This window comes from Faecalibacterium sp. AF10-46 (genome assembly GCF_003604105.1).
GTDB lineage: Bacteria > Bacillota > Clostridia > Oscillospirales > Ruminococcaceae > Faecalibacterium > Faecalibacterium taiwanense.
This window is the reverse complement of the sequence record NZ_QVGY01000003.1, coordinates 133,626-191,296: the sequence shown is the minus strand read 5'-3', so window position 1 is coordinate 191,296 and position 57,671 is coordinate 133,626. Positions and strand designations below refer to the sequence as shown.

Here is a 57,671-nt window from a genome sequence, read left to right as displayed (position 1 = left end):
CTTTGAGGTAGGCATTCATCTTGTTCACGGTAGACCACCAGTAATCGTGGTTGCCCTTCATGATGATCTTCTGCCCGGGCAGGCTCTGCAGAAATTCAAAATCCTTACGGGTATCGGTCAGGCGCATGGCCCAGCTGATATCGCCCGCCAATACAATGGTATCCTCTGGTTTGATGAGCTTGCGCCAGTTTTTCTCAAGGCGCTCCACATAATCATTCCAGCCGGGAAAAATATCCATCGGCTTGGAAGCACCCAGAGAAAGGTGGGTATCGCCAAGCACAAAAAGTGCCATGTTTTTTCTCCTGTTCTAAATGCAGCAGGATGTGTTATTCCTGATAGCCCAGCGCCACCTCGGCGATCTGCGCAGGATCGATCACGGTGTTAAAGCGCTCCGGCTTCTGGCGCAGCGCGGCAAGGCTTGCCGGTGCGGTATGCGCAGAGACTGCTTCCAGCTGCTGCATTGCTTCAAAATCATTTTCCGGGGCGGTACGGCCCAGTGCTTCCAGCACACTGCGCGGGAACTTGAAGGGAGACGCGGTGGACAGCACCACCATGGGCACGCCCTCGCGCTTTTTCTGCGCTGCCACATGGAACGCAACGGCGGTGTGGGTATCACACAGGTAATTATCCTTCTCGTAGCGGACACGGATCTCCCCTGCCACTTCTTCCTCACTGCTCCAGCCGCAGGAGAAGTTCTCCTGAATGGCAGCCAGCGTCTCCGGACGCACAGTATAGCTTCCGGTCTCGGCAAGGCTCTTCATCAGGCCCGCCACCTCGGCATCACTGCCGGTGACATGGTACAGAAGGCGCTCGAGGTTCGAGGACACCAGAATGTCCATGCTGGGCGAGGTGGTCTTGAAGAACTCCCGCTTTGCGGTGTAGGTGCCGGTGGTGAGGAAATCGGTCAGCACGTTGTTCTCATTGGAAGCGCAGACCAGCTTGCCCACGGGCAGGCCCATGCGCTTTGCATAGTAGCCTGCCAGAATGTCGCCGAAGTTGCCGGTGGGTACGCAGAAGTCCACTTCATCGCCGAAGGTGATCCTGCCCGCCTTGAGCAGCTGGGCATAGGCGGCAAAGTAATAGACGATCTGCGGCACCAGACGGCCCCAGTTGATGGAGTTGGCGCTGGACAGGCGGATGTTCCGCTTGGCAAGCTCTGCTGCAATGGCAGTGTCACCAAAGACCTTCTTCACACCGGTCTGTGCATCATCAAAGTTGCCGCGCACAGCGTACACTGCCACGTTGGCGCCCTCCTGCGTTGCCATCTGCAGGCGCTGGATCTCGCTGGTGCCGCCCGTGGGATAGAACACTGCGATCTCCACGCCCGGGATATCATGGTAGCCGTCCAGAGCTGCCTTGCCGGTATCGCCGCTGGTCGCCACAAGGATCAGGGTCTTTTCCGTGCGGCCCAGATTCTTTTTGGCTTCCACCAGAAGCTTCGGCATCAGCTGCAGAGCATAATCCTTGAATGCACAGGTAGGGCCATGCCACAGCTCTAAGGCATAGGTGTCCCCTTCCACCGGGGCAAGATAGCCTGCCTTGCCGCCAAAGGCCTCTCCGTAGGTCTTGTGGGCAGCTTCGGTCAGGAAATCCTGCGAGTAGTCGGTCAGATATTCTTTGATGACGGCAGCTGCCATGGCCGGGTAGTCCAGCTCGCACAGTGCCTTCACATCCACCTGCGGAAAGCTTTCCGGTACAAACAGACCGCCCTCGTTGGACAGGCCCTGTGCGATTGCTTCCGAGGAAGTCACTTTGCGGTTTTGGTCTCTGGTACTAAAAAACTGCATTGTTGTCGCTCCTTTTTCGCCGTAGAACGTGCAAAGCACGTTCTTCTGCTGTGGCAGAGAAGCCCTCTGCCCGTACATTTTCCCACCGGGGCCGTTGCTTTACGTGAGAAAAGCGCCCCTTATAATATGTACCATCCAGCGCCCGCTGTCAAGAGGGAACACTTCTGCCACGTCAAATCGCACCGGTGCATCGCTCAGGCCGTTCTGCTGCAGATAATACTGTGCTGCACGGATCAGGCGGCGCTGTTTGGGCCGGTCCACCGCTTCTGCCGGGCTGGCCAGAGAGCCTTCCGCACGGGTCTTGACCTCACAGATGACAATGGTCCCATCCGGCTCCTGCACCACAACATCCAGCTCACCCATCCGGGTATGGAAGTTGTGTGCCAGCAGCCTGCAGCCCTGCTTCTGATACCAGCGGGCCGCAGCAGCTTCTCCCCTGCGCCCTGTCTCGGCGCGGTTCACTTTCCGTTCTCCGGCCAGTAGCCCTGCTTTTTGAGGAAGCTGCGGCGGTAGAACGGCTGGATGCCGTACTGGGCGATCAGCTCATAATGGAGCTTGGTCGGGTAGCCCTTGTGCTTTGCCAGCTGATACTGCGGATACTGTCTGTCCAGTTCCAGCATATAGCGGTCACGGCTGACCTTGGCAAGGACGGATGCTGCGCCGATGCTGGCACTGGTGGCATCGCCCTTGACCACCGGCTGTGCCGGGACCAGCAGCCCTGCCGGGGTGCGGTTTCCATCCACGAGAACAAGGTTCGGCACGATGTCCAGCTCTTCCACAGCCTGCTTCATGCCGCCCATGGTGGCGTTGAGGATGTTGTCCCGGTCAATGATCTCCGGCCCCACAAAAACAATTTTGTAGGCCAACGCCTTTTCAATGATCTCATCAAACAGAGCTTCCCGCTTTTTCTCAGTAAGCTTTTTGGAGTCGTTGATGCCAAAGACCGGATTCTCCGGGTCCAGAATACAGGCCGCTACGCACACCGGGCCGCACAGAGGGCCGCGTCCGGCTTCGTCCACGCCTGCAAAGCAGCCATACTGACTGCGTACAGCGGCATCGTACTCATACAACGGAGCCGAGATCTCCTCGTCGGAACGGCGCTTCATTCGTCATCCTCCTCGGCAAAATCAGCCAGATCATCCCGCTGCGGCGGACGCTCCAGCGAGATGCGGCCCCACTTGCAGGCGCGGAACTCGTCCACCAGCATAATGGCGCAGCGCTCGGTGTTCACCTCGCCGCCGCGCACCAGCAGACCGCGCTTGCGGCCGATGGCTTCCATCAGCTCGTAGGGCGGCAGGGCCAGCGTTTCGGCATCCAGCTTGTAGCGCTGGGCCACAAGGTCGGGGTAGTTGCGGCGCACCTCGTCCAGCAGGTTCATGGCCAGCTCTTCCACATCCAGAATATCATCCTTGATGGAGCCGATAAAGGCCAGATTGGACGCAATGGTCTTGGAGTCAAACTTCTTCCACAGTACGCCGGGCATATCCAGCAGGTCAAATTTGTCGGTGCTGACCCACTGTTTGCCCTTGGTTACGCCCGGGCGGTCTGCCGCCTTGGCGCGGGCAGAGCCTGCAAAGGTGTTGATGAAGGTGGATTTGCCCACATTGGGGATGCCGCACAGCATCACCTGTGTTTTGGCACCGCCCATGCCGCGGTTCTGGCGGCGTTCCAGCAGGCCCGCCAGTTCTTTTTCAATGGCAGCCTTTACCGCATTGGCACCGCCCTTCTGCTTGGCGCTGATGGCCACACAGCCGGCATCTGCCGCACGGAAATACTTGATCCACTCTTCCGTTACAGCCGGGTCTGCCAGATCGGCCTTGTTCAGCGCGTATAGTTTCGGCTTGCGGGCCGTGATGCGCTCGATCTCCGGGTTCAGGCTGGAAAGCGGGATTCGGGCATCCAGCAGCACAAGGCTGGCATCCACGTGCTGGATCTCCTGCTCCATCATGCGCAGAGTCTTGGTCATGTGGCCCGGGAACCACTGAATATTGTACTGGTTTGCAAAGCGGGTATCCATTTCGTTCATTTTACCACCCCAAAATCTGTAAAGGGCATAAAGCACACAAGCACCTTGCCCAGAATATCCCGTTCGTCGATGCAGCCGACATAGGTGGAGCGGCTGTCCAGCGACTGGTTGCGGTTGTCACCCATCACGAACACCGTGCCCTCCGGCACTGTGTACGGGAACTGCACATCGTAGCCAAGATAGGTAGGCTCTGCAATGTAGTCCTCCTGCAAGACCTCACCGTTCACCATGACCACACCGGAATCGTAATCAATGCTGATGGTATCTCCGCCCTTGGCGATGACACGCTTGACCAGCGGCTTGCCGTAGGAGGTATAGCTGTCCACAATGACCACGTCACCACGCTGCGGTGTATAGCCTGCTCCCCACACGATGAGCTTATCACCGTTCACCAGTGTGGGCACCATGGAGCTGCCGTCCACCTGAATGATGCGGAAGAAAAACGAAAAAATCAGCACCAGCACCAGCGCTGCCGAGATCAATGCCTCGTACCATTCCAGCAGATTCTGCCCACGCACGGGCTTTGCCTGTTCCTGTTTTTCCATATCCGGTACACCTCACCTTCTGGTTTTACACTGCTGACCCGATTATACCGCAGCCGACAGGCTCTTCGCAAGAACGGTGCCTGCAAAAAGCCGCATTTTTTCCGAAATTTTGATAAAGAAAAAAGGGACAACAAGGTTGTCCCTTTTCTCCCGTTTCAAATCGGGGATGATCAAATATCGCTCTTGACCTTGGCAGCCTTGCCCGTACGGCCACGCAGGTAGAACAGCTTTGCGCGGCGGACCTTGCCCTTGCGGACAACGGTGACCTTCTCAACGAAGGGGCTGTTGATGGGGAAGACACGCTCGATGCCAACACCGTAAGCAACGCGGCGAACGGTAAAGGTCTCAGCAACGCCGCCGTGCTTCTTTGCGATCACAGTGCCCTCAAAGGCCTGAATGCGCTCACGGTCGCCTTCCTTGATACGAACATCAACGCGGACGGTGTCGCCAACGTTGAACTGGGGCTTTTCAGCCTTGATGCTGCCTTCAGAAATAATCTTCAGTGCGTCCATTTTTGAATCCTCCATTTGTTTTTAGACGTTCATACACGGCACTTTGCCGTCAGAGGACCGCCCGTTTAATGATATTGTCATTAACCCCGCTGTGGTCTCAGCGGACACTAACGCCTAAATAGGATATCACAAAACCTGCGTGAATGCAAGCGTTCTGACCAAAATAAATGCAAAAATTTTCTGTTTTGCCCAACAGACAGTCTTTCACACTCCGATCAGACAAACAGCTGCTTATCTGCCGTCAGAAACTTTTTGCGCAGGATGTTGGCGCTGACAGCAGGCAGGCCGAATTTTTCTTCCAGAAAGCCGGTGAGCAGCGAGGGGTTCAGGTTCAGTTCCTGTGCGGCCGGCATGCACAGATCCATGTGCAGGCTGTCCCCTTCTGTGGTGTACTCCACTTTGGGCAGATGTTCCTTCAGCTCAATGATCTTGTTGCCCTTTTTGCCGTGCTTTTCCACCGGGGCGCTTTCCAGCGCGTTGTACTGATCCAGCGCCGCAGCCGCTGCCGCCGGGTAGGTGATGCGATAGCATGCGTAGGCAATGAGGTCCGCCTTCATCTGCACCGGGCCAACGTGCGTGATCACGATGCCTGCGGGCATGATGGCATTGAGGGCCGCTTTCCACTGTTCAAAATCCGGGGCTTCCGCTTCGGTCTTGACGTCCACGCACTCGCACTCGCTCTCCTGCCCCAGAGAAAGCGGGCAGGCAAAGGTCATATAGATGTGGGGATTGAAACCCAGCGTATGCCACACCGGCAAGCCGCTGCGCTTGAGCACTCGCTGCATCACCCGCTGCAGGTCCAGCAGGGAGATGTAGGAGGCCTCATTCTTTTTCTCAAACGAGATTCTGACTGTAATCAAAGCAGGGACCTCCTAACAGGTGATTTGCACCGCAGCCGTGGCAGGCACGGTTGCAGGGCTGGGTAGTCTGGGCGGCAAGGGCCTTTTTGTACTCCCGTACCAGATATTCGTGGGTAACACCGTAGTCCATATGGGACCAGGGCGTTACCTCGTCCAGACCAATGGGGCGCTGGCAGTAAAATGCCGGGTCGATGCCCAGATCAGCAAAGGTCTGCAGCCAAGTATCGTACTTGAAGCACTCCTCCCAGCCGTCAAAGTAGCAGCCGCGCTTGTAGGCTTCCACAATGACCGGGGCAAGGCGGCGGTCGCCCTTGGCAAACACGCCCTCCAGAAAGCTGGTGGTGCTGTCGTGGTAGTTGACCTTGATCTTACGGCTGCGCACACTTTCCAGCAGATGCTTCTGCTTGGCGCGCAGCATTTCTTCAGTGTCCATGGGCACGAACTCAAACGGCGTATGGGGCTTGGGCACAAAGCAGGCACAGCTGATGGTCACCTGAACGCCCTTGCCCTTGCCGCGCTTGGGCAGCGAATAATAGAGGTCTACCACCTTCTGCGCCGTCTCTGCGATGCCCTCAATGTCCTCCATGGTCTCAGTGGGCAGGCCCATCATGAAGTAGAGCTTGACCGAGGTGTAGCCCGCGTTGAATGCAATGGTGCAGGTCTTTTCGATCTCGTCCCATGTGACATTCTTGTTGATGACGTTGCGCAGGCGCTGGGTGCCGGCTTCGGCGGCGAAGGTCAGGCCGCTCTTGCGCACCTTGGTGGTCTTTTCAATGAGGCTCTGGGAGAAGTTGTCCACACGCAGCGAAGGCAGCGACAGACTCACATGCTCCTTGGGTGCCCACTCGTTCAAATCATCCAGCAGCTCTTCCAGCTGGCCGTGGTCAGAGGTGGACAGGCTGGAAAGGCTCAGTTCTTCATAGCCGGTGTTAGCGCACAGCTCCTGCGCCGCCCTGTTCAGAAGGCCCGCGTCACGCTGGCGCATGGGACGGTACAGAAAGCCCGCCTGACAGAAACGGCAACCACGCACACAGCCGCGCAGCACCTCGATGCTGGCGCGGTCCTGAATGGCACCCACCATGGGCACCACGAAATTCGTAGGCGGGGCAAACTCGTTCAGGTCCTTGATGATCGCCTTGGTGATGCGCGCCGGGATGCCCGGCTCATTGGGGGTGATGGCCTTGACCCGGCCATCCTCGTAATACTCCACATCGTAGAACGCCGGGATATAGACGCCGGGGATCTTTGCAATGCGCAGCAGCAGTTCCTTTTTGGAAACGCCGCCCTCTTTTTTGGCCTTTTCGATCTCGGCGCAGATGCCGGGCAGCTGGTTTTCGCCCTCACCCAGCTGGACCACATCAAAAAAGTCCGCAATGGGTTCCGCGTTGCAGGCGCAGGGGCCACCCGCCACGATCAGCGGCCAGCTTTCATCGCGATCTCTGGAATAGAACGGGATGCCCGCCAAATCCAGCATGGCCAGAATATTGGTATAGGAAAGCTCGTACTGCAGGGTGAAGCCCACTGCATCAAAAGCGGTGAGCGGATCCTTGCTCTCCATGGTGTAGAGCGGCAGACCAAGACGCTCCATCTCAGCCTTCATATCCAGCCACGGCATAAAAGCACGCTCGCACCACCAGTTTTCGTGGCTGTTGAGCAGCTCATACAGGATCTTTTCGCCGAGGAAGGACATACCTACCTCATAGGTGTCCGGAAAGCAGAACGCAAAGCGAACATCCACTTTTTCTTTGTCCTTATATACACTGCCGGGTTCTCCGCCGGTATAACGACCAGGCTTCTGTACCCGTCCCAGTGCTTCTTTCAGTTTTGGATCAAACATCGAGTCCTCCAATAAACAGTCCATTTTTACACGTCATTTTATTGTACCCGAAATGAGCTGTTTTTTCAATCATTTCCCTTAAACTTTTTGCCTGCACGCCGCATTTCGCACAGGCAGGATGCCAGCTGCGCCCCATCCAGCGGTGGAACGGGCAGCAGATTGAATCCCCCGGTCAGCAGATTTGCCGCCCAGAAGGCACTGCCGCGGATGGTCAGTTCCTGTTCCAGCCGCAGTGCCCAGATGCCTGCCAGCATGAAATTGACCGCCGGGCCTGCAGCAGCCAGCCAGAAGAGCCGCCCCGGTGAAAGGCCCCGGGCCGGAGCGTCCATCCGCATACAAAAGCCAGTCATGGTCACCTCAATGACCGGAAAGCGGCGCAGAAACACACAATACACCAGAATGTGCCCGCACTCGTGCAGGAACGCCGCCAGCAGCCCCAGCCGCAGAAAGCCGCTTGCATCAAAGTAGAGCAGAAAATACAGTGCGCTACACAAAAGCAGCGGGTCGCGGAACACCAGCGGCCCCAGCTGCCGGGAATCATGCAGCTTCATGAGGAAAGGCCCAGCGCATCCGCCGGGTCACAGGCTGTTCCCTGCCGGTACAGTTCAAAATGCAGGTGTGCTCCCGTAGCGCGCCCGCTGCGCCCTGCTGCGCCCAGCAGCTGCCCTGCTTCCACCACCTCGCCCGTGCGGACATAGGCGTACTGCAAATGGGCGTAAAGTGACTCGCTGCCATCTGTATGGAGAACACGCAGACAGGTGCCATAGCTTGTGCTGCGGTATGCCTGCACCACCGCACCGCCTTCCGCAGCAAGCACTTCCGTTTCCTCTGCACAGGCAAGATCAATGCCCTTATGGAACGTTCTTTCCCCGGTAAAAGGATCCTGCCGCCAGCCGTATCCGTCCGAAACACGGTACTGTGTGGTGTCCAGCGGGAAACAGAGCTTCCCCGTTTTTTTCTGCGCCCGCACCGGAAGCACCACGCACACCAGCAGTCCGGCTAAAACTGCCAGAAAAATCACCCTCCGTCTGGGCTGCTCCCTGCCGTGCCCGGCTCGTCCCCATCGCTTTGCCCGCACCTTCTGCCTCCCGCCTTCCGTTTGCTTTTTATTTATGCAGGCAAACACGCAAAAAGACCCGGCAGAGGGTTTGCTCTGTCGGGTCTTGCAAATATTATCTGCGTAACCTGAAGAAATCCAAAATCCGTTTCAGGCGGCTTCTGGGGGAGGGTGTCTCCACCACCACCGGCTTTATCGGCTTGGCTGCAGGGGCAAGCTGCGGCTCTGTACGCTTTTTATGATTGACCATCTGTTCCAGCTGGTCAAAGCGGTCGCCGCTTTCCGGTGCCGCAGCAGATTCCGGGTGAGAAACTTCTGCCTGTTTTGCAGCGGGAGCCGCTTCCGTTTTCGCAGGTTCTGGCTTTGCTGCTTCGGCAGAAGGTTCAGGCTGTTTTTCCTGCACAGCGGCAGAAAGCCTCCAAGGCTCCGGCTGCGTCCAGTCATTTTTCAACAGCTCATACATGCCCATCTGGCCGTTCACCAGTGCTTCGCCCTCAGCGGGCTTTACCTTCTGGTAGCTGCCGTCCGGGCGCATCTCGCGGGCATTGACATTATCCCGCAGCTGCAGCTGCAGAATGTCGGTAAGCTTCCGCACCAGCACGGGATCCTCCACGCGCACGCCCACCTCCACGCGGCACTCGGTGTTGCGGGTGAGGAAATCGCCGGATGCAATATAGATGCGGGTATGTGCACCATCGAAGAAGCTGTAAATGCGGCCATGCTCCAGATAACGACCCACAAGGCTGCGGATATGCAGGTTCTCCGTCTTGCCGGGCACGCCGGCGCGCACGCAGCAGATGCCGCGCACGATCATATCAATGCGCACACCGGCACAGCTGGCTTCCTGCAGCTTGAGGATGATATCCCGGTCGCTGATGGAATTGTTTTTCAGGATCATGGATGCCGGACGGCCCATGTGGGCGGCGGCAATGACACGATCCATCTCTTCCAGCAATACGCTCTTGAAGCGCAGCGGTGCTACCAGCATCCGGTCGCTCTCCTCAGTCAGCTTCTGCACGGCAAGGTTCTGGAACACATTGGAAGCTTCCTCGCCAATGCCATGGTCTGCCGTAATGAAGGAGTAGTCCGTGTAAAGCTCACTGGTCTTTTCGTTGTAGTTTCCGGTGCCGATCTGGGTGATATAAGAGTAGCCCTCTTTGCTCTTTTTGGTGATAAGGGTCAGCTTGGAGTGCACTTTATAATCATCAAAGCCATAAATGACCGTACAGCCTGCGCTTTCCAGCTGCTTCGACCAGTCGATATTGTTCTGCTCGTCAAAGCGGGCGCGCAGCTCCACCAGCGCCACCACCTCTTTGCCGTTCTCAGCGGCTTCCATCAGCGCCTGCACGATCTGGGACTCCCGCGCCATACGGTACAAGGTCATTTTGATGGAAATGACCTCAGGATCATGGGCAGCCTTTTTGAGCATGGCAATGAAGGGCCGGATGGACTGGTACGGGTAGCTGAGCAGCACATCGTGCTTCTGCACCTCAGCGGCAAGGTCGTAGTCCGGCGGCGGCAGCATGGGCCGTGCAGCCGGGTAGAACAGTTCCGGCCGCCCCTCCGCTTCCATGCGGCCGGTGAGCTTGTAGAAAAAGCTCAGATCCAGCGGGCTTTTCTGCTCGAACACCCGTTTATGGGTGAGCAGCAGACGGTTGCACAGCAGGCGTTCTACCTCCGGGGCCGGGGCAGGCGTGATCTGCAGACGCACCGCAGCCAGCTTGCGGCGGCGCTTGAGCAGCTCGGTCATGATCTCGCGGTAGTCGATATCATGATCCATCATGCCCTCTTTTACGTCGATATCCGCATTGCGGGTAACACGGAAGAGACATTTTTCCTGAATCGTCTCTTTGCCAAAGATGCTGGCCGCAAAGTGCAGCACCAGCTCTTCGGTAAGTGCAAACTGCGTTTCGCCGTCTTTTTTTACAACGTGCATCCGTTCCATCTGGCTGGAAATGGGAATGATGCCAAGGCTCTGCCCTGCCGGGTGTTTTTCCTTGAGCAGAACGCCAAGGTAAATCTCCTGATTGCGCAGGAATGGGAACGGATGGCGGTTATCCACGATCTGCGGGCTGAGGATGGGGAACAGCTCCGTTTGGAAGTACTTCTTCCAGAAGTGCTCGTCCTCCTTGGACAAGTGGTCAAGATCCACCTTGCGCCAGCCGCACTCCGCCAGTGCTTCCAGCGCCTTTGCGTAGTATTTATCGCACTCCTCCTGCAGCTGTGCCGTTTTGGGCATGATGGCAGTCAGCTGTTCCGCCGCGGACATGTTGGTCTTGTTTTCCCTCTTGACCTTTTTGCCCTGTTCCTGTTCCAGATTGGCGCGCTCCTGCAGAGAACCCACGCGCACCATAAAAAACTCGTCCAGATTGGAGCCGTAGATCGCAAGAAATTTGACCCGCTCTGCAAGCGGAACATTTTTATCTTTGCCCAGCGCAAGAACGCGCCGGTTGAAATCCAGCCAGCTCAGTTCCCGGTTGATAAAAATGGTATCGTCACTCATAATCATTCCCCTTTTTGCTGCGCCGGGCCGCCGGCTGCGGCTCAGCTCACGGTTGCCATTCCTGCCCAGGAATCCACAATGGTCTGTGTCAGGCCCGGAACATCGGCTGCATCTTCTACCCGTTCAAACGGGCCATTCTGCGTCCGGTAATCCAGAATCGTCTGTGCGCGCTTTTCCCCTACGCCCGGCAGTGTGCACAGCGCAGAGAGATCGGCAGTGTTCAGATCCACCAGCACATACTGTTCCAGCCCGGTCGTATCCGGCAGGACCTGCGGTTCGGCAGCCTGCAGCGGCACGGCAAAGCCAAAGGCCAGCACTGTGCACAAAACCACCGCCGCCAGCGACAGCGCAAGAAAGAGTTTTTCCTTCTTTTGCAGGACCAGAAGATGCGTTTCTCTCATTGTACCTGACTTTCCTCCAAAAAGAAAGGCTTCTGCGAAAGAATTTGCAGAAGCCTTGCACAAATTTTACGCCAAATTTTCAGCATCCCGCACCATACGGTACAGCACTTCCACTGCAGAACCTGCCGCAGCATCGGTCAAAGTGACCTTTTGGGCAGCAAGACGCAGCTCAGCCGGGGCATCCGCAGCTGCGGTGCTCTGGCTGGAAGCGCGCACCATGTCCAGCATAGGCAGCCCTCCGGCAAGTACCAGCACATCTTCCGGGTCGATGCCCACCGGCATACACACGGCATCCAGCATTTCACGGCCAGAGACGGTTCTGGGGGTCAGGATCAGCGTATCCGCTGCGGCACGCTCGCCCAGCAGCACCGCTGTGCGGTCGCCCAGAGATTTTTCCAGCAGCGAGATCATGGGCACTGCCTTGCTGTCCTGATACAGCAGCACCCGCAGCACTTCTTCCCCCTTGATGTCTGCCGCGTTTGCCAGCAGATAAGGGGTCCATTCCTGCCGCAGATGACACTCCAATGCCTCGCTCATGCGCAGCACGCGGGTGGTACCGTCGGTCATCTGCAGGGCAATGCCCACGCCCTCTGCCACCGGCAGGCGGGCGAACAGGTCGGCATCCTGCCCGGCAAAGGTGCACAGCGGCTGGCGGGTGCCATCGGCAAAATGGTAGGCCATGGCACCGCCGCACACCAGCGCAGGAGCGCTGAGCCGCACACTGCCCAGAATGGACCGCACTGCCCGCGGCGTGCGCTGGGAAAACACCGTAAAACGTCCGCCGCGGCGGACGAACAGCTGCAGCACATCCCGCACCACCTGCGTCAGGTTGCCGTCGGCACCCAAAAGCAGATGGTCCAGATCACACAGTACAAGCGTTGAAGAAAGATGGTTCATACCGTTCCCCTCCTGAGCGTTGCAAGAAAACGAGTGAAGTATTCCGGCAATTCCGAATCGAACCGCAGATGTTCGCCGGTGATTGGGTGCACAAAGCCCAGCGTTTTGGCGTGCAGGCACTGGCCGTGCAGGCTGGTGATGCAATTGTGCGGGCCATATACCGGGTCGCCCGCCACCGGGTGCTGGATGGATGCCATGTGCACGCGGATCTGATGGGTGCGGCCGGTCTTCAGACGGCATTCCAGCATGGTAAAGTTGTTCAGCCGTTCCAGCACCTGATAGCCGGTATAGGCATATTTGGTGTGCGGCTCACTGGCCGGGTAGACCGCCATCTTTTTGCGGTCGGTCTTGCTGCGGCCCAGATTGCTTTCCACAAAGCCCTCATCTTGTGCAAAGCCGCCGTACACGATGGTGCGATACGCGCGCTCCACACTGTGCACCGCCATCTGCTGGGAAAGGCCGATGTGCGTTGCATCGTCCTTTGCCACCACCAGCAGTCCGCTGGTGTCCTTATCGATGCGGTGCACGATGCCGGGGCGGATCTCGCCGCCGATACCGGACAGGCTTCCCTTGCAGTGCCACAGCAGCGCGTTCACCAGCGTGCCGTCCGGGTTGCCGGGAGCCGGGTGCACCACCATGCCTTTGGGCTTGTTGACTACCAGCAGATGCTCGTCCTCATAGACGATTTCCAGCGGGATGTCCTGCGGCACGGCCTCAATGGGCTTTGCGTCCGGAATTTCCAAAAGGATGGTGTCGCCCGCCTTGAGCTTCAGGCTTTTGGCGACCAGCTTGCCGTTGCACAACACATGACCGTCGGCCACCAGCGCCTGCAGAGCAGACCGGGAAAGGCCGGTGTCCTCACCGCTCAGAAAGCGGTCGATGCGCTGGCCTGCCGTCTCCTGCTCCACCACAAATTCACGCTGTTCCATGGCTCACTGCTCCTTCGGGGACTGCCCGTTCTCAGCGTGCAGCTCTTCCAGAAAAATTACCAGCACCCAGAGGCCCACGCCCACACACACGCAGATATCCGCAAAATTGAACACCGCAAACTGCATGAACAGCAGATTGATGTAGTCCACCACCTCGCCGTTGAGCACACGGTCGATCAGGTTGCCGACACCGCCGGCAAGGATCAGCAGCAGTGCGGCCTGCTGCAGGTATCTGCCGCGGCTGCGGAAGAACAGCCCGTAGGCCACAAGGATCAGCGCTATGCTGGTAGCGATGATGAGGAACAGCTGCTTGCCGCTGAGCAGGCTGAACGCCATGCCCGGGTTGAGCACGAACCGCAGCTCCACCACATGGGGGATCAGCGGCATTGCACCAACGGGCTGCAGCACATTTGTGGCCCACAGCTTGATGACCTGATCGATGCCAATGAGTGCCGCAGCCGCGAGCAGATTAAAAACAACAAATGCCATAGGATACTCCCAAAATCATTCAGTATAAAAAACGGCGCTCCCCGGTATAAGGGAGCGCCGCCCTTTAAAACATTGTTTTATGCGGAACGCTTAGGCTTCCACAACGCTGGCGCAGCGTGCGCACAGGGTGGGATGTGCGGCATGGCTGCCGATGGAAGAAGAATACTTCCAGCAGCGCTCGCACTTTTCGCCGGTGGCATGTGCAGCAGCAACACCCAGGCCCTCGACAGCACTTGCAGCGCCGCCTTCGCCCTTGACCAGCTCTACCTGAGAGACGATCATCAGGTCGGCCAGCTCGTCCATGGGGATGCTGTTGAGCAGGCTGTACACAGTATCATTGCAGTACAGGGTGACGGCAGCCTCCAGAGAAGCACCGATGACCTTTTCGGCACGGGCCTGCTCCAGAACCTTCTTCACCTCGTCACGGACGGCGATCAGCTGTGCCCACTTTGCCTTGAAGGCTTCATCGGCGGCATACTGGCCGGCCTTGGGCATCTCCTCAAAGACAACGTACTGGTTCATGCCCTCGGTCTTGGGCATGAAGTCCCAGATCTCCTGACTGGTGAAGCACAGGATAGGAGCAATGATCTTGTCCAGAGCCACAAGGATCTTGTACATGGTGGTCTGAGCAGCCTTGCGGCCTGCGCCGTTGGTGCAGTACAGGCGATCCTTGGTCACATCCAGATAGAAGTTGGACATTGCAACAACGCAGAAGTTGTACACTGCATGATAGACCTTGTTGAAGTCGTACACAGCGTAGCCTGCGCTGGTGTTGACCATCAGGTCATCCAGAGCAGCCAGTGCCCAGCGGTCGATCTCCTGCAGCTGATCGTCAGCCACACAGTCGGTGTTGGGATCAAAGCCGTCCAGATTGCCCAGAATGAAGCGGGCGGTGTTGCGGATCTTGCGGTAAGCCTCGCTCAGCTGCTTGAAGATGTTCTTGCCGGCACGCACATCCACGGTGTAGTCGGAAGAAGCCACCCACAGACGGATGATATCAGCGCCGTAGTCCTTGATGATCTCGCTGGGCTCCACGCCGTTGCCGGCGCTCTTGTGCATCTGCTTGCCCTGCTCATCCACGACCCAGCCGTGGCACAGAACAGACTTATAGGGTGCGCAGCCCTTGCTTGCAACGCTGGTCAGCAGGCTGGACTGGAACCAGCCGCGGAACTGGTCGCCGCCCTCCATATACATATCAGCCGGGAAGCGCAGTTCCGGACGCTCCTCCAGCACAGCGGCGTGGGTGGAGCCGGAGTCGAACCAGACGTCCATGATGTCGGTGTCCTTGGTCCACTCGGAAGCACCGCACTTTTCGCACACTTCGCCTGCGGGGATGATCTGCTCGGCTTCGTACTTATACCATGCATCGGAACCTTCCTTGCGGAACAGGTCGCTGACAGCCTTGATGGTGGCATCGGTGATGTGGTAGGTGCCGCACTTCTTGCAATAGAATGCGGGGATGGGCACACCCCAGGTGCGCTGGCGGCTGATGCACCAGTCGTTGCGGTCGCGCACCATGCCCTTCATGCGGTCATGGCCCCAATCCGGCATCCAGGTAACGGTGTCGATGGCCTTGTAGACATCCTCGCGGAACTTTGCGATGGAGCAGAACCACTGTTCCGTTGCACGGAAGATGATGGGGTGATGGCAGCGCCAGCAGTGCGGGTACTGATGCTTGATGTGCACCTGACCCATGACAGCACCGGACTCGGTCAAATCGGCCAGAATGGTCTTGTTGGCAGCCCACACGCGCTGACCTGCATACTTACCGGCCAGCTCGGTCAGATAGCCGCCATCGTCCACGGGGACGGTGATGGGCACCTGCGGATACTTCTGGCAGACGTTGAAGTCGTCCACGCCGTGGCCGCCTGCGGTATGGACACAGCCGGAACCGCTTTCCAGCGTGACGTGATCGCCCAGAATGACCCAGCCCTCCTTGGGCAGGTAGACGTGGTTGTAGCGCATCAGCTCAAACTCGGCACCGGAGACCGGCTCACCCACGATCTCGTAGTTCTCGATGTGGCAGGCATCCATGACGCTCTTGACCAGTTCGGTGGCCATGATGTGGAACTCATCGCCGATCTTGACGAAGGAGTACTCGAACTGGCCGTTCAGGCAGATCGCCTCGTTAGCGGGCAGAGTCCAAGTGGTGGTGGTCCAGATGACGAAGTAGGTCTTGTCCATCGGGATGCCGTGCTTTGCCAGCACACCGTTGGGGTCCTGAGAGACGTGGAAACGCACGAAGATGGAATCGCAGTCGTCCTCGCCGTACTCGATCTCGGCCTCTGCCAGAGCCGTGCGGCAGTCCGGGCACCAGTACACGGGCTTCAGGCCCTTGTAGATGTAGCCCTTCTTTGCCATCTCGCCAAAGATCTCGATCTGGCGTGCCTCGAACTCAGGCTTCAGGGTCAGATACGGATGCTCGAAATCGCCGATAACGCCCAGACGCTTGAACTGGTCGCTCATGATATCGATGTGCTCGGTAGCAAACTTTTCGCAGATCTGGCGCAGTTCCAGCTTGGAAATGTCCTTCTTCTTATCACCGACGGAGGACAGAGCCTTCAGCTCGATGGGCAGGCCGTGGGTATCAAAGCCGGGCACATAGGGAGCCTGAAAGCCCTCCATGTTCTTATCGCGGATAATGATATCCTTGATGATCTTGTTCAGGGCAGTACCCATGTGGATATTGCCGTTTGCGTACGGAGGGCCGTCGTGCAGGATGAACTGCGGCTTGCCCTCGTTGTGCTTCATGAGCTGATTGTACAGGTCGTTGTCGTCCCAATCCTTCAGCATGACCGGCTCCTTCTTGGGCAGGCCGGCACGCATTTCAAACAGGGTCTTGGGCAGGTTCAGAGTACTATCGTACTGCGATTTGTTCTTAGCCAATGGTTTACACTCTCCTCTATATTTCCTTATGGGGTTGCCTTACTCGCTGAACTTGACACCCTGAAAAGCATCGTAGTCCGGCTCGTCCGGCTTAAAATCAGCAGGAGGCGCGGGCGGCGGGTCCAGCTTGAGCTGGCTCTCATCCTTTGCCCAGAAATCCTCGCTGCTGTCAGCTGCCTTGTCGTCGTCATTTTCAACAACGGCAGCAGGTTCTGCATCTTCCTGTGCGGGCTGTGCAGGCTCTGCTTCCGGCTCCTGCACGTCCGCTGCCTGCGGCTGGGCTGCAGCGGCAGGCTCACTTTCCTCTGCAGCAGGCTCTGCCTGTTCGGCATCCTGTGCAGCCGTTTCCTTCTGGAACTCCGGCAGACGGCTCAGCGACTCCACATGGCTGCGGTACAGGTTGAGCACATCAGACTTGAAGCGGGTCACTTCCAGACGCACGCGGTCATACTCGCGCTCCTCTGCAAGGCGCTTCTCGTTTGCTTCGTTCTCGATCTCGTCTGCACGGTCGTTTGCCTTCTGCAGCAGTTCGTTGGCATCGCGGATGATATCATCACCGCGCAGATTTGCACGATGGATGATCTCTTCTGCTTTCTGGTTTGCTTCGCGGATGACATTTTCGCCCATGCGCTGTGCATTGATCAGCGCGCTCTTGAGCATTTCACCATCTGCCTCAAAGCTCTTCAGTTCATCGTGCAGCTTCTGGTTTTCAGCAGTCAGGTCCGCAATCTGCTTGCGAAGCTGTTCCGCCTGCGCATCGTCTTCCCGCAGCTGTTCTTCCACCTTATCCAGAAAACGGTCTACGTCCTCTGTGCGGTAGCCGCGGAGGTTTTTCTCAAATTGCACAGAACGGACATCCTGCGGAGTCAGCATAGTCATTTCCTCCCGTTGCTTTTAATATTGAAAAAATTCGATGATTGACCGATCTTTTCTGCTTTTGCCGGGCAGTGCAGTCAGGTTGAAGCGGCCCTTGCCGCGCACCGTGAACACATCGCCCTCATATACCTGCGCATGAGGTTTATCCGCCGGCAGGTGGTTGATCTCCACCCTGCCCGCCTCGATCAGTTCCGAAGCCTGTCCTCGGCTGCAGTGCAGCATAGCTGCCAGCACAGCGTCCAGCCGCAGGGACGATACCGTTGCACTGTGCATCTCACGCTCCGCCTGCGGAAACTGCGGCACCTCGTCCAGCGTCAGCAGTTCCGTGGTCAGCTCCGTGTGTCCAGCCTGAAACAGTTCCCGGCAGATCAGCTGTGCTGCCGGTTCCAGCGCAAACACATAAGCTGTGCCCGGCTGATCCTCCGGCAGAACGATATCTCCCAGCGCCTCGCGCCGCAGCTCAAGGCCCATCAGACTGCCCAGGTAATCCTTGTGGGCGGGCAGCGCAGCCCCCGCCTGTGCATGGCATTGCAGCCGCACACAGCAGATGGGTGCTTCGCCGCAGCTGTACTCCGGCTCGATACAGAGCACCCTGCGCTCCGCATTCAGCCAGCCGCCCTCAAACCGGAAGCCCTCCTGCACACCGGCACGGCCCAGTGCCGCGCGGGCCAAGTCCTGCTCGCGGTCACTCAGGAAAGCCGAATACCGCGCAATGTCCCGGGAAAAGGCCGTGTGGGCCAAGTCCTCGATATGGCGCATGAGATAGCGTTCTTCATCGGTACGCGCAGGGATGAACCCGCGCGCCGCCTTGGGCTGCGGATCAATAGAACGCGCCATTGTTCTCCAGCTCGTCCAGCAGATCACCCATGATATCCACGTTGTACGGAGTGATGATGAAGGTGCTGTTGGCCACGCGCTTGATCTGGCCATTGTTTGCATATGCAACACCGGACAGGAAATCCACCAGACGGCGGGACACTTCCTTGTTGGTGGACTCCAGATTGAGCACCACGGTGCGCTTGTTGTTCAGGTGGTCAGCAATGGTACTGGCATCCTCAAAACGCTCAGGCTTGACCAGAACGACCTTGAGCTGAGTGGTGGCATTGATGTTGACCACCTTGCCGTTCTTCTTGGCACCCTCAACAGGCTCTTCATTTTCGTCGTCAGCACCAAGGCCGGTGCCATTGTTATTGTTTACCATCTGGGGGCCATCGTCAATGTACTGATCCTCGTAATCGTCTTCCTGGTCAAACAGACCTTTCTTAATGCTGTCAAGCAAAGACATACAATCTGCTCCTTTCATTCGGGCAGCATGGCGCTGCCTGGCGTTCTTTGCAAATAGATGCAAATAATAGCTTTATCTATTATCGGATTTTTTGCCTCAGATGTCAATAACTACAAAAGCTTTCCATCATACAAATTTTGTCCGGAAACGATTATTTCGTCATAAAGCCTCACCTTGCTGACCGAGCCCTCGGTCCCTTCGGGCAGAACAAGGATGTAATCGCCGTCCGTGATGAGTGGATGGTCTGCGTCCACCGGGTCGATCCGGCAGAAGCGGGCAATGTTGCCAAGTTTCACGTACACACCGGGAATGTAGTTTTCGCCCTGCGTTTGTGCCTCGGTGCCATCCTCTTTTAAATAGTGCACAGCCGCAGCAGGCACCCGCAGGCCGCTGCGCTCTCCTACCGAGATGCGTGCTGCAGCCCGGTTCAGGCAAAGCACATCGCCGTTGATGGAGTTGCAGGCAAGCACAAAGCGGGCAAGGCCGCTGTCCTGATCGATCTCCACCTCGGTGACGGTGGCCTTGAGGCTGTTCTCCACCTGACCCGGGAAGCTGATCTCCACCGCTGTGCTCAGCGGCTTGCCGTTCTGACCCAGCAGCTTTTCGCCCTGCTTTGCAGTGCACACGCCCACATAGCGCCATGTGAACCCTGCCACGATCTTACCGGCGCAGCCGTCCAGTGCCAGCAATGGGTCGGACTGCAGATAGCCCTGCAGCTCCTGTGCGTTCAGTGCAAGGATATCATCGGCACTGGCATTGAGCCGTCCGCTGCTGGAAGAGCGCACAAAATAGCCGGTCTGCGGTGCAGTGATCTGCGCCGGGCTGCCCAGCTGCGCCTGCACGCTCTGGGACTGCTGGACCAGCGCAGTGATCTGATCGGTAAAGTTTGCAGCTTCGCCCGTTACCACCCAGAGCTTGTTCTGGGCCAGCAGGTAGGCATTGGCATCATCATCCACCGCTTCATAATCGCTGTCGTCCAGCGTATCCAGCAGGTCATACAGCGCAGAAGAACGTTCTTTTAAAAGGGTATCCAGCTGCAGCGCAGAAGTGTTCTGCGATTTTTGCAGCAGGTCGATCTGATCATTCAGCTGGTTCAGCTGCAGGCGCAGCGAAGCCTGAGAAGCGTTGCTGTACACCTCTGCCACTGCGGTGCCCGCTGAAACGCGCTCGCCGTCGGCAGCAAGATATCCAAGATTCCCGCTGCCTGCCACATAGCTTTCGTCGAACAGCAGAACTCCGTCGGCTTCCACCGTATCCGAAATAACCGCAGGCAGCGCAGTCTCATAAACATTCTGCGGGAACAGGATATGTGCGGCCTGATACACCACATAAATTGCTGCCAGCAGCAGAAACGCGATCAGCACGCCTGCCAGAGTGGTAAGCACATGCGGTGCATGGCGTTCCTTCTGGGTCTCATCCGGCATATCGATCATCCTTTCGCTAAAAATTCGCTCGTTTTGCGGATGGCAGTCTGCACTGCATCCGGTGCACCGGCATCCAGCCAGACCACACCGTCCATATGGCGGAACCAGGTCAGCTGGCGCTTGGCATAGTTGCGGGACGCCTGCTTGAGCTTTTCCGTGCAGGCTTCCAGTGGAGCCGTCTGCTCAAAATACGGAAAGAACTCCTTGTATCCGATGGCCTGCGCTGCCGTGCGGAAGCTTTCCCGGTTCTGCCAGACATGCTCCGCTTCCTTTATAAGGCCCGCTTCCAGCATTTTGTCCACACGTAGGTCAATGCGGCGGTAAAGTACCGCGCGCTCTGGGAAATCCAGACCGAGGATCAGGCTGCGGTAGGGCCGCTCCGGTGGGAGAGACTCTGCCTTCTGTTCGCTCAGCTTTTTGCCGGTGGCACGATAATGTTCGAGCGCGCGCAGCACCCGCACCTGATTGTTCGGGTGGATAGCCGCAGCAGCTTCCGGGTCGGCCTGCTTCAGTTCTTCGTACATGGCAGCACCGCCTTTTGCAGCCAGTTCCGCCGCCAGTTGCTCCCGCAGACCGGCAGGTGCTTTTTCCTCTGTAAAGCGCACCCCATACAGAAAGCTCTGAACATACAGCCCTGTGCCGCCCACAAGGATGGGCAGCTTCTTCCGGGCAGAGATCTCTTCTTCCAGCTTTCCGGCCATGGCGGTAAAGTCTGCCACGCTGAAAGCTTTGTCCGGCGTAAGGATATCCACGCCGTGATGCGGGATACCGCAGGTCTCCTCCGGTGTCACCTTTGCCGTGCCTATGTCCAGACCTTTATAGATCTGCATGGAATCACAGCTGATGACCTCGCCGGAAAAATGTTTTGCAAGCTCTACGCCCAACGCCGTCTTTCCGGTTGCGGTAGGGCCGACGACGGCCACCACGGGATGTTTATACGATGCGTCCAAACTGCTTTTCCAGCTCCTTCCGGGTCAATTTGAGTACGCAGGGGCGGCCATGCGGGCAGAACGGCGGCACCTCGCCGGAAAGGATCTTTTCGGCCAGCGCCAGCAGTTCCTGCGGCGAGGACTTGTCCCCCGCCTTGATGGCTGCACGGCAGGAGATGGAATGCAGCACCCACTCGGTGTGCTCGTTCAGCGCATCATGGCCGCCCTTGAGCAGCTTATTTGCGATCTCCACCAGCAGACTTTCCGTATTCTGCGGCTCCACATCTGCGGGCACCGCGCGCAGCACCACGGTATTGCCGCCAAAGTCCGCGATCTCAAGGCCCGCATTTTCCAGCAGAGGAATGTTATCCAGCAGGGCCTGCTTTTCCTCCGCAGCAAGGTCGATGGCAGCAGGTTCCAGCAGCATCTGGCTGGGCACATTGCCGTAGTTCGCGGCCAGTTTTTCGTACAGCTGGCGCTCGTGGGCAGCGTGTTTATCGATCAGGCACAGCTCGTCGCCGCGTTCTGCAAGGATATATGTTCTGAACACCTCGCCCACATAGCGCAGCGGCTCCGGCTGATCCGCCGTCGGATCAAAGTTCATCTGCTCCGGCTCGGCCAGTATAGTTTCCTGTTCTGCCGCTTCCGGCGCATCCGGTTCTTTTTCTGCACAGGGTGCACTCTCAGGTTCTTCCTTTGGTGCTTCCTGCGCAGGGTTCCACGCTGCCATATGGTCTTGAGGCGAATGCAGTTTTGTCTCACCAAATTCCAGTTCCACATCCAGCTGTGTTTCACTTGCTGCCGCACGGAACGGCTCTGGTGCCTTTGTCGTTTCCAGCTTCGGGCTGTGAAGGGTCACGAACGGATCCAGCATATCCTCGTTCTGAGCACTGCCTTTCCAGCGCGGCACACTGGGTGCTGTCGGTATTTGCATTGCAGCAGACGGGGCAGGCTGCTGCGGTGCTGCGGCGGGTTTTGCCGGTTCCCAGTGCTGCTGTGGCAGAACGCCCGGGTCTGCCTGCCCCCGAATGATCGCGGAAAGACCTGTAAAGTTATTGTTCTTTACATCATTTTTGATTATATCAGTGTCTTTTTTTAAATTTTCAGCTTTTTCTTCTTTGTCTGCTTCAAAAGTAAAAAGCCGTTCACCGGTGCCGGGCTGAGCCAATGCCAGCTTGACGGCATGATACACCACATCAAAAACATCATTTTCGCGGGCAAAGCGGGCTTCGATCTTGGCCGGATGCACATTGACATCCACAAGGTCGGCCGGCATTTCCAGCAGCAGAATGCCGCCCGGGAACTTGCCCTGCATCATGGTACCCTTGAACGCCATCTCCATACCGGCCATCATGGTGCGGTTGCGCACATAGCGGCCATTGATGTAAAAATGCTGCATGCTTCGGCTGGCGCGGCAGCTTTTGGGCGGGGTGACCAGACCGGTGATGCGGTACACGCCCTCCTGATTTTTCAGCTCAATGAGGTCCCGGCTGAACTCCCGGCCCAGCACCGCATAGGCTGCACCGCGCAGCTGGCCGTCGCCGGGCGTGACATACTGCAGCTTGCCCTCACGGATGAATTTGACGCTGACTTCCGGGTGACTGAGCGCCACATGGGTAACTGTATCCGACACAAAGGTGCCCTCGGAGGAGTCCTTTTTGAGGAACTTCATGCGGGCAGGCGTGTTGTAAAACAGATCCTTTACCCGGATGGTGGTGCCCACAGCTCTGGCACCCGGCTCACGAGAGACCTCTTCCCCGCCCTCAATGCGGTAGACCGTGGCAAACTCGTCCACCTCGGTTCGGGTGGTCAGCTCTACACGGGCCACGCTGGCAATGGATGCCAGTGCTTCACCGCGGAAGCCAAGCGTATGGATGTTGGTCAGATCGTCCGGTGTTTCAATTTTGCTGGTGGCGTGGCGGATAAACGCCGTGGAGATATATTCTGCCTCGATGCCGGTGCCGTTATCGCTGATCTCGATCAGCTTGACACCGCCGGATTCAATGCTGACGGTCACCTGCGTGGCACCGGCATCAATGGAGTTTTCCAGCAGCTCCTTAACAACGGATGCCGGACGTTCGACCACCTCACCGGCTGCGATCAGCTCGGCTGTGTGCTTATCCAGAACATGGATCACTGCCATGGTGTTTTCCCTCCTTGTATGGTCTGGGTCAGGTAGAGCAGTTTCATCTGTTCAGGCTGCCCTTCAGGGTCTTTTTCAGCTCGTAGAGGAAGTTCAAAGCCTCAATGGGGGTGAGTGTTTCCACATCCAGAGCTTCCAGCTTGTCCATCATCTCGCTGGGCACAGCCGGAGAGTTATACTCCTGCAGGGCATCAAAATCCATCTGCTCTACTTTATTTTTAGGTGCAGTTGCTTCCAGCGCGCGCAGCACCTCATGGGCGCGGCGGGTCACACTGCCGGGCAGGCCTGCCAGCTTTGCCACCTCGATGCCGTAGCTGTCATCCGCCGGGCCGCGCACGATGCGGCGCAGGAAGGTGATGTCCTCGCCGCGTTTTTTTACCGCAATATTGTAGTTTTTTACGCCGTCCACGCCGCCTTCCAGTTCGGTCAGCTCGTGGTAGTGGGTGGCAAACAGAGTCTTGCAGCCAAGGCCCTTGGCGGGGTCTGCAATGTGCTCCACTACGGCGCGGGCAATGCTCATGCCGTCAAAGGTGGAAGTGCCGCGGCCGATCTCGTCCAGCACCACAAGGCTTTTGGCGGTGGCATTTTTCAGGATCTCCGCTACCTCGGTCATCTCCACCATAAAGGTGGACTGACCGGCAGACAGGTCGTCCGACGCACCGATGCGAGTGAAAATGGCATCCACCACACCCACATGGCAGCTGGAAGCCGGTACAAAGGAGCCGATCTGCGCCATCAGCGCAATCAGTGCATTCTGGCGCATGTACGTGGATTTACCTGCCATGTTGGGGCCGGTGATGATCAGGCAGCGGTCTGCACCACAGTTCAGGGTGGTATCATTGGGCACAAACAGGCTGCCTTTCAGCATCTGCTCCACTACAGGGTGACGGCCCTCGGTGATGGTCAGCTCGTCACTGTCGTCCACGATGGGACGGCAGTAGTTGTTTTCCGCTGCCACCTGCGCCAGCGCCGTGAGCACATCCAGCTGGGCCACCGCATTTGCCGTGCGCTGGATGCGGTCCAGCTGAGCGCTGATGCTTTCCAGCAGTTCGCTGAACAGGCGGTGCTCCAGCGTGATGAGCCGTTCGTGGGCACCTAAGATCTTGCTTTCCAGCTCTTTCAGTTCCTGCGTGATGTAGCGTTCGCCGGAAGTTAGGGTCTGCTTGCGGATGTAGGTCTCCGGCACCATGCTCTTATAGGAGTTGCTTACCTCGATGAAGTAGCCAAACACATGGTTATAGCCGATCTTCAGCTTGGGGATGCCGGTCTCCTGCCGCAGGCGGGCTTCCAGCTGCGCCAGAACGCCCTTGGTATTGTCGCGGATGGAACGCAGTTCGTCCACCTCGGCATGGTAGCCTTTGGCAATGACACCGCCATCCTTGAGGGTAGAGGGCGCTTCCGGGTCCACCTCCGCATAAATACGGGCCTTGATGTCCTCCAACGGATCGATCTGTACTGCCAGTTCAGCAAGCTCCGGGCAGCCGCAGGCCTCAGCCTGCCTGCGCAGGCCGGGCAGCCGGTCGCAGGTCTGGGCCAGCGTATAGATTTCCTTGGGTGTGGCAGAGCCGTAAACCGTGCGGGTCATCAGGCGTTCCATATCCGCAATGTAACCCAGCTCTTCGGTCAGGTCGCCGCGGGCCATGGTCTGCTTGACAAGGCTCTCCACAGCGTTCAGGCGGTGGTTGATGAGTGCACTGGAAATAAGCGGCTGCTCGATCCAGCTGCGCAGCATACGCTTGCCCATGGATGTACTGGTCTTATCCAGCACCCAGAGCAGCGTGCCCCGCTTTTCGCGGCCGCGCAGCGTCTCGGTCAGCTCCAGATTGGCGCGGGTCACGGGCGAAAGACGCATGAACTGGGCCTTATTATAGGTTATGACCGTTTTCAGACGTTCCACGCCCTTGATCTGGGTATCGTGCAGATATTCCAGCAGTGCCGCCATGGCAAAGCGCACAAGGCCGTCCGCTGCAATGCCGGTGATCTGCGCCCAGTCGCGGCCAAACTGGTTTTCCAGCGATGCCGCCACAAGGCCCGGTGCATAGCGTTCCTCTTCGATCAGCTCCACCGAACAAGTCATATTCTTTTTGATGTACGCTGTCACCTCGCGGCAGTCCAGCAGACCCGGATTCATCAGCACTTCGCTGGGATGGTAGCGGCACAGCTCCGTAATGACCGCCGGGGCGATCTTGTCTGCATCCAGCTCTGTGATATGGGCCGTGCCGGTAGAGACATCCGCAAAGCACAAACCTGCTTTCTTTCCTTTGAGGAAGATACTGGCAATGTAGTTATTGCGGTCATCCTGCAGCATACTGCTCTCAATGACCGTGCCGGGTGTGACCACGCGGATGATGTCCCGCTTGACAAGGCCCTTGGCCTTGGCCGGGTCTTCCACCTGCTCACAGATGGCTACTTTGTAGCCCTTGGCGATCAGCCGCGCCACATAGCCCTCGTAGCTGTGGAAGGGCACGCCGCACATGGGCGCTCGCTCTTCCATGCCGCACTGCTTGCCGGTCAGGGTCAGGTCCAGTTCCTTGGATGCCGTCAGGGCATCGTCAAAGAACATCTCATAAAAATCGCCGATGCGGTAAAACAGAATTTCGTCCTTATGTTGTTTTTTGATCTCAAGATATTGCTGCATCATGGGCGACAGCTCTGCCATGGTTTACCCTCTCTCCCGTTCTATGGTTCTGTGCACAAGTTTGCGGCTTGTAACCGCTTTTGCAAACAAAACGCGGTCTGTTTTGCACAGCCGCGTTTTGTTTTTGCCGGTTTTAGTGGCAGCCGCCGCAGGTGGAGCAGCTGCCGGTGCAGGAAGCAGAAGGCTCCTGTACCGTCATGGGGTCGCCGCCATTCATGGCAGTGTTGATGATGGCATCGATATAGTTCACGAGGTTCTCGCAGTCACGCTTGGCCTCGTTGTAAGCCACCATGCCCTCGTTGCCCATGATCTGGCCGTACAGGCTGTTCACCTTTTCGTTCAGTTCGGCGATGCGGGCATCGTTGCGCTCGCTCTTGCCGATCTCATTGTTCAGATCCATGCGGGCGAGGTTGAACTCGCCGATCAGGTTCTGCAGCTCTTCGTCCTTATCGTTTGCCTTGCGGGTCTGATCCAGAACGAGGTAGCGGCTATCGGTCTGCAGCGCAACGGCTGCGCGCTTGAAAAGATCAATGCAATCCATTTGAATGGTCTCCTTCTTATTTATACGTTCAGGGGCACTGCCCCGGAATCACTCAGGCAAGCTCACCCAGCAGCACAGTCGCCCGTGCGCCCGTGAGATGTACGTTGGCATAGCTGCCCATCAGGGAAGCATCTGCCGTGAACTCCACCGTCAGGTTGTTGTCCAGACGGCCGGAGAGGGTGCCCTCATTGCGGCCAAAGCCCTCTACCAGTACCTTTACAGTCTGACCAACCTGCGCCTTGACCAGCGCCATGGCGATCTCGTCCTGCAGCTTGAGCAGGCGGGTCATGCGGTCGGTCTTTTCCTTACGGGGGGTGGGATCGGGCATTTCGGCAGCCTTGGTGCCGGTGCGCTTGGAATAGATAAAGGTGAACAGCTGCATATAGCCCACCTTCTGCACCAGTTCCAGCGTCTTGACAAAGTCCGCTTCGGTCTCGCCGGGAAAGCCAACGATGATGTCACTGGAAAAGGTGATGCCGGGCACCGTTTTGCGGGCGTATTCAATGAGTTCAAGATACTGTTCCACGGTGTAGTGGCGGTTCATCTTCTTCAGCAGTTCATCGGAGCCGCACTGCACCGGCAGGTGCAGGTGCTTGCACAGCTTCGGCTGGGCGGCAATGGTGTCGATCAGCTTGTGGCTGGCATCCTTGGGGTGGCTGGTCATAAAGCGGATGTGGTAATCGCCGGGCACCGTGCACAGCAGGTTGAGCAGATCAGAAAAGTCCACCTTTTCTTCCAGACCCTTGCCGTAGCTGTTGACGTTCTGTCCCAGCAATGTGATCTCCTTATAGCCTGCCTCCACAAGACCGCGGAATTCAGCAAGGATATCACCGGGCTTGCGGCTCTTTTCGCGGCCGCGCACATAAGGCACGATGCAGTAGGTGCAGAAGTTGTCGCAGCCGTACATGATGGGCAGCCATGCGCGGAACTCGCTCTCACGCCGGATGGGGATATTCTCCACGATGACCGGGCGCTGGGCGGGCTCCATCAGCACACGCTTATGCTTCTGCAGCTTCTGGGCAATGAGCTGCGGCAGGGTGTCGATGCCGTCCACGCCAAACACAAGGTCAACGTAAGGATAGCTCTGGCGCAGCTTTTCTACCACGTGCTTCTGGTTGGCCATGCATCCGCACAGGCCGATGATGAGATCATGCTTTTTTTCCTTGAGTCCCTTCAGGGCACCTACGTTGCCGAACACACGCTGCTCGGCATGCTCACGCACGGCGCAGGTGTTGAAGAGGATCAGGTCTGCATCCTCGGGCTTATCGCACAGGCCATAGCCGATGTCCATCAGCACGCCCTTGATCCGCTCGCCGTCGTTCACGTTCTGCTGACAGCCATAGCTGTGCACAAAGGCCAGCGGCGGCGTATCATAGGCCTGCTTTACCAGCTCAGCGGCAATGTTATTATGTTCAAAACTAATGTATTCCAATCAAACCATCCTTCTCCGCCGGACCGAAGTGCCCTGTGCGGCGAAAATCTACTTGCACTTTCTGAAAAGAGCCTTCTCTATAGTATACCCTGTTTATACGCTCCGGGCAAGAGGTTCCGTGCAAATTTTATGGTTCAGTGGGCGTTTTCCTGCGCCTGCTTCTCGCAGCAGGCCTCGCATACGCCGATCAGCACAACAGCGCAGTCCTGCACATGGCCCTTCTGGTTTTTCACCAGCTTCATTACCTGCTTTTCGTCCACCTCGGCATCGTTCACGCTGCCGCACACGGTGCAGTACAGATGGCTGTGCCAGGGCAGCGTGTGGTCAAAGCGGTCAGCCTTGCCTGGAATGGACACCCGGCGCACCCGGCCCGCATCCACCAGACTATTCAGGTTACGGTATACGGTGCCAAGGCTCAGCCCCGGGCACTCCTTCACGGCTTCATCGTAAATTTCCTCGGCAGTGGGATGATCGCACAGGTTCTGTACCGTCTGCATGACCAGCTCACGCTGTTTGGAATATCGCATATCGTTCTCCTTTTTCTTTGTTTTTTGGTTTTGGGTGTAAGGCGTGGCTCAGACGTTCTCTTCGCCCTTGATCTTTGCCCAGTAGGCACGGGCTGCCTGTTCATTTTTGTTATCGCCAAAGGTGTAATATTTCACGTCCTTGATGGCATCTGGCAGGTATTGCTGTTCCACCCAGTGATGGTCGTAGTCATGGGCGTATTTGTAGTTCTGGCCCTTCACCAGAGCATCCTCACCATCACAGTGTTTGTTCTGCAGCTGCCGCGGGATGGGCCCGGTGCGGCCCGCCTGCACATCCGCAATGGCCGCGTTGATGGCATCGTGGGCACTGTTGGACTTGGGACTGGTGGCCACCAGAATGACGGCATCTGCCAGCGGGAGCCGTGCTTCCGGCAGGCCCACCATGTTGGCGGCATCAATTGCCGCCTTCACAATGGGGATGATCTGTGGATAGGCAAGGCCCACATCCTCGCAGGCACATACCATCAGGCGACGGCAGGCCGAGGGCAGATCTCCTGCTTCCAGCAGACGGGCCAGATAATGCAGCGCCGCATCCGGGTCGGAGCCGCGCATGGACTTCTGGTAGGCTGACACGATGTCGTAGTGGTCATCGCCCTCCCGGTCATACCGCATGGCAGTGCGGCGGGTGACCTGCTGGATCATTTCCAGCGTAATGTGCTTTTCCCCATCCTCAATGGGAGCTGCCGTCACCGCAAAATCAAGACAGCCCAGCGCCTTGCGCAGGTCGCCGCCTGCGCTCTCGGCAAGGTAGGCACAGGCATCCTCGTCCATGCAGACCTTTGTGCTCTCCCCTTCCGAAAGCTTTTTCAGTGCATTGTGCACCCCACGCTCCACATCTGCCGCCGAAAGCGATTTGAACTCAAACACCGTGCAGCGGGACAGCAGCGCATTATAAATGTAGAAGTACGGATTTTCGGTGGTGGATGCAATGAGCGTGACCGAGCCGTCCTCAATGCATTCCAGCAGGCTCTGCTGCTGTTTTTTGTTCAGGTACTGGATCTCGTCCAGATACAGCAGGATGCCTCCCGCACCTGCCAGCGTGCCGATATCCTTGAGCACCGCCTTGATATCCCCGGTTCCGCAGGAAGTGCCATTGAGCTTATGCAGCGTCATACCGCTGTTTTCTGCAATGATGCGCGCCACAGTCGTTTTTCCGGTACCAGACGGGCCGTAGAAGATCATGTTCGGGATGCGTCCGCTCTCGATGGTACGGCGGAACACCCTGCCCGGTGCCAGCAGATGCTGCTGACCGCAGACATCTGCCAGTGTTTTGGGCCGCAGACGCTGTGCCAGTGGTTCGTTCATCGTGTTTTCCTCCTCCCGTACCGAGGCGCGATTCCCCCAGCATTTTTCTATAGTATATCGCATTTTGGCAGTAAGAGCAAGGTTTTATCTGAAAATCATTCTCAGATAATTTTTGCCCGCAGTTTACAAAAAACGCAAAACATGGTATTATCGTATCAGCTTTTGTTGATGGGAGTGGATGAAATGCCTGTTCGCAAAAAGGCACCAGAAGACCTTACTGCAAAAAAGGCGCTGGCGCTGGAAGTGATCGACCGGTTAAAAAAAGAATACCCAGATGCCGGCTGTACATTGGATTATGACCACGCCTGGCAGCTTCTGGTCAGCGTGCGTCTGGCAGCCCAGTGCACCGATGCCCGCGTGAACATTGTGGTGGAAGACCTGTTTGCCAAATATCCCAATGTTGCTGCGCTGGCTGCTGCGGAACCCGAAGACATTGAAGCCATCGTCAAGCCCTGCGGGTTGGGACACTCCAAAGCGCGGGATATCTCCGCCTGTATGCGGGTGCTGCGCGATAAATACGGTTGTCAGGTGCCCACCACCTTTGAAGAGCTGCTCGCCCTGCCCGGCGTAGGCCGCAAGAGCGCAAACCTTATCATGGGCGATGTGTTTGGCAAGCCTGCTATCGTAACAGACACCCACTGCATCCGGCTGTGCAACAAGATCGGCCTTGTGGACGGCATCAAGGAACCGCAGAAGGTGGAAATGGCCCTGTGGAAGATCGTTCCTCCGGAAGAAGGCAGCGACCTGTGCCACCGCTTTGTGATGCATGGTCGGGCAGTGTGCAATGCGCGCAAACCAGAATGTGAAAAATGTTGTTTGAAGGATATTTGCCGCTTTGCCCGGGAAACCGCCGGGCAGAGCGCAGAGCTTTAAAATTCAGGAGGTAGAATATTATGTTTGGTTTTATTTTCAGTCTGCTGATCGGCGCTCTGGCCGGTTACATCGCCGGCCGCATTATGGGCAGCGAAACTTCCACCGTGCGCAATATCGTGCTGGGCATTCTGGGCGGTTTTGTAGGCAGCATCGTGTTCGGCCTGATTGGTCTGAGCGCTACCGGCATCGTGGGTGAGATCCTCGTTTCCGTTGTGGGTGCCTGCATCTGCATCTGGATCGGCCGTAAGCTGTTCAACTGATTATTCTTGTGTGCAAGGCTGCTCTTCGAGTTTTTCTCGGAGGGCAGTTATATTTTTGCGTCACAGACGATTTGCACCTGTTCTGCCGCAAAATCAAATCTTGACAGCGCACAGGAAGTATGATAGAATATTTCTCGTTGCAGAACATGCAAGAAAATTTTATCTGCTACTGTGGCTCAGCTGGTAGAGCAGCTCACTCGTAATGAGCAGGTCGCCTGTTCGAATCAGGTCAGTAGCTCCAGAAATCCTACGAATTTACGTTTAAAATCGTAATTCCGTAGGATTTTTTTATTTAGTCTCGCAAGTTTTCGCAAAACCGCAGCATAAACCGCAACATCGCCCACAAAACAAGGCAAAATAAAACGCCCCGCAACACCATTTCATAGGGCGTTATGCGCATTTTTATGCTTTCTTTTGGACAGGCTCCTTGAGTTCACAATGCAGGTTTGTCAATGATGTGTTTCTGTGATGTTTGGTGTAGCAATTTAACTGTACCACAGAACGACTCATTCGTCTTTTTCACTTTGTAACACATCTATTGTAATCCCCTACAGTTTTTATGGATCAATCTATGAAATTTTATTGATAATCCTTCATGGGAGTGGTAAAATATTTTTATATCTCTGTCATTCTGTGCCCCTTCGCGGTAGAGGGAGAGCGCAAAACAGAAAAGACGCAAAAATTGCGGCATCCTTTCCGTGGGTGGGTTTTACAGCGCACACTCTTGCGGGCGGTGATGTATGATCAGTAAGCCAAAGCAGCCAACCGCAAGACGATGGCTGCCCAAGAAGTGTGAGGAGAAGGATCGGATGAAAACAAAAACATTGCGCCGCCTATTTTCCATGCTTGCGGCACTGGTGATGGGGCTATCCCTGCTCACCGGATGCAGCGGAAAAGATGCGGAACGAACACAGAAGCTGGAAGACGCTCAGACCATTCAGGTGTATCTGTGGAGCACCAGCCTGTACGAAAACTATGCGCCCTATGTTCAGGCGCAGCTGCCGGACGTGAACATTGAATTCATCGTAGGCAACAACGATCTGGATTTTTACAAGTTTTTGCAGCAGAACGGCGGTCTGCCGGATATCATCACCTGCTGCCGCTTCTCGCTGCACGATGCGGCACCGTTGAAGGACAGCCTGATGAACCTTGCCATGACCAATGAGGCGGGCGCTGTGTACAACACCTACCTCAACAGCTTCAAAAACGAGGATGGCAGTGTGAACTGGCTGCCGGTGTGCGCGGATGCCCACGGCTTTGTGGTCAACCGCAGCCTTTTTGAGCAGTACGATATTCCCCTGCCCACCGATTACGCAAGCTTTGCAGCGGCCTGTCAGGCTTTTGAAAAGATCGGCATCCGCGGCTTTACCGCCGATTACGCCTACGACTACACCTGCATGGAAACGCTGCAGGGGCTTTCCGCTGCCGAGCTTACCACCACCGCGGGGCGCAAGTGGCGTACTGCCTACAGCGACCCCGCCAACACCGCACGGGTCGGTCTGGACGACACCGTGTGGCCGGGGGCATTTGAGCGGATGGAGCAGTTCATTCAGGATACCCACCTTACGGCAGACGATCTTGCGTTGAATTACGACGATGTGACCGGGATGTTCCGGAACGGAGAAGTTGCCATGTACTTTGGCAGCTCTGCCGGCGTGAAGATGTTTCAGGATGAGGGCATCGACACCACCTTTTTGCCCTTCTTCAGCCAGAACGACGAACAGTGGATCATGACCACCCCCTATTTCCAAGTTGCCCTGAACCGGGATCTGGAGCAGGACACTGCGCGCCGCGAAAAAGCCATGAAGGTGCTGAACGTCATGCTCTCCGAACAGGCGCAGAACCGCATCGTCTCGGAGGGGCAGGACGTACTGAGCTACAGCCAGAACGTCCCCCTGCGCCTGACCGAGTATCTGAAAGACGTGCGCAGCGTAGTGGAAGAAAACCACATGTATATCCGCATCGCCTCCAACGATTTCTTTGCCGTTTCCAAGGATGTGGTCTCCAAAATGATCGCAGGCGAGCTTACCGCTGCGCAGGCGTATCAGGCCTTCAATGCCAAGCTCCTTGCCGAAGAGGAGCCTGCCGACAACGAGACCGTGCTGACCTCCGGGAAGGCCTATTCCAACGTATTCCACGCAAACGGCGGCAGCGCTGCCTTCTCCGTGATGGCAAACACGCTGCGCGGCGTGTATGGCACCGATGTGCTGCTTGCCACCGCAAACAGCTTTACCGGCAGTGTGCTGCAGGCGGATTATAACCAGAAAATGGCGGCTTCCATGATCATGCCGAACGGTCTGATGTCCCGCCAGCGCACCATGACCGGTGCGGAGCTGAAAGAGACCGTCCGCGCCTTTGTGGAAGGCTGCGAGGGCGGGTTTGTGCCCTTCAACCGCGGCTCTCTGCCGGTGGTCAGCGGCATTGCCGTGGAGGTAAAAGAGGCAAACGGCAGCTATACCCTGACCGGCATCACCCGGAACGGTCAGCCGCTGGGGGATGGCGACACCGTTACCGTGACCTGCCTTGCAACGGAAAAGCAGATGGCAGCGCTGCCTGCGAGCGAAAGCGGCACGTCTGCGGGCGAAGATACGTGGGTAAAAAACACATGGCGCGATTACGTTTCCGGCGGCAAGGCAGTGCTTGCAGAGCCTGAAAACTACATGACACTGAGGTGAGCGGGATGGCAGACGAAAAGCACGAATCCAAACGCAGCTGCTATTCCCGGCACAAGTGGCTGCTTGCCGCCGCTGCCATCCTTCTTTTGGTCTTTCTGGCAGCCGGTTTCAGCGTCCGGTACATCTCGTTTGTGTCGCAGACCATCTATCAGGAAAGCACCTCGCATCTGGAAGAGGTACTGTATAAATCCAATAGTATGCTGAAAGAGATGGTGCGCAAAAACCTGACCTATCTGCATCTGTACAACGGCTTTCTGAAAAGCACCTCGAATGAGGATGAAATTCAGGCATATATCGAGGAAGCACAGCAGGCAACCGGATTTGTTGACTTCTACTTTCTTTCCTATGACGGCAACTACACGACCGTGACCGGGGAAACCGGCTACCTTGGCCTGCAGACCAATCTGGACGAAAAGCTCTCCGATGGCGAGGATATCGTCGTGAATACGGCGCTGCCCGGCAAAGCCCCGATGCTTGCGTTCATCTGCCCCGAAACGCAGGGCAGCTACCGGGGCTTTGCCTACGATGCTGTTGCCATCACCTATTATAATGATGCTGTGCTGCGATTGCTGGACAACTCTGCTTTTCAGGGCAATGCCAGCAACTATGTGATCTACCCGGATGGGCGGGTGGTCATCGACAATTCCGTAAACCGCAAGGAAATCATTTACAACTTCATTGCGATGCTGCGCGACCATTCCGACCTTTCCGAGGAACAGATTCTTGCCCTTTCGGATGATTTTGCGCAGGGCCGCAGCGGAAACCTGAGGGTCAAACTTGGCGACATCAGTTATTATCTGGTCTACGAGAATACCGCGGTCCAGAACTGGACGATGGTGGGGCTTGTGCCGGTCAGCATCGTCAATGCCAGTCTGGATAAGCTGTGGTTCCACACGGTGCAGATCGTGGCGAGCATCGCCTTTGGCCTTGCTGTGCTGATCATCCTGCTGATCCTGCGCAGAAGCCATACGACCCTGCGCCGGAAGGACACTGAGATCCTGTACCGGGATGAGCTGTTCCAAAAGCTTTCGCTGAACGTGGACGACGTTTTCCTGATGCTGGACGCAAAAACCTCCAAGGTGGATTATGTCAGCCCCAACGTCGAACGGCTGCTGGGCATCCCGTGGAAAGAAGTGCGGCAGGATGTCCATGTTCTGGCGAACCTGCACCCGAAAGACGACCCGGACCGTGACAAGAACTTTCTGGAGAGGCTTCACCGCGGGGAACAACGCGAGTGGGATGCGGCGTATATGCATCAGGAGACAAAAGAGCTGCGCTGGTTCCACATCGTTGCCATGGGCAGCGATGTGGCAGGCAGGACAAAATATATCCTTGTCATGTCCGACCGCACCGCCGACAAACAGATAAACCAGGCGCTTTCGGATGCCGTTGCAGCTGCCGAAACGGCCAACCGCGCCAAGAGCACCTTCCTTTCCAATATGTCCCACGACATCCGCACCCCCATGAACGCCATCATCGGCTTTACCACGCTGGCACTCAGCAACATTGACGATAAAGACCGGGTGAAGGATTATCTTGCCAAGACCCTCGCTTCCAGCAATCATCTGCTTTCCCTCATCAACGATGTGCTGGATATGAGCCGTATCGAAAGCGGAAAGATCCATCTGGAAGAAGTGGAAGTCAACCTTTCGGATGTGCTGCACGACCTGAAAACCATCGTCAGCGGGCAGATCTACGCAAAGCAGCTGGAGCTTTATATGGATGCCATGGATGTGACCGATGAGGACGTCTACTGCGATAAGACCCGGCTGAATCAGGTACTGCTGAACCTGCTGTCCAACGCCATCAAGTTCACCCCGGCGGGCGGCACGGTCTCGGTGCGGGTGCGGCAGCTTGCCGGAGCGGTGCGCGGCTGCGGGCAGTACGAGTTCCGCGTCAAGGACAACGGCATCGGCATGAGCCAGGAGTTCGCCAAAAAGATCTTTGAGCCGTTTGAGCGGGAGCGCACCTCCACGGTAAGCCGGATCCAGGGCACCGGCCTTGGCATGGCTATTACCAAAAACATCGTGGATATGATGGGCGGCACCATCGAGGTGCAGACGGCGCAGGGCAAGGGCAGCGAGTTTATCATTCGTGTGCCGATGCGTGCGCAGGCCGAGCACCGTCCGGTGGAAAAGATCACCGAACTGGAAGGCCTGAAGGCACTGGTGGTTGATGACGATTTCAACACCTGCGACAGCGTGACAAAGATGCTGGTCAAGGTGGGAATGCGTGCCGAGTGGACCCTTTCCGGCAAGGAAGCGGTGCTGCGTGCACGGCAGTCCATCGAGATGAGCGATGCTTACCATGCCTATATCATCGACTGGCGCTTGCCGGACATGAACGGCATCGAGGTCACCCGCCAGATCCGCAGCCTGAACGATGATACGCCCATCATTATCCTGACCGCCTACGACTGGTCCGACATTGAGGTGGAGGCAAAGGCTGCCGGTGTGACCGCCTTCTGCTCCAAGCCCATGTTCATATCCGACCTGCGCGAGACCCTGATGAACGCCATCGGACAGACACAGACGGATGCGGCGCAGGAGCTGCTGCCGGAAAAGAACACCAACTTCAAGGGCAGGCACATCCTGCTGGTAGAGGACAACGAGCTGAACCGTGAGATCGCGCAGGAGATCCTGTGCGAGTACGGCTTCCGGGTCGATACGGCGGAAAACGGTGCCGTGGCGGTGGAAAAGGTAAGCACTGCCGCACCGGGCAGCTATGATCTGGTGCTGATGGATGTGCAGATGCCAGTGATGGACGGCTATACCGCCACCCGGCAGATCCGCGCACTGGGCAACCCTGCACTGGCAAAGATCCCGATCCTTGCCATGACTGCCAACGCATTCGATGAAGACCGCCGCAATGCCTTGGAAAGCGGCATGACCGGCTTTTTGTCCAAACCCATCGTGATCGGCGACCTTGTGCAGGAGCTGCGCAAAATTTTGTAACAAGCCGCCTGTCAGGCATAAAAAAATAAAGCACCCACAGCAATTTGCTCACCGGAGATTCAAAACCTCTGTGGCGCTTGCTGTGGGTGCTTTTGCTTTTGGGCGCTGTTTATTTCAGTACATCTGCAAGGACCTGCAGCAGGTGCGGAATATCCAGCGGCTTTGCAATATGGCCGTTCATACCGGCCTGCAGTGCGTTCTGACGGTCTTCCTCAAAGGCATTTGCCGTCATTGCAAAGATGGGGATGCCAGCCTTTGCGGCATCCGGCAGCGCACGAATCTGCCGCGTTGCCTCGTAGCCGTCCATGTTGGGCATCTGGATGTCCATGAGGATCAGGTCATACTGTCCGTCTGCCGCCTGCTTCATCTTCCGGACGGCGATCTCGCCATCCTCGGCAGATTCCACCTCAAAGCCCGCTTCCTTCAGGATCTCCACTGCGATCTCACGGTTCAGCTCGTTGTCCTCCACCAGCAGGATCTTTTTCCCTTTGAAGGCCTCCGCGTTCAGCTGCACCGGCCTGCAGTCAGGCTCTGCACCGAACGGCTCTGCCAGCACTCTGCGCAGCTCCGAGAGGAACAGCGGCTTTTCGCAGAAGGCGGTCACACCGGCCGCGCGGGCTTCCTCTTCAATATCGGACCAGTCGTAGGCGGTCAGGATGATGATGGGGCAGCTTTTTCCGATCACCTTGCGGATCTGCCGCACGATCTCGATGCCGTTCATATCGGGGATCAGCCAGTCGATGATGTAAACGCTGAATTCATCCCCCTGCTCCATGGCATACCGGGTGCGGATCACCGCTTCCCTGCCGGAGATCGTCCACTCCGGCCGCATCCCGATCTTGGACAGCATGGTGCTGACGCTCAGGCAGGTGTCGGTATCGTCGTCCGCCACCAGTGCCCGCAGCCCTTCCAACTGCGGGAGCTGCCTGAGTTCCACCTTTTGTCCGCTGAGCGCAAAGCAGAGATTCACGATGAACTCGCTGCCCTTGCCCGGCTCACTCTCAATGGCGATGGTGCCGCCCATCAGGTCCACAATGTTCTTGGTGATGGACATGCCGAGGCCGGTACCCTGAATGCCGCTGACGGTGGAGTTTTCCTCACGGGTGAACTCCTCAAAGATGTGCTTCTGGAATTCCTCGCTCATGCCGATGCCGTTGTCCTTGATGCGGAACTCATAGCAGGCCCGGCCCGCAGGCGCACCGTTTTTCTCAGCAATGCGGATGCTGATCATGCCGCCTGTGGGAGTGAACTTGATGGCATTGGACAAAATGTTCAGCAGGATCTGGTTCAGCCGCAGCGGGTCGGTGATGATATCCTCGTTCTCCACATCCATGGTATCAATAAAAAGCGACAGCCGCTTTGCCGAAACATTGGGCTGAATGATGGAGCGCACATCGTGGACGAGGTCCGGCAGATGCACCGCTTTTTCCTCGATCTTTACCTTTCCGCTCTCGATGCGGCTCATATCCAGCACATCATTGATGAGTGAAAGCAGATGCTGGCTGGAGGTAGAGATTTTTTTGAGGTAGTCCAGCACCTGTTCCCTATTGTCGATATGGGTCGCAGCCAGCGAGGTGAAGCCGATGATGGCGTTCATGGGGGTGCGGATATCGTGGCTCATATTGAACAGGAACTCCCGCTTGGCGCGGTTTGCCGCCCCCTCGTGCTGAAGCGCGATCTCCAGCTTGCGGTTCTGTTCCTCCAGCTGGGTCTGATACTTCCTCTCCTGCTCTTTTTTCTGCAGCTCCATCTTCTGCGCGGAGCGGCGGCGCAGCAGCTGAAGGACCATTACAAGCAGGATGTAGCCGACCAGCGCCGTCAGGACCAGCGAAAGCGACTCACGGAAGATCATTTTTTCATCCGTGTACGCGTAGAGATCGAAGGATCTGCCATGGCAGAACATCCCGAAATAGCAGCCGGAGCCGTTCCAGTCCCGGGTATGGGTCAGCTTCTCTGCGGCCCCGGCTTTGCGGATCCCCTGCGCCAGCGGACTGCCTGCAACATCCTGCCCAATCAGCTCCGGGCGGTTTGCGGCAACGACCTGATTGTTCTGCACGATGAACAGCGTGCCGCTGGTTTCTGCCGGGTAGCCATCCAGTATGCTCTGGATGGACAGCGCCGTTTCCTCCACAAATTCCGCCGGGGTGTACCGGTAGGCAAGCAGGAGCAGCTCTGTGCTTTCTGCCCGGTGCGCCGCAACATCCACAGCAGAGCCATCTTCCAGCAGGACGCGCTTCACATAGGTCTTTCGCGGGTAAGATAAAACGTCCAGAACAGCGTCATTTTTCAGCTGGTCGCCAAACCGGTCATAGCCGATGCCGTTGGTCGTGGACTCGCACCGGAGCGTGCCATCCGGTCCCAGAACCGAAATGCCGGTGAGCCAGAGCTTTTCTGTCTGCCTGTTCAGGCACTGCGGATCGGAGAGGTCAAGCGCAGGATTCTCTGCCAGCTGATGGACTGCGACCGCCGTGCGGCGGAGTGCCTTTGCCGTGATGGTATCGTTGTGCTTTTCAAAGCTGGTGGACTGGGATTTGACAAACTCAAGGGTCTGGCAAAAGCGTTCCTCTGCTGTGCGCATTGCCCGCCAGCTGGAGAAAAAAGCAACACCGGCCATCAAGAGCACGCCGATGATCAGATAGGCTGTCCATATCCTTTTATCCGGGGTGGTTCTGTTTTTACGCGCCAACGGTGTCCACCTCCAGATACTGCGAAGCATTTTCAAGGTATCGGCCAACGATCCGCTCCAGCGTGCCATCCGCGCGCATCTGCGCAAGGGTATCGGTCAGCTGGCTGTCCAGCCCGCGGGTGTCGTTCTTGGCAAAGGCGACGCCCAGCCCGGTGACCAGCAGCGGTTCCTCCAAAATGCGGAACTCCACATCATTGTCCTTCATGTATTGCAGGATGGCCATCTCATGGGCGGCGATGGCATCCACATAGCCGCAGGCCAGCATTGCATACTGCACGCTGCGGTTTTCAATGCTGAGCACCTCCACCGTCTGCGGGATGCGCGGGTCGGAGCCGCTGAGAAAGATCTCCTCCGGCTTGCCGGTGCTCTGCACGGCGACGGTCTTGCCTGCAAGGTCGCTGAGGGATCGGATGCTGCTGTGGGCATCCACCGCAACCACCTGACGGCTCACCATGTAAGGCCCCGCCCAGCGGTATACCTCTTCGCGTCCATCCATGGAAAAACAGCCCCAGATGCAGTCGATGGCGCCGCTTTCCACAAGATTTGTTTTCTGCTCCCAGTTGATCGTTTCAAACCGGGCAGCATACCCCATGCGGCGGAACGCCTCGGTGGCGATCTCCACATCGATCCCGGTGGGAACACCGTCATTGTTCAGATAGATATAAGGTGGATAGGTGTCGCTTCCCACAACGATTTGTGCAAGACCGTTGTCTTCCACTTCCTTTCCTCCGCAGGAAGTCAGACTGCTTACGGCAGCAGCTGCCGCCAGCAGCGTGCATCCGTTCAGGAATGCACGGCGTGAGATTCTGTGTTTCATTCGGGCTTTTTATACTCCTGTTTTGATTGCATCCGCAGCTCAGTTGTGCTGCTGTAATTCTTCTTTCAGGGCAGCTTGGATATCCGTCAGGCATTGCAGCAGAAGCGGGTTGAATGCTCCGCACTCACCGTTCAGGATCATCTGCACGGCTTTTTCGTGGGAGAAGGCTTTTTTATAGCAGCGTTCGCTGGTCAGCGCATCGTATACATCGGCCAGCGAAACCAGTTGTGCGCTGATGGGAATTTCATCGTCCTTCAGCCCATCCGGGTAGCCGCGCCCATCCCAGCGTTCGTGGTGCCAGCGGGCGATCTCGTAGGCGGTTTGCAGCAACGGCTGCTCGGCAAATTCATCCAGATCATGCAGCATCCCGGCTCCAAGCATACTGTGGGTCTTAATGATTTCAAATTCCTCCGGGGCCAGTTTTCCGGGTTTATTAAGAATTTTTTCGTCAATGCCGATTTTTCCGATGTCATGCAAGGCGGAGGCCAGCGGGATCATATCCTGCTGTTCCGCAGAGATCGAGTACCTGTTGCTGACCCCCAATAGGCAGTGGAGCAGCATTTCTGTGATGATACGAATGTGCCGCACATGGGCACCGCTTTCGCCGTTGCGGAATTCTACGATATGGCTCAGTACACCCACCAGCATATCCGTATTATTCTCACGGGCGCGGATCTGGTCAGAGACCATCTGCACCAGCCGCCGCTGCTTGGCGTACAGCTTGATGGTGTTGGTCACGCGGCGGTATACGATGCGTGCATCGAAGGGGCGGTTGACATAATCACTTGCGCCCAGTTCGTAGGACTTCCGAATTGCAGCGTCGGAGTCCTCGCTGGAGATCATAATGACTGGGGTATCCTCGATGGTGTGGTTGACATTCATGGCTTTCAGCACTTCAAAGCCGTTCATGACCGGCATATTGATGTCCAGCAGCACCAGTGCAATGTTTCCGGCTTCTGCCTGCAATTTTTCCATGCATTCCTGCCCGTTTTCTGCTTCCAGAATATGGTAGCTATCTCCTAAGATCTCTGCCAGTATCATGCGGTTCATTGCAGAGTCGTCCACAAGCAGGATCTGGGATTTTTCCTGCAAAAGCGTTTCCCGTGTGGTCAGGCTATGCCCCGGAACCTCCACCATGACGGCATTTTTGCGGCACTTTGCCTGATACATCAGCCAATCTGCACGACGAACGATGTTTTTCATAGGGTCGGCGAGGGACTGTATCGTTCCGCCAATGCTCAGCGAGATGCGGAAATGCGAACAGCCGGGTACGGATGCCATCTGCACGGCAGTGCGGATCTGTTCCAGTTTGGTTTGCAGGAAGTCTCCCGGAATGCCGGGCAGGACCAATAGAAACTCATCCCCGCCGTAGCGGATGAGCAGGTCCGACTCCCGGATGCAGGACTGAATGGCGTTTGCTGCCGTTTTCAGTGCCATGTCCCCGGCGTAATGCCCATAGGTGTCGTTACAGATCTTGAAATTGTCCACATCCAGCAGTGCGACACCCGCCGGGCCGATGGTCTTGCGGACGACCTCTTCGTAATAGCGGCGGTTGTAAGCACCTGTCAGAGAATCCCGATAGAGTTCTTCTTTGAATGCCCGCTCCCGTGCAGCACGCTGCTTGGTGGTTTCGTCCATCAGTGTTTTCTGATTTTCGGTCAATTGTTTCAGCGTTTGCTCCGCTGCGGCAAGAGCGGCTTCCTGTTGATGAAGTTTTTCCAACAGCTGCTGCTCACGCGCTTTGTAATATTCCTCGATCTCGGAAAGTGTATTCACGTTCTAATCTTCTCCTGCATCATTTACATCGTTTGTGTGCTTCCTCTGCGGAAACGCGCTTGTCCATGCCGGCTTCCCTGCTCTTCTGCATATCCTCAAGGAAGGCATTGGCGGTCATGGCAAGGGTGGGAATGCTCCTGCTCAGCGGGTCAACAATGTTCTTGGTGATGGCCATACCAAGGCCGGTGCCCTGCACCTTGTTGGTGCCGGAGCGCTCCTCGCGGGTAAAGGGGTCAAAAAGGGTCTTCTGGTAGGCCTCGCTCATGCCAATGCCGTCATCCTGCACCACAAAGCGGTATCGGGCGTAGTGCTCGTTTCGGGGCAGCTCGTCCACCTCAAACCGGATATGCCCGCCGGTGGGCGTATACTTGACTGCGTTGGAGAGGATATTCATCAGCACCTGATTCAGACGGTTGGGGTCTGCCAGCACGTTTTCGTGCTGCAGATGGGTGTTTACCGTAAAGGTCTGGCGGCGCTGGCCTGCCTGCTGGCGGATGATGCGGTCAAGCCGCTCCTTTGCCTCCGCAAAGGAAGAACCGTGCAAATAGGACATCCGGGAGTCGTCCACAGTCAGCGAGCTGGAAACATAGACCGTAAGGGTGCATACATCCGGTAGGTCGCCCGCCGTAAACATATTCTGTAGGCAGGTAGTGGGGTGTTATCGCCGCTGTACGGCACGATCTCAACATTCACTTCCGGGTAAACGCTGTGAACCTGCTCGATAAAGGCTCCTACCTCCATATACGGTGCCATAAAGGTAACGGCTTCGTGCGCATCGTCTTCTTTAGCCGTTTCGGTCTTACCGCCGCCGTGGCTGTCAGCACACCGGCGGCCTGTCCGCATGGGCTTTGCGCCGAGCTTCCATAAAATAACATTATTATTGTACCATTGCAACAAAAGTGTTTCAAGTTGTTTTTGAAGGCTTTTACATACGAAAGAACTTTTTATATATGATTCTGCCTTTTGCATGGCATAAAATGCAAAGCGACCTATTGAGGAAATAATCGTAGATGGTTAGCATGAATGGAAAAATGTGCAGGTTCATCATCAACACTAAACCACCCAGTGTGAAGAAGAACTTTTCACATCCGGCGGCTGCGTGGATCAGCTGCTGCCAAAGGCCCTTTTTCTGCATAAACAAGATCCAGCCCATGGAGACAATGTAGGCCATGCCGACACCGAGATGACTGAGCATTATCTCCATGTTCAGGAATCCATTCGGCAGAGTGCGATCCAGTTGTTCAGCGAGGCGTTTTCGGCCTGAAAATTGGACGGAACGGCACTAATTAGACCAGATAAAATCGTTGGCATTGTGGTCAAAATTGTGGTCAAAACCAAATGAGGTCAGCCTACAAACAAAAAAATCCAACGATTTCTAACGTGAAATCGTTGGATTTATGGTCCGAGTGGCGAGAATCGAACTCACGGCCTCTTGAACCCCATTCAAGCGCGCTACCAAAACTGCGCTACACCCGGATATCGACCGCCGCTTCCCTACCAAAGCGTGGCGACATGAAATATTATACTCAGATGCAGCAGTTTTGTCAACCGATTTTTGCAATTTTCTTTGCTTTTTTCTCAAAAAGTCTGATTTTTGCGAAAGTACGCGCTTTATTTATTTTGCTCTTTTTCTTGCAGGAGCTTGTCTTTTTCCAAAAGCGGTTTCAGATATTGACCGGTAAAGCTGCCTGGCACCTCTGCCACCTGTTCAGGCGTGCCTTCGGCCACGATCTCACCGCCTGCACTGCCGCCTTCAGGGCCAAGGTCAATGATATGGTCGGCGCACTTGATAAGATCCAGATTGTGCTCGATGACAATAACCGTGTTGCCCGCATCTACCAGCTTCTGCAGCACCTCGATCAGGCGGTGCACATCCGCAATATGCAGGCCGGTAGTAGGCTCGTCCAGAATATACACGGTCTTACCAGTGCTGCGGCGGGCCAACTCATTGGCCAGCTTCACGCGCTGTGCTTCGCCGCCGGAAAGGGTAGTGGCGCTCTGGCCCAGTGTTACATAACCAAGACCCACGTCCAACAGGGTCTGCAGTTTGCGGGCGATCTTGGGCTGGTTGGAAAAGAATACCACTGCTTCCTCCACGGTCATGTTCAGCACATCGGAGATGGTCTTTTCCTTATACTTCACTTCCAGCGTTTCGCGGTTGTAACGCGCACCCTTGCATACCTCGCAGGGCACGTACACATCCGGCAGGAAGTGCATCTCGATCTGCAGAATACCGTTGCCCTCACAGGCTTCGCAGCGGCCGCCCTTGACATTAAAACTGAAACGCCCCGGGCCGTAACCGCGCATTTTGGCATCCTGCGTCTGGGAGAATACCGTGCGGATATCATTGAACACACCGGTATAAGTGGCCGGATTGGAGCGCGGCGTACGGCCAATGGGCTGCTGGTCGATACCGATGACCTTATCCACAAATTCCAGCCCTTCTACCCCATCGCATTTGCCTGCGCGGGAACGCGCACCGTTCAGCTCGCAGGCAAGCGTCTTATACAGAATTTCGTTGATGAGGCTGGACTTGCCGGAGCCGGAAATGCCGGTAACGCAAATAAACTCTCCCAGCGGGAATTTCACGTCGATATTGCGCAGGTTATTTTCCCGTGCACCCCGTACAGTAAGGTAATTGCCGTTGCCGGTGCGGCGGGTCTGCGGTACGGCAATGCGTTTGCGGCCGGAGAGATAATCGCCGGTGATGCTGCGCTTTGCCTTGCAGATGTCCTTCACGCTGCCAGCGGCTACGATCTCACCGCCATGCACGCCTGCGCCCGGGCCTACATCCACGATATAATCCGCGCTGCGCATGGTATCTTCATCATGCTCCACCACAATGACTGTATTGCCGAGGTCGCGGAGATTTTTCAGGGTGGCAATGAGCTTGTCGTTATCGCGCTGATGCAAGCCGATGGACGGCTCGTCCAGCACATAGAGCACGCCGGAAAGCGCACTGCCGATTTGAGTGGTCAGGCGGATGCGCTGGCTCTCGCCGCCGGAAAGAGTGCCTGCTGAGCGGGCCAGCGTGAGATAATCCAGACCCACGCTCTGCAAAAACTGCAGGCGGTTCCGGATCTCCTTCATGATCTGCCCGCCGATCTGCTTCTGCTTTTCGGTCAGGCTCGGTTCGTTCTCGGCAATGAATTTCAGCTCGTCCCGGATGGACATTTCGCAGAAATCGCTGATGTTCTTATCCCCGATGGTCACAGCCAGCACCACGGGTTTCAGGCGCTTGCCGTGGCAGTCCGGGCACTCCACGCCGGACATGAAGCTGCCGATTTCTTCCTTCATCCACTCGCTGTTGGTCTCGCGGAAGCGGCGCTCAAGGTTCTCCACGATGCCCTCGAAGGTATTATAATACACACCGCTTCCGAACTCATTCGTGCGGTGCATCTCAATTTTTTCGCCATTGGTTCCGTACAGCAACGCATTGACAGCTTCGGTGCTCATCTCTTTGATGGGCGTATCCAGCGTAAAGCCGTACTTTTTTCCAAGACCCAGATAATACATTTCGGATACAGACCCCTCGGCATAGTACCAGCCGCTGGCCTTGATAGCACCCTCCCGGATGGAAAGGTTCCGGTTGGGCAGGATGCGTTCCTCGTCCACCCGCATAAAAGTGCCAAGGCCGGTACACTTTTCGCAGGCTCCCAGCGGGTTATTGAAGGAGAAGAGCCGCGGCGACAGGTCGCTGATGGAAATGCCGTGCTCCGGACAGGCAAAGTTCTGGCTGAAGGTCATACAATCGCCGCCGATCACGTCCACTTCGGCGATGCCGCCGGTAAGCGCCAGCGCGGTTTCCAGCGAATCTGCCAGACGGCCCCGGATGCCCTTGCGCATGGCAAGGCGGTCCACCACGATCTCCACCGTATGCTTGATGTTCTTTTCCAGCTTGATCTCTTCGTCAAGATCATACAGGTTGCCGTCGATCTTCACACGAGCATAGCCACCGCGGCGGGCAGCATCCAGCTCTTTCTGCTGGGTGCCTTTGCGCTGGCGCACCACAGGAGCCAGCACCTGAAACTTCGTACCTTCGTCCAGTTTGAGCACCGCGTCCACCATTTCGTCCACGGTCTGCTGGCTGATCACCCGCCCGCACACCGGGCAGTGGGGCACGCCCACGCGGGCGTACAGAAGTCGCAGATAATCGTAGATCTCCGTCACGGTGCCCACGGTGGAACGCGGGTTGTGGCTGGTGGTTTTCTGGTCGATGGAAATTGACGGTGATAGGCCGGTAATCTCGTCCACATCGGGCTTGTCCATGCGGCCCAAAAACATACGTGCGTAGCTGGAAAGGCTTTCCACATAGCGGCGCTGGCCGTCGGCATAGATGGTGTCGAACGCAAGGCTCGACTTGCCCGAACCGGAAAGGCCGGTCATGACGATCAGCTTTTCCCTCGGGAGGGTCAGGTTAACATTTTTCAGGTTGTGCTCGCGGGCACCTTTGATGACGATTTTATCGTTTGCCAAGGTATTTTCTCCCTTTTCGTTGTGTCTGTGAATGATTCTGTTTGCGCTCCGTTTCTGCCGCAGAGTCCACCGTCGGGTTCTCGCCCCGGCGCAGTCGGTCGATCTGGTCACGCAGGAAGGCCGCGTGCTCAAACTCCAGCAGTTTCGCCGCTTCCTTCATCTCACGGGTCAGGCGCTCGATGGCGGCCTCCCGCTCCATCCTGCCCATGCGGCGGGTGTTCAGCTTAGCGTTCTCCGCTTTATCGCTGATCTCGATGCTGTCTGCAATGGCCTTGACGATGGTCTTTGGCACGATGCCACGTTCTTTATTGTAGGCCATCTGGATGGCGCGGCGGCGCTCGGTCTCGGTGATGGCGCGGTCCATACTGTCGGTGACGACATCCGCATACATGATGACAAGGCCCTCGGCATTGCGGGCCGCGCGGCCAATGGTCTGGATCAGGCTGGTCTCGCTGCGCAGAAAGCCCTCCTTGTCGGCATCCAGAATGGCCACAAGGCTCACCTCGGGCAGGTCAAGACCCTCGCGCAGCAGGTTGATGCCCACCACAACATCAATGGAACCAAGGCGCAGGTCCTTGATGATCTCCATGCGCTCAAAGGTGTCCACTTCGTGGTGCATATACTTGACTTTGATGCCCTGTTCGGTAAGGTAGTCGGTCAGGTCTTCGGCCATTTTCTTGGTCAGCGTGGTCACGAGAACGCGCTCGTGCCGCTGGATGCGGGTATTGATCTCGCCCAACAGATCCACCACCTGCCCTTCCACCGGGCGCACCGAAATGAGTGGGTCCAAAAGGCCGGTGGGCCGGATGACCTGCTGCGCCACCTGCGTGCTGTTCTGCCGCTCGTAGTCGCCGGGCGTAGCCGAAACGAAGATCATCTGGTTCAGCTTGGACTCCACTTCCTCGAACTTGAGTGGGCGGTTATCGAAGGCGGACGGCAGGCGGAAGCCGTACTCCACCAGCGTTTTTTTGCGGGCATAGTCGCCGCCGTACATGGCGCGCACCTGCGGCAGGGTAACATGGCTCTCGTCCACAAACAGCAGAAAATCATCCGGGAAATAATCCAGCAGAGTGGTGGGCATACTGCCCGGCGCACGGCCCGAAAGGACCGCCGAATAGTTCTCGATGCCTTTGCACATGCCCACCTCGTTAAGCATCTCAATGTCGTAATTGGTGCGCTGGGCAATGCGCTGCGCCTCGATCAGCTTGCCCTCGGCGGTGAACTGCTTCACCTGTGCGTCGCACTCGGCGCGGATCTTTTCCAGTGCTGCGGCCTTCTTCTCGGCGCTGACGATATAGTGGCTGGCCGGGAAGATGGCTACATGCTTGACTACATTCTGTTTGGCCCCGGTGAGAGGGTTGAACTCCGTGATGCGATCGATCTCGTCCCCAAAAAATTCCACACGGATGGCAAGCTCGCTCATATAGGCAAGGTAGATGTCCACGATATCGCCGTGCACACGGAACTTATTGCGCACAAAATTCACATCATTGCGTTCATATTGCAGCGTCACAAGCTTCTGGCACAGCTCGTCCCGCTCCATCTGCATGCCGGGGCGCAGGCTGATGACCATGCTGCGGTAGTCGATGGGGTCGCCCAGCGAGTAGATGCAGGAAACCGATGCTACAATGATCACATCCCGCCGCTCCGAAAGCGCCGCCGTGGCCGAATGGCGCAGGCGGTCGATTTCGTCGTTGATGGCGCTGTCCTTTTCAATATAGGTATCCGTGCTGGGGATATAGGCTTCCGGCTGGTAGTAATCGTAGTAGGAGACGAAATACTCCACCGCGTTGTTGGGGAAAAACGACCGGAACTCGGTGCACAGCTGGGCCGCCAGCGTTTTGTTGTGGGCCAGAACCAGCGTGGGCCGGTTGCATTTTGCAATCACATTTGCCATGGTAAAGGTCTTTCCGCTGCCGGTAACACCCAGCAGGGTCTGGCAGCGGTCGCCCCGCTCCACGCCTTTCACCAGTGTTTCAATGGCCTGCGGCTGGTCGCCGGTGGGCTGGTAAGAGGATACCAGTTCAAATTTTTCGTCTGCCATCTTCCCTCTCCTCTCCGGCCCTCGCGCAAAGAACCACAATCAGTTGTATTTTACGGTTTGATTATAGCACACCAGTTTTATAATGTAAACACTTTTTTGTTGTTTCACGAATCAAGGCCAGAAAAGCGTACCTGTTTTAAAGTCATAGATCGGCAGGCGGTTTGCGTCCCGCATGGAGAAATACTCCGTATCGGTCAGGATGAAGTGATCCAGCAGATGGATGTTCACAAGGCCCAATGCCCGGGCAATATTGCCAGTGGCCTCCAGATCCTCCATGGAGGGCAAGGCCGCACCGTTGGGGTGGTTGTGGCTGAGCACCACCGTGTCGGTGCCGCCCTTGATGGCCGCAGACACCACATCCTTGATGTCCAGACTTACCCGGTCGGTGGTGCCTTCCCGCAGCCAGACCGCCGCGCGCACCCGCTTACGGCTGTCCAGACTGACCAGCATTGCACGCTCGTAATCCGACCACGCAAACTTCGCCATCAGATAGCTGCCCATCTGCTCCGTAGTTCTGATGCAGCGGGTGGTGCTGGTACGGCTGCGGCCATAGTAGCGGCTGATCTCCGGCAGCAGATGCAGCATCCGGGCTGTGGCCGGGCCTACACCCTCCACAGTGCACAGCTCTTCCTCGCTGGCTTCCAGCACAGCGGCAAAATCGCCAAAGCGGTCGATCAGGTCGTGAGCGATGCCATTGGTGTCCTTCTGGGCGTTGGTGAGGTACAGCACATATTCCAGCGCTTCGTGCTCGGCCAGACTGTCCAGACCGTAGTTCTGCACCCGTTCGCGCATCCGCTGGCGGTGTCCCTGATGCCGTTTGTGTTCTGCCATTGCGGTACTCTCCTTCTGATTCATTCCTTATAATAGTACCCATTTTGCGCCCGGAACTCAAGGCTTTGCGGTAAAATAGTTTTGATCCGGGGCGTTTCCGCGTTGACTTGCAGCCAAGGCTGTATTACTATAAAGGTATCTCTTGAAAATTGAGGAACATTTATGAAACAATATACCGCAACCGCCAACGACGACGGCGTTCGTCTTTCCCGCTTTGTGCAGAGCGTGACCCGCGATTTTCCCACCAGCCTTTTGTACAAGAGCTTCCGCAATAAGCGCGTGAAGGTAAACGGAAAAAAGGCCGTGCCGGAGTACCGCATTCAGGCAGGCGACCTGATCGAGCTGTACATCAACGACGAGTTTTTCCCGCCGGAAGGCGCAAAAACCGTGCAGAAGGCCGCGCCGAAAAAAAAGCAGAATCAGCCCAAGGTCAATGTCATTTATGAGGACGAAAACATTGCTGTGCTGTACAAACCCACCCACCTTTTGTGCCATAGCGACCGCACCGGCGATACAAACCTTGTGGACGCTTTTACCCAGTATCTGGCCGAAAAAGGCGAATACGACCCCCACGGCGAGAACCGGTTCAAGCCCGGCATTTGCAACCGGCTGGACCGCGGCACCGAGGGCCTTGTGATCGCCGCCAAGAGCTACACCGCCCTGCGGGACATGAACGAGATCATCCGCACTGACCTACTCAAAAAGGAGTACTACACCATCACGGTGGGTATCCCGCAGTCCGGGCGGTTCACCGCATGGTGGGAGCACGACGAGAAGAACAACAAGGTAAGCATCCATGCACACCAGTCGCAGGACGAGCGCCGCAAACAGATCATTACGGACGTGGACGTACTGCGCACCGCCGGGCCGTTCGCCCTGTGCAAGATCGGCCTTGTCACCGGCCGCACCCACCAGATCCGTGCACATCTGGCCTATCTGGGCCGTCCGGTTCTGGGCGACATCAAGTACGGCAACCGCAAGATGAACGAGCGCACCGGCACCAAAACGCAGGCCCTGTGCGCTGTGCGGGTCACTTTCCTTGATATTCCCGAGGAAAACACCCTGCATTATCTCTCCGGCAAGGTCGTCAAGCTGAAGGACCCGCAGATCCTAAAGCAGTTCGATGCGCTGGATAAAAACAAGGCGGAACCGGACAAAGGAGCCTCCCATGCAGAAAATTGATCTTGCCGTCTGGCCGCGGGCGGAGCTGTTCCGGTTCTTTTCCACCGTATCCGACCCGTTTTACAGCGTCACCTTCCGGGTGGACGTGACGAATCTCCACGCCTACACCAAAGCCCGCGGCATTTCCTTTTATTATGCTCTCGGCTATCTCGTGACCGATGCCGTGAACAGCGTGGTGAATTTCCGCTATACCATCCGGGACGGCGAGGTCTGGCTTCTGGATAAGCGCATCCCCAGCCTGACCGACCTGAAGCCCGGCAGTGAGCAGTTCCACATCGTCACACTGCCCAAGACCGGCACGCTGGACGAGTTCTGCTGCGCCGCAAAAGCTAAGAGCGCTGCACAGCAGAGCTTTCTGGATCAGGACTGCGAGACGGACGCGCTGATCTACATTTCCACCACGCCGTGGTTTGATCTGACCAGCTGCACCAACGAGCGGGATTTTGACAAAGACGACGCCATCCCCCGCATCACATGGGGCAAGTTTGTACCGGAAAACGGCCGCGAAACGCTGGGCATGAGCCTTGAGGTGAGCCACCGGTTCATCGATGGGTATCACCTGGGGCAGTTTTATCAAACGCTTCAAAAAAGCATTGATGAATTGTAAAAAATGGCTGCTGTACTTTACCGTACAGCAGCCGTTTTTCTCTTTGTTCTTTACTTTTTGTCGGAGTCCTGCTCCGCTTTTTTCTGCGATTCCTGTTCACGGCGCAGCTCTTTGATGCGCTTTTTCTCGCTCTGGACATGGGGCCATGGCCAGCTGAAGCCCTCGTTCTCACGGCACCATTTGACCAGCGGATAGAAGGCGAAAGCCAGACCGAAGAGGTACAGCAGAGCGTACAGCAGGGCATCCAGCGTGATGAGTGCATCCAGTGCACCGATCACCGCCACCACGCAGCCTGCCTTCAAAAAGAACAGGCCGTTCTGGCGGCAGTATTCCTCAAAGTGTTCCGCTTTGACGGCACGGCGGCCCTGATCTCCCCAGACACGGGGATTTTTCATGACCGAATAGCCGTAGAATACCATCATCAGGCCAAGGGTGAGCTGAAAGCCAAAAAACATTTATGATACCTCTTAATCTTCAAACAGCGGCTTCATCAGGGGCAGGAAATCCAGCGTTGCAAAGTAATCGCGCGGAGTCTCGGCACGGCGGATCAGACGGTGGGTGCCATCCTCGCACAGCAGCACTTCGGCGCTGCGCAGCTTGCCGTTGTAGTTGTAGCCCATGGCAGAGCCGTGTGCACCGGTGTCGTGGATATAAACGATGTCGCCAATGTCGATCTTGGGCAGCATCCGGTCAATGGCAAACTTGTCGTTGTTCTCGCACAGACCGCCCACCACATCATACATGTGGTCGCAGGGCTCATTTTCCTTGCCCAGCACGGTGATGTGGTGGTAAGCGCCGTACATGGCCGGGCGCATCAGGTTGGCTGCGCAGGCATCCAGACCGATGTATTCCTTATAGATGTGCTTTTCGTGGATGGCAGTTGCCACCAGTGCGCCGTAGGGGCCGGTGGTAAAGCGGCCCATCTCAGTAAAGATGGCCACATCGCCCATGCCTGCGGGCACCAGAATTTCCTCAAACTTCTTGCGCACACCCTCGCCGATAGCCATGATATCGTTCTCGGTCTGCTCCGGGCGGTACGGAATACCCACGCCGCCGGACAGATTGATGTAGCCGATGTGCACACCGGTGGCCTTCTGCACCCGGACAGCCAGCTGGAACAGAATACCTGCCAGCTCCGGGTAATACTCGTCGGAAATGGTATTGGAAGCAAGGAAAGCATGGATGCCGAAGTTCTTTGCACCCTTGGCAGCCAGCTTTTTGTAGCTGTCGATCATCTGCTCCTCGGTCATGCCGTACTTGGCATCGCCGGGCTTGTCCATGACCTGGAAGCCCTCTTCGCTCTCGCCCAGACGGAAGGTGCCGCCCGGGTTATAGCGGCAGAAGATGTTCTCCGGCACACCGGCGACACGCTCCAGAAATTCCACCATGGTGGCATCGTCCAGATTGATATAGGCACCCAGCTCGTAGGCCTTCTTCATATCCTCCACGGGAGTCTGGTTGGAGGAGAACATGATTTCACTGCCAGAGAAACCGCACACCTCGCTGAGCATCAGCTCCGTCAGGGACGAGCAGTCCACGCCGCAGCCCTCCTCCTTGAGGATCTGCAGGATGACAGGGTTTGGCAGAGCCTTGACGGCAAAATACTCCTTGAAGCCTTTGTTCCAGCTGAATGCCTTGTTGATGCGGCGGGCATTTTCACGGATGCCCTTCTCATCGTAGACATGGAACGGCGTGGGCACATCCTGAATGATCTCCTGTGCCATCGCCTCGGTCAGAAACGGTTTCTTTTCCATAGTAACATCCCTCTCATTTTATATGCACGCGGCCGATCGCCGCAGTGACATCAGTAGAAACTCCTTCCGTCATCGCTGATACGATGCCGCCTCTCTCAATGAGGGAGGCTTTGCCGCACGGACAGGCTCCCTCTTTGAGGGGGCTGTCTGCGCAGCAGACTGGGGGAGTTTACAGCTTCAGATTCTGGCGGGTGGGGGTAAAGGTGGGGATCATCTTTGCCAGCTGCTGCACCACGCCCTCGTCGTTGTGCTCTGCCGCAGCGGCAAGCTCCTGCAGCTGCCCATAGAACTCGGCCAGATCGATGCTGCGCGGCGAAGCCACAAAAATTTTATTGTGCTGGGTGCGGCGCATCTTGTCCTGCTCCTCGTCCATCATCAGCTCTTCATAGAGCTTCTCGCCCGGACGCAGACCCACGATCTTGATCTCCATATTCACACCCGGCTCATAGCCGTAAAAGCGGATGAGCTGCTTTGCAAGATCCATGATCTTGACCGGCTCGCCCATGTCCAGCACATAGATATTGCCGCTTTCGGCCAGCGCACCAGCCTGCAGCACCAGCTGGGCCGCTTCCGGAATGGTCATAAAGTAGCGCTCAATGTTGGGATCTGTCAGGGTGACAGGCCCGCCTTTTTTGATCTGAGCCTCAAACAGCGGAATGACGCTGCCGTGGCTGCCCAGCACATTGCCAAAACGCACAGCCACACACTTCATATCCGTGTTGCCCGCAAAGGTCTGGATGAGCATTTCGCAGATGCGCTTGGTACAGCCCATCACACTGGTGGGATTCACAGCCTTATCGGTGGAAAGCTGCACGAACCGCTCCACATCGTGTTCGCTGGCGCTCACCAGCAGATTTTTGGTGCCCAGAACATTGTTCTTGACCGCTTCTGCAGGGCTGACTTCCATCAGCGGCACATGCTTGTGTGCTGCCGCATGGAACACCACAGTGGGATGATATGTTTCAAAAACCTCATCCAGACGCTTTTTATCGCGGATGGAGCCAATGAGCACCGTTACCGGGATATCCCGGCCGTACTTCTGCTGCAGCTCCATCAAAAGCTCATAGGCGCAGTTCTCGTAGATATCAAAAATAAGCAGCTTGCCGGGCTTGAAGCGCATCACCTGACGGCACAGTTCGCTGCCGATGGAGCCGCCGCCGCCCGTGACCAGAACGGTCTTGCCGGTGAGGTAGCCGGAGATCTGATCCGTATCCAGCGTCACCTCATCGCGGGAAAGGAAGTCCGCCGGGTTCAACTCGCGGAAGGCTCCCTGCTGCGGTGTACCGCTGCCCACCAGCTGCGGGTCACTGAGCACCTGCACCGCACAATGGGTGCTGACGCACAGATCGATGACATGGTTCAGCTTGCTGCCCTTCAGGGTAGGAATGGCGATGATGATGCTGTGGATGCCGTAGCGCTTGCACAGGTCCGGGATATCCTCCAGCGTGCCCTTCACCGGCACCCCGTGGATGGTCTGGTTGAGTTTTGTGGGATCATCGTCCACCGCCACCACCGCGTGACCATATTCCTTATTGGATTTGCACACATTGATGGCCCATGCACCGGCTTCGCCTGCACCTACGATCATCACCGGGCGGTTGGGGTCCTTGCTGGCAGAGCCGCGCAGCTTTTCGCCCAGCGGATGGTTCAAAAACAGCCGCCATGCCAGACGGCTGCCGCCCACCAGCAGGAAGATGAGCACCGCTGCCATGCAGTTGGCGGAGTTGAACAGCACACCGTGGATGCACAGACGGTTGACACAGTAGACAACAACGGTAGGCACAGCCACCGTTCCCGCCAGACGCATCAGGTCGCGTTCACCGGCATACTTCCACAGTACGGAGTACAGCCCGCTGAACAGAAAGCTGGCAATGTACACCGCCACGATCCATGGCAGATTTTCGTACAGAAGCTCACGGTTATGCGGCCACCAGGCAGCTTCCACTGCTCCGTCTGCCCGCAGCAGAAGCGCAAAATAAAAGCTGAATGCAACAATGGCTGCATCCAGCAGCACAAGCAGCGCCCGGCGCGCAAGCACCTGCGGCGTGTTCTTTTTATCTTTCACAAAAAAGTCCTCTTTTTGCACACGGCGTAAAACGCCGCTGTTTTTGTCGGAAGGAGCTTCCGGCGTTCCGTCCTGCCCGGCGCACCGGACAGCCCTATCTTTATATTATACTCAGAACACTGCAGAATGTCCAGAAAATTTGAATCCGCTGCCAAACTCCCTCTATTTTTTCGGTCTGCCGGGCCGGTGCGCAGCCCAGAGCGCGGCTGCTTCCTCTCCAAGGCCCAGCGGCCATGCCGCCAGCAGGAACACTCCTGTGGTAGCGCAGCCGCCTACGCCCAACGCGGCCAGCTGCAAAGGCAGCCGAGCCGCAAACCCATCCGCAAGCAGCTTCCGCAACGCCATGCCAGCCGCCGCGGCCAGCACAGCTGCCAGTGCCGGTGCACCCAGCCAGCGGCGGAATGCATGCTGCGTGCCGCTGGAAAACAGCAGATGCCCGGTGTTGGCCGCGCAGGTGTACAGGCTGGAAAGCAGGATCACTGCCAAAAAGCCCTTCATGCCAAAGCGCGGCAGCAGCGCCACCACCCCGCCAATGCGCAGGATGGAATCCCACACGCTGTAGCGGAAGGCCGCCTTCTGCTCTCCTACCCCTTTCATGGCACCGTCCACCATGCTTTCCAGATACATCAGCGGCATGGCAGGAGCCAGCGTTTCCAGATAAAACCCGGCATCCGCACTTTGGTACAAAAGCTGTGCCAGCGGCCGTCCCCACACCCAGAACAGCACCCCTGCCAGCGCGGAAAAATAGCCGGTGAGCCGCAACATCCGGTTCAAAAGTGCGTTGAGCCGTTCGGTTTGGCCCAGAATATGAGCCTGCGTGATCTCCGGCATCAGCAGCACCGAAAGACTGCCCAGCAGGCCAAATGGGAACGTAAGCAGCGGCAGAGCCATGCCTTTCAGTTCTCCGTACTGCTCCAGCGCGGCGGTGCGCCCGCCCGCGTTGATCAGATAGACCGCAAGGCAGGCGGGCACCAGCATATTCTCCGCCGTGTGCAGGGCGCTTGCCAGCACCCGCCCGCCCTCCACCGGCCACAGGATCTCCCACAGACGGCGGGCCGGGTCTGCCGGGCGGACGGCTTTTTGCCCCGCAAAGGCACTGCGGGCATCCCGCCGGTAAAAGGCCAGCATGCACAGCGCCGACACCGCTTCGCTGACGGCGGTAGCTCCCAACACCAGCATACAGCGCACGCCCACCGCAAGGCCCTCGGTACGGGTAAGCGCCAGTGCCACCAGCGCGATGCGCACCGTCTGCTCCGTAAGCTGGCTGAACACATTGGGGGCCACATGCCGCCGGGCGATGAAAAAACCGCGCAGCACCGCCGAGACCGCCATCCATGGCATTCCCAGCGCTGAAACGCGCAAAGCACCGACGGCGCGGACATCGCCAAGCCACAACCGGGCCGCAAGATCCGCTGTCGCCAGCTGCAGCGCGGCGGCAAACAGCCCCAGCACAAGTCCTGCCGCCAGCAGACGGCGCAGCATGCCACGGGCTGCACCATGGGCGGAAGCCGGGCCGCTGAGTTCCTCGGCCATGAGCCGGGTAGCCGCCACCGAAACGCCCGCCGTTGCCAGCGTGACGAACAGTGAATACACCGCCAGCACCAGCTGGTAAAGGCCCATCCCCTCGCCGCCCAGCTCGTTTGCCAGCCAGATGCGCAGGCCCATGCCGGCCAGCCGCAGCACCACGTCTGAACCGGTGAGCAGCGCCGCATTTTTCAAATAGCTCTGCCGCATGGCGCACCTCCTGCCGGAATGTTCCGGTTCCAGCATATGAAGCGGCGGAACAGGATATGCAAAAGCAGAGCGGCGCGGCGGGTTGTTTCCTGAGCGCTTTTATGGTATAGTAAAGGGGCGGCTTTTATATGGCCGTATTCTGTTTAAGGAGGAAGCACACGGCCAATGCCTCTGAGCCAGCCGTGCGCAAAAAGAGAATGAGCGAAGAATGTACCCATGACTGCTCCAGCTGTGGAGCAGCATGTTCTTCCCGCGATGCAGCGCCCAAGCATGACGCACCCAACCCCAACAGCAGCGTCAAAAAGGTCATCGGCGTTGTGTCCGGCAAGGGCGGCGTTGGCAAGAGCATGACCAGCGCTCTGCTGGCCTGCGCCATGGCACGCCGCGGCTACCACTGCGGCATTCTGGATGCCGACATCACCGGCCCTTCCATCCCGAAGCTGTTCGGCATCCATGGCCGCGCCATGGCCGACGACAAGGGCTGCTGGCCCATCCAGAGCCGCATGGGCATTGATGTTATGAGCATCAACCTGCTGGTGGAAAATGAGGAAGACCCCGTTGTGTGGCGCGGCCCGGTCATTGCCGGTGCTGTCAAGCAGTTCTGGACCGATGTGGTCTGGAAAGACGTGGACTTTCTGTTCGTGGACATGCCTCCGGGAACCGGTGATGTGCCCCTGACCGTGTTCCAGAGCCTGCCGGTGGACGGCATTGTTGTGGTGGCAAGCCCGCAGGAGCTGGTGAGCATGATCGTGGCCAAGGCCGTGAACATGGCTGAAATGATGAAGGTGCCCATGCTGGGCATCGTGGAGAACATGAGCTACATCGTCTGCCCCGACTGCGGCAAGCACATCAATGTGTTCGGCGAGAGCCATGTGGATGAGGTGGCTGCAAAGCACGGCCTTCCCGTGCTGGCAAAGTGCCCCATCGATCCCCAGCTGGCTGCGCTTTCCGATGCCGGTATGATCGAGACCTACGGCGGCGAATATCTGGAAGGTGCCGCAGATGCCTGCGAAAAGCTGCTGAAGAAGTAAAAAACGTTTTTCTGCCCTGTGCCGTTTGCGTGGTGCAGGGCTTTTTGGTTGCAGAAAAT

At 57.1% G+C, this 57,671-nt stretch carries 47 protein-coding genes and 2 tRNA genes (1 of these 49 only partly in view); 8 read left to right on the top strand and 41 right to left on the bottom strand.

Annotated elements, in window-relative coordinates:
* The 28 genes from DWV57_RS05605 to DWV57_RS05470 form a co-directional block, all read right to left on the bottom strand.
* On the bottom strand, positions 1-292 hold the beginning of the coding sequence (locus DWV57_RS05605) for a metallophosphoesterase (RefSeq protein WP_005941928.1). 392 nt of this gene lie to the left of the window's left edge; the window shows 292 of its 684 coding nt (coding positions 1-292); its start codon is at positions 290-292; the stop codon falls past the left edge of the window.
* Between the two features lie 34 nt (positions 293-326).
* A complete protein-coding gene (gene thrC, locus DWV57_RS05600) occupies positions 327-1,787 on the bottom strand; it encodes a threonine synthase (protein ID WP_118527350.1) in 1,461 nt (486 codons plus the stop codon).
* A gap of 99 nt (positions 1,788-1,886) precedes the next feature.
* Entirely contained in the window at positions 1,887-2,249 is a 363-nt protein-coding gene (locus tag DWV57_RS05595) for a YraN family protein (RefSeq protein WP_005941923.1), read from the bottom strand.
* Entirely contained in the window at positions 2,246-2,893 is a 648-nt protein-coding gene (locus tag DWV57_RS05590; RefSeq protein WP_097777741.1) for a ribonuclease HII, read from the bottom strand. Before DWV57_RS05590 ends, DWV57_RS05595 begins: the two co-directional genes overlap by 4 nt.
* Positions 2,890-3,813, bottom strand: a complete 924-nt coding sequence (gene ylqF, locus DWV57_RS05585) for a ribosome biogenesis GTPase YlqF (protein WP_005941918.1) — start codon at positions 3,811-3,813, stop codon at positions 2,890-2,892. Before ylqF ends, DWV57_RS05590 begins: the two co-directional genes overlap by 4 nt.
* A complete protein-coding gene (lepB, locus tag DWV57_RS05580) occupies positions 3,810-4,358 on the bottom strand; it encodes a signal peptidase I (protein ID WP_118527354.1) in 549 nt (182 codons plus the stop codon). Before lepB ends, ylqF begins: the two co-directional genes overlap by 4 nt.
* A 170-nt stretch (positions 4,359-4,528) precedes the next feature.
* The gene (gene rplS, locus DWV57_RS05575) at positions 4,529-4,870 is read right to left on the bottom strand and encodes a 50S ribosomal protein L19 (RefSeq protein WP_022257134.1); all 342 of its coding nucleotides are present in this window, start codon (positions 4,868-4,870) and stop codon (positions 4,529-4,531) included.
* Positions 4,871-5,085: 215 nt separating this feature from the next.
* Positions 5,086-5,730 carry a TIGR03936 family radical SAM-associated protein gene (locus DWV57_RS05570; RefSeq protein ID WP_005941909.1) on the bottom strand — a complete coding sequence of 215 codons (645 nt, stop codon included), beginning with the start codon at positions 5,728-5,730 and terminating at the stop codon, positions 5,086-5,088.
* Positions 5,705-7,567, bottom strand: coding sequence for a TIGR03960 family B12-binding radical SAM protein (locus tag DWV57_RS05565; RefSeq protein ID WP_120020214.1), 1,863 nt, complete (start codon positions 7,565-7,567; stop codon positions 5,705-5,707). Before DWV57_RS05565 ends, DWV57_RS05570 begins: the two co-directional genes overlap by 26 nt.
* Before the next feature lie 65 nt (positions 7,568-7,632).
* Entirely contained in the window at positions 7,633-8,118 is a 486-nt protein-coding gene (locus DWV57_RS05560; protein ID WP_120020213.1) for a peptidase, read from the bottom strand.
* Positions 8,115-8,588, bottom strand: a complete 474-nt coding sequence (locus tag DWV57_RS05555; RefSeq protein WP_243112307.1) for a M23 family metallopeptidase — start codon at positions 8,586-8,588, stop codon at positions 8,115-8,117. Before DWV57_RS05555 ends, DWV57_RS05560 begins: the two co-directional genes overlap by 4 nt.
* A 151-nt stretch (positions 8,589-8,739) precedes the next feature.
* Complete coding sequence (gene ppk1, locus DWV57_RS05550; RefSeq protein WP_120020211.1) at positions 8,740-11,127, bottom strand: polyphosphate kinase 1; 2,388 nt, start codon at positions 11,125-11,127, stop codon at positions 8,740-8,742.
* A gap of 41 nt (positions 11,128-11,168) precedes the next feature.
* The gene (locus tag DWV57_RS05545; RefSeq protein WP_118527364.1) at positions 11,169-11,528 is read right to left on the bottom strand and encodes a helix-hairpin-helix domain-containing protein; all 360 of its coding nucleotides are present in this window, start codon (positions 11,526-11,528) and stop codon (positions 11,169-11,171) included.
* A 66-nt stretch (positions 11,529-11,594) separates the two neighbouring features.
* A complete protein-coding gene (locus DWV57_RS05540) occupies positions 11,595-12,425 on the bottom strand; it encodes an HAD hydrolase family protein (protein WP_120020210.1) in 831 nt (276 codons plus the stop codon).
* A complete protein-coding gene (locus tag DWV57_RS05535) occupies positions 12,422-13,354 on the bottom strand; it encodes an RluA family pseudouridine synthase (protein ID WP_118527368.1) in 933 nt (310 codons plus the stop codon). Before DWV57_RS05535 ends, DWV57_RS05540 begins: the two co-directional genes overlap by 4 nt.
* A gap of 3 nt (positions 13,355-13,357) precedes the next feature.
* Positions 13,358-13,843 (bottom strand): signal peptidase II, encoded by a 486-nt coding sequence (gene lspA, locus DWV57_RS05530; RefSeq protein ID WP_120020209.1) that lies wholly within the window; start codon positions 13,841-13,843, stop codon positions 13,358-13,360.
* Between the two features lie 90 nt (positions 13,844-13,933).
* Positions 13,934-16,729, bottom strand: coding sequence for an isoleucine--tRNA ligase (gene ileS / locus DWV57_RS05525; RefSeq protein WP_120020208.1), 2,796 nt, complete (start codon positions 16,727-16,729; stop codon positions 13,934-13,936).
* Between the two features lie 39 nt (positions 16,730-16,768).
* On the bottom strand, positions 16,769-17,602 hold the full coding sequence (locus DWV57_RS05520) for a DivIVA domain-containing protein (protein ID WP_242959295.1): 834 nt from the start codon (positions 17,600-17,602) through the stop codon (positions 16,769-16,771).
* A gap of 21 nt (positions 17,603-17,623) precedes the next feature.
* On the bottom strand, positions 17,624-18,442 hold the full coding sequence (locus tag DWV57_RS05515) for a S4 domain-containing protein (protein ID WP_120020207.1): 819 nt from the start codon (positions 18,440-18,442) through the stop codon (positions 17,624-17,626).
* Positions 18,426-18,890 (bottom strand): cell division protein SepF, encoded by a 465-nt coding sequence (locus DWV57_RS05510; RefSeq protein WP_118527374.1) that lies wholly within the window; start codon positions 18,888-18,890, stop codon positions 18,426-18,428. The genes DWV57_RS05515 and DWV57_RS05510 overlap by 17 nt, the downstream gene beginning before the upstream one ends.
* Before the next feature lie 110 nt (positions 18,891-19,000).
* Positions 19,001-20,314 carry an HlyD family efflux transporter periplasmic adaptor subunit gene (locus DWV57_RS05505; RefSeq protein WP_243112306.1) on the bottom strand — a complete coding sequence of 438 codons (1,314 nt, stop codon included), beginning with the start codon at positions 20,312-20,314 and terminating at the stop codon, positions 19,001-19,003.
* Between the two features lie 5 nt (positions 20,315-20,319).
* Positions 20,320-21,264, bottom strand: coding sequence for a tRNA (adenosine(37)-N6)-dimethylallyltransferase MiaA (gene miaA / locus DWV57_RS05500; RefSeq protein WP_223387553.1), 945 nt, complete (start codon positions 21,262-21,264; stop codon positions 20,320-20,322).
* On the bottom strand, positions 21,248-23,386 hold the full coding sequence (mutL, locus tag DWV57_RS05495; protein WP_120020205.1) for a DNA mismatch repair endonuclease MutL: 2,139 nt from the start codon (positions 23,384-23,386) through the stop codon (positions 21,248-21,250). The genes miaA and mutL overlap by 17 nt, the downstream gene beginning before the upstream one ends.
* A gap of 43 nt (positions 23,387-23,429) precedes the next feature.
* Entirely contained in the window at positions 23,430-26,045 is a 2,616-nt protein-coding gene (gene mutS, locus DWV57_RS05490) for a DNA mismatch repair protein MutS (protein ID WP_120020204.1), read from the bottom strand.
* 112 nt (positions 26,046-26,157) lie between these two features.
* Positions 26,158-26,565, bottom strand: a complete 408-nt coding sequence (locus DWV57_RS05485; RefSeq protein ID WP_097775655.1) for a YlbF family regulator — start codon at positions 26,563-26,565, stop codon at positions 26,158-26,160.
* Between the two features lie 52 nt (positions 26,566-26,617).
* Positions 26,618-27,997 carry a tRNA (N6-isopentenyl adenosine(37)-C2)-methylthiotransferase MiaB gene (gene miaB, locus DWV57_RS05480; protein ID WP_120020203.1) on the bottom strand — a complete coding sequence of 460 codons (1,380 nt, stop codon included), beginning with the start codon at positions 27,995-27,997 and terminating at the stop codon, positions 26,618-26,620.
* Between the two features lie 134 nt (positions 27,998-28,131).
* On the bottom strand, positions 28,132-28,524 hold the full coding sequence (locus tag DWV57_RS05475) for a transcriptional repressor (protein ID WP_118527381.1): 393 nt from the start codon (positions 28,522-28,524) through the stop codon (positions 28,132-28,134).
* Between the two features lie 48 nt (positions 28,525-28,572).
* Positions 28,573-29,847, bottom strand: a complete 1,275-nt coding sequence (locus DWV57_RS05470; protein ID WP_118527383.1) for a replication-associated recombination protein A — start codon at positions 29,845-29,847, stop codon at positions 28,573-28,575.
* Positions 29,848-30,030: 183 nt separating this feature from the next.
* Here DWV57_RS05470 and nth point away from each other — a divergent pair, with 183 nt between their 5' ends.
* The 5 genes from nth (at position 30,031) to DWV57_RS05445 (ending at position 36,609) form a co-directional block, all read left to right on the top strand.
* Entirely contained in the window at positions 30,031-30,720 is a 690-nt protein-coding gene (gene nth / locus DWV57_RS05465) for an endonuclease III (protein WP_044953658.1), read from the top strand.
* Positions 30,721-30,740: 20 nt separating this feature from the next.
* Complete coding sequence (locus tag DWV57_RS05460; protein ID WP_005941717.1) at positions 30,741-30,980, top strand: GlsB/YeaQ/YmgE family stress response membrane protein; 240 nt, start codon at positions 30,741-30,743, stop codon at positions 30,978-30,980.
* Positions 30,981-31,145: 165 nt separating this feature from the next.
* Positions 31,146-31,221: transfer RNA gene (locus DWV57_RS05455), tRNA-Thr, on the top strand.
* A 568-nt stretch (positions 31,222-31,789) separates the two neighbouring features.
* Entirely contained in the window at positions 31,790-33,655 is a 1,866-nt protein-coding gene (locus DWV57_RS05450; protein WP_120020202.1) for an ABC transporter substrate-binding protein, read from the top strand.
* A 5-nt stretch (positions 33,656-33,660) separates the two neighbouring features.
* Positions 33,661-36,609 (top strand): PAS domain-containing hybrid sensor histidine kinase/response regulator, encoded by a 2,949-nt coding sequence (locus DWV57_RS05445; protein WP_118528859.1) that lies wholly within the window; start codon positions 33,661-33,663, stop codon positions 36,607-36,609.
* 109 nt (positions 36,610-36,718) lie between these two features.
* Here DWV57_RS05445 and DWV57_RS05440 read toward each other — a convergent pair whose 3' ends face one another.
* The 9 genes from DWV57_RS05440 to radC all read right to left on the bottom strand — a co-directional run bounded on the left by DWV57_RS05440 (position 36,719) and on the right by radC (position 49,239).
* A complete protein-coding gene (locus tag DWV57_RS05440) occupies positions 36,719-39,295 on the bottom strand; it encodes a response regulator (protein WP_120020201.1) in 2,577 nt (858 codons plus the stop codon).
* The gene (locus DWV57_RS05435) at positions 39,285-40,112 is read right to left on the bottom strand and encodes a transporter substrate-binding domain-containing protein (RefSeq protein ID WP_120020200.1); all 828 of its coding nucleotides are present in this window, start codon (positions 40,110-40,112) and stop codon (positions 39,285-39,287) included. The genes DWV57_RS05440 and DWV57_RS05435 overlap by 11 nt, the downstream gene beginning before the upstream one ends.
* A gap of 39 nt (positions 40,113-40,151) precedes the next feature.
* Complete coding sequence (locus DWV57_RS05430; protein WP_120020199.1) at positions 40,152-41,888, bottom strand: diguanylate cyclase; 1,737 nt, start codon at positions 41,886-41,888, stop codon at positions 40,152-40,154.
* 19 nt (positions 41,889-41,907) lie between these two features.
* On the bottom strand, positions 41,908-42,441 hold the full coding sequence (locus DWV57_RS05425) for an ATP-binding protein (protein WP_243112305.1): 534 nt from the start codon (positions 42,439-42,441) through the stop codon (positions 41,908-41,910).
* A 372-nt stretch (positions 42,442-42,813) separates the two neighbouring features.
* Positions 42,814-43,092 carry a hypothetical protein gene (locus DWV57_RS14460; RefSeq protein WP_165853662.1) on the bottom strand — a complete coding sequence of 93 codons (279 nt, stop codon included), beginning with the start codon at positions 43,090-43,092 and terminating at the stop codon, positions 42,814-42,816.
* A 194-nt stretch (positions 43,093-43,286) separates the two neighbouring features.
* A tRNA-Pro gene (locus DWV57_RS05415) sits at positions 43,287-43,364 on the bottom strand.
* Positions 43,365-43,499: 135 nt separating this feature from the next.
* Positions 43,500-46,364 (bottom strand): excinuclease ABC subunit UvrA, encoded by a 2,865-nt coding sequence (uvrA, locus tag DWV57_RS05410; RefSeq protein ID WP_120020198.1) that lies wholly within the window; start codon positions 46,362-46,364, stop codon positions 43,500-43,502.
* Positions 46,351-48,408 (bottom strand): excinuclease ABC subunit UvrB, encoded by a 2,058-nt coding sequence (gene uvrB / locus DWV57_RS05405; protein WP_120020197.1) that lies wholly within the window; start codon positions 48,406-48,408, stop codon positions 46,351-46,353. The genes uvrA and uvrB overlap by 14 nt, the downstream gene beginning before the upstream one ends.
* A gap of 111 nt (positions 48,409-48,519) precedes the next feature.
* Positions 48,520-49,239, bottom strand: coding sequence for a DNA repair protein RadC (gene radC, locus DWV57_RS05400; RefSeq protein ID WP_044953632.1), 720 nt, complete (start codon positions 49,237-49,239; stop codon positions 48,520-48,522).
* 162 nt (positions 49,240-49,401) lie between these two features.
* Between radC and DWV57_RS05395 the strand changes: the two genes are divergently transcribed.
* On the top strand, positions 49,402-50,421 hold the full coding sequence (locus DWV57_RS05395; protein ID WP_120020196.1) for an RluA family pseudouridine synthase: 1,020 nt from the start codon (positions 49,402-49,404) through the stop codon (positions 50,419-50,421).
* Positions 50,408-51,028 carry a CatA-like O-acetyltransferase gene (locus tag DWV57_RS05390; protein WP_120020195.1) on the top strand — a complete coding sequence of 207 codons (621 nt, stop codon included), beginning with the start codon at positions 50,408-50,410 and terminating at the stop codon, positions 51,026-51,028. Before DWV57_RS05395 ends, DWV57_RS05390 begins: the two co-directional genes overlap by 14 nt.
* 50 nt (positions 51,029-51,078) lie before the next feature.
* Here DWV57_RS05390 and DWV57_RS05385 read toward each other — a convergent pair whose 3' ends face one another.
* The 4 genes from DWV57_RS05385 to DWV57_RS05370 form a co-directional block, all read right to left on the bottom strand.
* Complete coding sequence (locus tag DWV57_RS05385) at positions 51,079-51,483, bottom strand: hypothetical protein (protein WP_120020194.1); 405 nt, start codon at positions 51,481-51,483, stop codon at positions 51,079-51,081.
* Between the two features lie 12 nt (positions 51,484-51,495).
* Positions 51,496-52,782 carry a diaminopimelate decarboxylase gene (locus DWV57_RS05380; protein WP_120020193.1) on the bottom strand — a complete coding sequence of 429 codons (1,287 nt, stop codon included), beginning with the start codon at positions 52,780-52,782 and terminating at the stop codon, positions 51,496-51,498.
* Between the two features lie 169 nt (positions 52,783-52,951).
* Positions 52,952-54,847 (bottom strand): nucleoside-diphosphate sugar epimerase/dehydratase, encoded by a 1,896-nt coding sequence (locus DWV57_RS05375; protein ID WP_120020192.1) that lies wholly within the window; start codon positions 54,845-54,847, stop codon positions 52,952-52,954.
* Between the two features lie 162 nt (positions 54,848-55,009).
* Complete coding sequence (locus DWV57_RS05370) at positions 55,010-56,581, bottom strand: oligosaccharide flippase family protein (RefSeq protein WP_120020191.1); 1,572 nt, start codon at positions 56,579-56,581, stop codon at positions 55,010-55,012.
* Between the two features lie 197 nt (positions 56,582-56,778).
* Here DWV57_RS05370 and DWV57_RS05365 point away from each other — a divergent pair, with 197 nt between their 5' ends.
* Complete coding sequence (locus tag DWV57_RS05365) at positions 56,779-57,612, top strand: Mrp/NBP35 family ATP-binding protein (RefSeq protein WP_044953699.1); 834 nt, start codon at positions 56,779-56,781, stop codon at positions 57,610-57,612.
* Positions 57,613-57,671: the final 59 nt, after the last annotated feature.

What these genes read in the sequence shown, in the direction of transcription:
- DWV57_RS05445 (WP_118528859.1), top strand. Translation starts at nt 33,661, where the DNA reads ATGGCAGACGAAAAGCACGAATCCAAACGCAGCTGCTATTCCCGGCAC.
- lepB (WP_118527354.1), bottom strand. Translation starts at nt 4,358, where the DNA reads ATGGAAAAACAGGAACAGGCAAAGCCCGTGCGTGGGCAGAATCTGCTG.
- DWV57_RS05515 (WP_120020207.1), bottom strand. Translation starts at nt 18,442, where the DNA reads ATGGCGCGTTCTATTGATCCGCAGCCCAAGGCGGCGCGCGGGTTCATC.
- DWV57_RS05365 (WP_044953699.1), top strand. Translation starts at nt 56,779, where the DNA reads ATGAGCGAAGAATGTACCCATGACTGCTCCAGCTGTGGAGCAGCATGT.
- DWV57_RS05565 (WP_120020214.1), bottom strand. Translation starts at nt 7,567, where the DNA reads ATGTTTGATCCAAAACTGAAAGAAGCACTGGGACGGGTACAGAAGCCT.
- radC (WP_044953632.1), bottom strand. Translation starts at nt 49,239, where the DNA reads ATGGCAGAACACAAACGGCATCAGGGACACCGCCAGCGGATGCGCGAA.
- DWV57_RS05370 (WP_120020191.1), bottom strand. Translation starts at nt 56,581, where the DNA reads ATGCGGCAGAGCTATTTGAAAAATGCGGCGCTGCTCACCGGTTCAGAC.
- DWV57_RS05385 (WP_120020194.1), bottom strand. Translation starts at nt 51,483, where the DNA reads ATGTTTTTTGGCTTTCAGCTCACCCTTGGCCTGATGATGGTATTCTAC.
- DWV57_RS05460 (WP_005941717.1), top strand. Translation starts at nt 30,741, where the DNA reads ATGTTTGGTTTTATTTTCAGTCTGCTGATCGGCGCTCTGGCCGGTTAC.
- DWV57_RS05380 (WP_120020193.1), bottom strand. Translation starts at nt 52,782, where the DNA reads ATGGAAAAGAAACCGTTTCTGACCGAGGCGATGGCACAGGAGATCATT.
- ylqF (WP_005941918.1), bottom strand. Translation starts at nt 3,813, where the DNA reads ATGAACGAAATGGATACCCGCTTTGCAAACCAGTACAATATTCAGTGG.
- DWV57_RS05470 (WP_118527383.1), bottom strand. Translation starts at nt 29,847, where the DNA reads ATGAACGAACCACTGGCACAGCGTCTGCGGCCCAAAACACTGGCAGAT.
- DWV57_RS05435 (WP_120020200.1), bottom strand. Translation starts at nt 40,112, where the DNA reads ATGAAACACAGAATCTCACGCCGTGCATTCCTGAACGGATGCACGCTG.
- DWV57_RS05485 (WP_097775655.1), bottom strand. Translation starts at nt 26,565, where the DNA reads ATGGATTGCATTGATCTTTTCAAGCGCGCAGCCGTTGCGCTGCAGACC.
- lspA (WP_120020209.1), bottom strand. Translation starts at nt 13,843, where the DNA reads ATGGCATTTGTTGTTTTTAATCTGCTCGCGGCTGCGGCACTCATTGGC.
- DWV57_RS05590 (WP_097777741.1), bottom strand. Translation starts at nt 2,893, where the DNA reads ATGAAGCGCCGTTCCGACGAGGAGATCTCGGCTCCGTTGTATGAGTAC.
- DWV57_RS05390 (WP_120020195.1), top strand. Translation starts at nt 50,408, where the DNA reads ATGCAGAAAATTGATCTTGCCGTCTGGCCGCGGGCGGAGCTGTTCCGG.
- DWV57_RS05545 (WP_118527364.1), bottom strand. Translation starts at nt 11,528, where the DNA reads ATGAGAGAAACGCATCTTCTGGTCCTGCAAAAGAAGGAAAAACTCTTT.
- DWV57_RS05510 (WP_118527374.1), bottom strand. Translation starts at nt 18,890, where the DNA reads ATGTCTTTGCTTGACAGCATTAAGAAAGGTCTGTTTGACCAGGAAGAC.
- DWV57_RS05560 (WP_120020213.1), bottom strand. Translation starts at nt 8,118, where the DNA reads ATGAAGCTGCATGATTCCCGGCAGCTGGGGCCGCTGGTGTTCCGCGAC.
- DWV57_RS05450 (WP_120020202.1), top strand. Translation starts at nt 31,790, where the DNA reads ATGAAAACAAAAACATTGCGCCGCCTATTTTCCATGCTTGCGGCACTG.
- ppk1 (WP_120020211.1), bottom strand. Translation starts at nt 11,127, where the DNA reads ATGAGTGACGATACCATTTTTATCAACCGGGAACTGAGCTGGCTGGAT.
- nth (WP_044953658.1), top strand. Translation starts at nt 30,031, where the DNA reads ATGCCTGTTCGCAAAAAGGCACCAGAAGACCTTACTGCAAAAAAGGCG.
- uvrB (WP_120020197.1), bottom strand. Translation starts at nt 48,408, where the DNA reads ATGGCAGACGAAAAATTTGAACTGGTATCCTCTTACCAGCCCACCGGC.
- thrC (WP_118527350.1), bottom strand. Translation starts at nt 1,787, where the DNA reads ATGCAGTTTTTTAGTACCAGAGACCAAAACCGCAAAGTGACTTCCTCG.
- mutL (WP_120020205.1), bottom strand. Translation starts at nt 23,386, where the DNA reads ATGGCAGTGATCCATGTTCTGGATAAGCACACAGCCGAGCTGATCGCA.
- DWV57_RS05505 (WP_243112306.1), bottom strand. Translation starts at nt 20,314, where the DNA reads ATGCCGGATGAGACCCAGAAGGAACGCCATGCACCGCATGTGCTTACC.
- mutS (WP_120020204.1), bottom strand. Translation starts at nt 26,045, where the DNA reads ATGGCAGAGCTGTCGCCCATGATGCAGCAATATCTTGAGATCAAAAAA.
- DWV57_RS14460 (WP_165853662.1), bottom strand. Translation starts at nt 43,092, where the DNA reads ATGGAGATAATGCTCAGTCATCTCGGTGTCGGCATGGCCTACATTGTC.
- DWV57_RS05425 (WP_243112305.1), bottom strand. Translation starts at nt 42,441, where the DNA reads ATGTCCTATTTGCACGGTTCTTCCTTTGCGGAGGCAAAGGAGCGGCTT.
- rplS (WP_022257134.1), bottom strand. Translation starts at nt 4,870, where the DNA reads ATGGACGCACTGAAGATTATTTCTGAAGGCAGCATCAAGGCTGAAAAG.
- DWV57_RS05395 (WP_120020196.1), top strand. Translation starts at nt 49,402, where the DNA reads ATGAAACAATATACCGCAACCGCCAACGACGACGGCGTTCGTCTTTCC.
- DWV57_RS05520 (WP_242959295.1), bottom strand. Translation starts at nt 17,602, where the DNA reads ATGCTGACTCCGCAGGATGTCCGTTCTGTGCAATTTGAGAAAAACCTC.
- DWV57_RS05540 (WP_120020210.1), bottom strand. Translation starts at nt 12,425, where the DNA reads ATGAACCATCTTTCTTCAACGCTTGTACTGTGTGATCTGGACCATCTG.
- DWV57_RS05475 (WP_118527381.1), bottom strand. Translation starts at nt 28,524, where the DNA reads ATGCGATATTCCAAACAGCGTGAGCTGGTCATGCAGACGGTACAGAAC.
- DWV57_RS05535 (WP_118527368.1), bottom strand. Translation starts at nt 13,354, where the DNA reads ATGGAACAGCGTGAATTTGTGGTGGAGCAGGAGACGGCAGGCCAGCGC.